This window comes from Vibrio sp. 1CM23M, assembly GCF_023161755.1.
GTDB classification, from domain to species: Bacteria; Pseudomonadota; Gammaproteobacteria; order Enterobacterales; family Vibrionaceae; genus Vibrio; species Vibrio coralliirubri.
This window is the reverse complement of record NZ_JALNTR010000016.1, coordinates 1-52,098: the sequence shown is the minus strand read 5'-3', so window position 1 is coordinate 52,098 and position 52,098 is coordinate 1. Positions and strand designations below refer to the sequence as shown.

The window sequence follows — 52,098 nt, the reverse complement described above, 5'->3', positions numbered from 1 at the left end:
TGCGATACTAGCTCAGTTGGTAGAGCGCAACCTTGCCAAGGTTGAGGTCATCGGTTCGAACCCGATGTATCGCTCCAGCTTTCTTCTAAAAAGCTATTAAGACTCTTTAAACCACCGTGTTTTTCTTTAGATCACAGAGTTTGAAGACGACCTTAAAGGTCACGCTCTTTCTTTAATGCTGCGAAGCATAATCTCCCCAAAAAGCAAATAATCCTCCATCATGGTGGATATTTTTTTGTCTTAAATTTTTCTTAGCAACTGGAATGCTAGTAAATATCAGGTCTCTGAAGCAGATACTTGAGGTTTTTCACATCTATAAACAGACTTATCCACAAAATGTTAGGTGTGGATAACTTGGTTGATAAAGTTGTTTCAGGCTTAATTCTTTACCTATCCCTAAAAGATCTTTCTTGTTTTCAATATATTAGATGAATTGCAGCGATCGTAACTTGTTGTTTTTTATCAAGTTGGATGCCTATCTTGGATTTAATAAAAGATCGTTAACTTGTTGTTTTTTGATCTTAATCATTTATCGGTACTGTGTTTAACTTTGCGCGGGTGTCGGAAGTTTACGAGAGTTCTGAATTTTTTCCACATTGTTAGAATTGAGAACAAGGTCAAACATTGTTCTAAAATTATGTGCAACGAGTTGTCTTAAATGTTGGACTGTTAGTGGGGGCTCGCTTGCCATACATTGGTATATAAAGCGTTAAGCGTCTCTTGGTAGTCCTTTCTCTACTATACGTATCAGTCTGTGCTTTTTGGTGAGGATTTTGCTGTTATTTTTTTGTACACCGTTATCTTCTTGCAGATTGCTAGCGTTGGGTAACTGCTGTAGTTGTTTATTCAAAGCCCACTCAATATGCACATCCAACATATCGTTTTTTCCTTGATGAGATTCCAGCGTTTCAACAATGCGTTGTTGGAATGGTGCATTGCCCATCGCAACAAAGATATTGCGTAACCACTGGGTGTGGCCGATACGTCTTATTGCTGAGCCTTCCATTTTCTTTAGGAAGGTTGCTTCGTCCCAACTTGAAAGTGAAACCAGATCGGCTTCTTGGAAATCTTCTCTGCGGTGAAAGTCTGTTTGCTCTGTGAGTTCGGCATGACGATTCCACGGGCAAACTAACTGACAATCATCGCAACCGTAGATACGGTTACCAATGGCATCTCTATATTCTTCAGGGATCACACCATCATATTCAATGGTTAAGTACGAAATACATTTGCGCGCATCAACCACGCCATCAGCAATAATGGCACCCGTTGGGCAAGAAGTGATACATGCGGTGCATTTGCCACACTCATCGACACTGGGTTCATCCGTTGGAAGAGGGATGTTAACCAACAGCTCCCCTAGAAAGAACCAAGAGCCAGCGTCTTTATCAAGAATTAATGAGTGTTTACCTGTCCAACCCAACCCTGCTTTCTGAGCGAGCGGTCTTTCCAAAATAGGCGCTGAATCGACGAAAGGGCGTGAGTCTAAACCCTCGACCTCTTTTTCAATTCTTTGTCCCAGCTTTTTCAACTGGTTACGGAACAATTTGTGATAGTCGCGGCCTAAAGAATAACGGCTGATGTAGCCTTGAGTGGTATCGCTTAGGTTAGAGGCAAACTGAGCTTCTGGTGGTAGGTAATTCATTCGAGCGCTGATCACTCGAATTGTGCCTGGGTGAAGTTCATCAGGACGTGCACGCATCATCCCATGTCGAGCCATCCAATCCATTTCACCGTGATTGCCAGCATCTAGCCATGCTTGAAGAGGGGCTTCGTGTTCACTTAAGTCAACATCGCAGATGCCAACTTTTTGAAAGCCTAGCTCTTTTCCCCAGATTTTAATTTTTTCAGCAAGATGGTCTAGATTCATGGCTTAATTCTTATTTTCTCTGTTTTACAATTAGAGATAAGGCTAATTAAAATTAGGTTCGGCAAAAATGGGGGCGGATCTTAACGGATCTTAGTGGTGTTGACCAGAACAGACGCGTTTTGAGCAGTATTTTTCATAGAACTTACACTTGAGTGCTTGTCTCCCAAAAGCATCACGGTTTACTATTCTTGTTCTTTTGATTTTTATATAGTCAACGATCGATTTTTAGAGAACGTATTCATGAGCACGAAACAATTTACTTTGAAAGATGAACAAGCAACGATTCAATTAGGAACGGAGCTTTCTAATCTTTGCTCACAGCAGACGACTATTTATCTGCATGGTGATCTTGGCGCAGGTAAAACGACCTTCAGTCGTGGCTTTGTAAAAGCACTTGGTCATCAAGGGAATGTAAAGAGCCCAACGTATACTCTAGTTGAACCTTATCAACTTGCCGATTGGCAGGTGTACCACTTTGACCTTTATCGCTTAGCCGATCCTGAAGAGTTAGAGTTCATGGGAATTCGTGACTACTTTACTCCGGATGCTATCTGTTTGGTTGAATGGCCTGAGAAAGGTTATGGGATGCTACCAGAAGCCGATTTGGATATTGATATTCGTTACCAAGACGATCACCGTATTGTTTCTTTAACCGCTAATAGTGAATACGGACAGCGCTTACTTAGTCAGTTGGAGTTATGTTGATTTCTAGACGCCTTATTTCAACAGTGGCCATGATGGCTGCTGTTTTTTCTATACTGTTTTCTTCACTTGTTTCTGCAAACTCACTGAAAAGTTTAAGGGTTTGGCCTTCTCCAGAAGAAACTCGTGTGGTTATCGACTTAAAATCAGAAGCGGACTTTAGCTATTTCACCCTGAGTAGCCCGAGTCGTTTAGTGGTTGATTTAAAAAATACCAGTCTTGCGACTAAGCTACCGGTCGTGGTGAAAGATAGCCCTGTTCTATCTAAAATTCGTAAGAGCTCACCGCCAGACAAAAATACCTATCGCTTGGTTTTTGAGTTAAAGAAGTCGTCTAAAGCCGAGTTGTTCAAACTGAGCCCGACTCCGGGTGGTCAGTATGGACACCGTTTGGTGATCGACTTACCTCATGATGCGGCAAGTAAAGCGACATCGACGCCGAGTAAGCCAACGGTAAGTAAGAATATTAATCAGGTTAAACGTCAGAAAGACATTTTGATCGTGATTGACCCTGGCCACGGCGGTGAAGATCCTGGCTCAATCGGTCCATCTCGTAAATATGAGAAGAATGCGACTCTGAGTATTTCTAAGAAGTTAGCAGCTCAATTGAATGCGATTCCGGGGATCAAAACTCGTATGACTCGTAATGCTGACTATTTTGTGAACCTAAATCGACGTGTCGCGATTGCGCGTGAAAACGAAGCTCATCTGTTTATTTCTATTCACGCCGATGCTTTTACGACCCCTCAACCAAGAGGTGGTTCGGTGTTTGTGTTGAACACTCGACGCGCAAATACCGAGATCTCTCGATGGATCGAGAACAAAGAGAAACAGTCTGAATTACTCGGTGGCAGCGGTGCGGCTTTTACAGGCAATATTGATGATAAGAACGTAAACCAAACCTTGCTTGATCTGCAGTTCAGCCACTCTCAAAAAGAGGGCTATAAACTTGCAACAACCATTCTGTCTGAGATGGGTAAGGTTGCGAAACTGCATAACAGTAAACCAATCAATACCAGTTTGGCGGTATTACGTTCACCACAGATCCCATCGGTACTGGTAGAAACGGGCTTTATTTCAAACCCAACCGAAGAGAAGTTGCTTTTCCAACGTTCGCACCAAGACAAGCTGGCTCGTGCTGTGACTAAAGCGGTGGTTAAGTATTTGAAGGCTAACCCGCCTGAAGGGATTATCTTGTCTAATGCAACGTCATCAACGGGTAGCGTGAGCCAACATAAAGTGTCTCGTGGTGAGTCTTTGTCTGTGATTGCGAGCAAGTATGGTACGTCGACGCAGACCTTGATGAAACTCAATAATCTGAAATCGAGCAGCCTAGCAATTGGCCAAGTACTTAAGATTCCAGGCAGCACTTCAAGTTCATCATCAAGCAGTGCGGTTAAAACGAAAACCATAACTCACACGGTTAAGTCTGGAGAGTACCTAGGTAAGATCGCCAGCCGCTATAAAGTGTCGGTGGCTGATATTAAACGTGAGAACCGTTTGAAATCAGAGACGGTGAGAGTGGGTCAAAAGTTACGTATTACGGTTGAAGTGAAAGATATCCCTCTGCGCAAACATAAAGTTGCAAGAGGCGATTACCTTGGCAAGATTGCGTCGAAATATGGCGTGAGCGTCAACAGCATTCGCCAAGCGAATAAGCTAAGATCTGACAGTCTAGCTATCGGCCAAGTGTTGATTATTCCTCACAAGTAGTTATGGGAATACTAAGCGGCTTCAGGTATATCAATGTTAAAAAAGAAGAACTAGTGCAAACGTAACAGCGTTTCCATCAATGGCAGTAAGGTAGCTATAAATATGACGATAAAAATACTGCCAGCTCGGTTAGCTAACCAAATCGCAGCGGGTGAGGTGGTAGAAAGACCCGCTTCTGTTGTAAAAGAGTTGGTTGAGAACAGTTTGGATTCGGGTGCCACTCGTATCGATATTGATATCGAGAAAGGTGGCGCTAAGATGATCCGCGTTCGTGACAATGGTAAGGGCATCGTCAAAGATGAGCTTGCCTTAGCACTGAGCCGCCATGCGACCTCTAAGATCCATACCCTTGATGACCTAGAGGCGATCGTCAGCCTCGGTTTCCGTGGTGAAGCGCTGGCGAGTATTAGCTCTGTTGCGCGCTTAACCATGACTTCACGTCCTGCCACTCAAGATCAAGCTTGGGCAGCACACAGTGAAGGTCGTGATATGCAGGTCAAATTGCAGCCTGCGGCGCACCCTATTGGTACTTCGGTTGAGGTGTTGGATCTGTTCTTCAATACGCCAGCACGCCGCAAGTTCTTACGCACCGAGAAAACCGAATTCACGCATATCGATGAACTGCTTAAACGCATCGCATTGAGCCGTTTCGATGTGACGATCAATCTGCGCCATAACGGTAAAATGATTCGTCAGTACCGCGCTGCCAAGACAGAAGTTCAAGCAGAAAAGCGCATCGCTGCGGTATGTGGCAATCCTTTTGTTCGTCATATGCTTAAGATCGAGCTTGAGCACCAAGGTCTAAAACTCCATGGCTGGATCACCACGCCAGAAGGAGCAAGACAACAAAGCGACCTGCAATACTGCTATGTGAATGGTCGTATGATGCGTGACAAGCTGATCAATCATGCGATTCGTCAAAGCTACGAAACCAGCCTGCGTCCAGACCAATTCGCGACGTATGTGTTGTTCATTGAACTTGACCCGCATCAGGTGGACGTGAATGTTCACCCTGCAAAACACGAAGTACGTTTTCATCAAGCGCGCCTTGTGCATGATTTTATTTACCAAGCATTGAGCGATGGTTTAGCACAGAGCAAGCAGATCGATGCTGCGCCAATCAATCAGTCAGCTTTTCATCAATCAGAAGTGATTCATCATCAGCAAGATAGTACGAGCTCTGCAGTTGATGGTGTTGCGAGTTTCGCTGAGCCAGAAAGCGTAATGCCTAGCAGTTCGGATCAAACCCAAGTTTCGGATAGGGTGCGACACGCTATTGAGCAAACGCCTGCCTACCCGAGAAAAGCAGAATCAGAGCACGCTTTTGATAAGCCTCAACACAGCGTTAATGATGGTGGGCGACATTATGCTCCATCAACCAGCTCAAGTTCATCTGCTGGCCGAAGCTCGTCTGCTAGTGAAAGCAGTTTTACCGGTTCTCCTCGCCAAGAGTGGATAGAGTCTCGACCTGAACCTAAAAAAGAGAAAGAGCAACACCAGCATCATGGTGAACCCGCGCCATCTAAGCGAGAAGTGAAAGCTTATAAAGAGCTTCTGAAAACGCCTGATTTTGATGATCAAGTTGTACAGCCATCATCTCCTCAAGAGCACGTGGCACCAGTAGAAACCAGAGATAACATAGACAAAGAAGCTAAGCCTTCTCAACAGAATCCCGTTAACTTGAAACCAAGAGCACCTGTAACGGACTTGGGTAAAGCGGTCTCGATTGTGGAACGTCAATATCTGGTGATGGGCAATAAGAACGGCAGTGTGTTGGTTTCTTTGGCTAAGGCTGAGTTATTGCGTGTTGTTGGTCAGCTTGATACTCGAGGGGGCGCGTTAAAAAGCCAGCCACTATTGGTGCCCTTATCGATTAAGCTGGGCAGTGAACTTGTCGAAGTTGCTAAGGCGCTGAGTCAAACTTTGGCGTTACTGGGGATTGAGCTTAAGGCGCGAAACAGCGAGGCGGTAATGGTGATGGGCGTGCCTTCTCCTTTAAGGCAGCAAAACTTACAAATTTTGATCCCAGATCTGTTATCTTACGCGGCTTCATTAAACGCTCAGATTGTTGATAATCACTCGGCTAATGTTTCCAGCGATCTGTTGCCATCATTGGTTAACTGGATCGGGATTCAAACGGCACAAGTAAAAAGCGACTACACTTTATCTGAAGCGGTTCAACTAGTTGGGGAACTTGAACAACTTTGGCATGGTCTACTTCCATTAGATGATCCAGAGTTTGTTAATCCTATCGACTTTTCAGCGACTATAGCCGCGTTTACGGTTTAATTTTTTCGCGACGACATTTGTCTTTTTAGCTGGATACGTCGCGACACAAAGCCCTTTGCTAAAAAGCGCTAAAACAGAGAAGCAAATACAAAATATCATGACTGAAAAATTACCTTTAGCGTTGTTTTTAATGGGCCCAACGGCGTCAGGAAAAACAGATTTAGCTATCCGCTTACGTCAGAAATACCCTGTAGAGATCATCAGTGTCGATTCGGCATTGATCTACAAAGACATGGATATTGGTACAGCTAAACCGGATGCGGAAGAGCTTGCGCTCGCGCCTCATCGCTTGATTGATATTTTGGATCCAAGCGAAGCGTATTCTGCGGCAGATTTTCGTCGTGATGCGATCAATGAAATGAATAAGATTGTAGCGGAAGGCAAAATCCCGCTACTTGTTGGTGGCACAATGCTGTACTACAAAGCATTGTTGGAAGGTTTATCGCCATTACCAGCAGCGGATCAAGAGATTCGTAAGAAGATTGAAGCGGAATCTATCGAACAAGGTTGGCAGGCATTGCACGATCAATTAAGAGAGATAGATCCCGTATCCGCTGAAAGAATACACCCAAATGATCCACAAAGGCTTTCAAGGGCATTGGAAGTTTACCGAATTTCGGGTAAAACATTAACAGAGCTAACTCAAACGAAAGGCGATAGCCTGCCATTTCGTGTAAAACAATTTGCAATAGCTCCCAAGGAAAGGACTGAACTCCATCGCCGCATTGAGCTGCGTTTCGAGAAGATGATAGAAGCGGGATTTGAAGATGAAATGAAGGCGTTGTACGCCAGAGAAGATCTTCACCCTGAACTGCCATCGATCCGATGCGTTGGTTATAGGCAGATGTGGGATTATTTAGACGGTAATTGTGATTTAGACGAAGCGGTTTTCCGTGGTGTCTGTGCAACCCGTCAGTTGGCCAAGCGACAAATCACCTGGTTGCGCAGTTGGGATGATTTAACTTGGTTAGATAGCGAAAACATTGATCAAGCGTTAGAAACTCTTTCAGATGCAATAGCATCTGATTAGTATTGCTGTGTATAATGTGATCGCTTTTGCGTGAATATACTCTGGAAAGGATCCGTTATTGAGGCTTTTAAAAAATCACAGCCTTTCAATAACAACGGAGTTTTTTTATTCATTTAGCTCAGATGCAAAGGCCGCACCTTTTTGTGCACCACTAGCTAAATAATTACAACAAAATATAAATAAGGAAAATAAAATGGCTAAGGGGCAATCGCTACAAGACCCATTCCTAAATGCACTCCGTCGTGAGCGCATTCCAGTCTCTATCTATCTTGTTAACGGCATTAAGCTGCAAGGTCAGATCGAGTCTTTCGATCAATTCGTGATCTTATTGAAGAACACAGTAAACCAAATGGTCTACAAGCATGCGATTTCTACTGTGGTACCTGCTCGCGCAGTGAGTCACCACAGCGGCGAGCAACGCACGCCATCTGATCGTCCAGAGAAGACTGAAGATTAATCGTTCAATTGATACAGCTTGCGCTGTAATAAGGAGTTGGTTGCTTGTTTGACCGTTATGAATCCGGCGAGCGAGCCGTACTTGTTCATATCAACTTCACGCAAGAGGGAGAATGGGAAGATCTAAGCGAATGTGAAATGCTGGTCTCCTCAGCGGGGGTAGAAACGCTACAAGTGATTACTGGTAGCCGACAATCCCCACTCCCTAAATACTACGTTGGAGAAGGTAAAGCCCTAGAAATCGCACAAGCTGTTCAGCTAACCGGTGCTGAAATTGTGATTTTTAACCACTCCCTCTCTCCTGCCCAAGAGCGAAATCTCGAGCAATTGTGTAAATGTCGTGTGATTGATCGCACGGGTTTGATCTTAGATATCTTTGCACAACGTGCGCGAACTCATGAAGGTAAGCTACAAGTTGAGCTCGCTCAGCTTCGTCATATCTCTACTCGATTGATTCGTGGTTGGACTCACCTTGAAAGGCAGAAAGGTGGTATTGGTCTTCGTGGTCCAGGTGAAACTCAACTGGAAACCGATCGCCGTTTGTTGCGTGACCGTATAAAGGCAATACTACGTCGTTTAGAGAAAGTTGCTAAACAGCGTGAACAAGGACGACGTGCTCGTAATCGAGCTGAAATCCCAACAATTTCTTTGGTTGGTTATACCAACGCAGGGAAATCAACACTTTTCAATCGCATCACAAGTGCTGGTGTTTATGCGGCAGACCAACTGTTTGCAACTCTAGACCCAACACTACGTAAGATTGATTTGGCAGATGTCGGGCCTGCAATTCTCGCAGATACCGTAGGTTTTATCCGTCATCTACCACACGACTTGGTCGCTGCGTTCAAGGCAACATTACAAGAGACGCAGGAAGCTGACATTTTGTTACATGTTGTTGATGCCAGTGATGACCGTTTTCGTGAGAACATTCAGGCTGTTCATGAAGTATTAGAAGAAATCGATGCTCATGAAGTGCCAACCCTTGTAGTCATGAACAAAATTGACTGCATGGAAGACCAAAAACCTCGAATTGAAAGAGACGAAGAGGGCGCACCTCGCGCTGTTTGGGTTTCTGCAATGGAAGGAGAAGGTATTGAACTGCTGTTTGAAGCTTTAACTGAGCGTTTAGCTAGCCAGATGGTTCAATTCCGGTTGTGTATTCCACATCAACATCAGGGCCGTATTCGCAGCTTATTCTTCGAGATGAAATGTATTCAACAGGAAGAGTATGATGAAAATGGTAACTTGTTGATAGATATCCGAATGCAACAAATAGATTGGTCTAAACTTGAAAAAAGAGAAGGGGCGCTCTTAGGTGACTTTATCGTTACCATAGAGACTGCTACAGTATAACGTCATATCAAATGATGGAGCTTTCTAATGGCGTGGAATGAGCCTGGAAATAACAACAACGGCGATAATAACGGCCGCGATAATGACCCTTGGGGTAATAAAAATAATCGCGGCGGCCGAGATCAAGGACCGCCAGATCTAGACGAAGTGTTTAGTAAACTAAGTCAAAAGTTAGGTGGCAAGTTTGGTAAAAAGGGTGGCAACGGTAACGGGCCATCTATTGGCGGTGGCGGTGCAATTGGCTTTGGTGTCATTGCTGTCATTGCGATTGCTATCTGGTTCTTCGCTGGTTTCTACACCGTTGGCGAAGCAGAAAGAGCAGTAGTACTTCGACTGGGTCAATTCGACCGTATCGAAGAACCTGGTCTTAACTGGCACCCACGCTTCATCGATGAAATCAAAGATGAGCAACTAGTAAACGTTCAAGCGATTCGTTCTCTACGTGCTGCTGGCACCATGCTGACGAAAGATGAAAACGTTGTGACCGTTGAAATGGGTGTTCAATACCGCGTTTCTGACCCATACAAGTACTTGTATCGTGTAACGAATGCAGACGACAGTTTACGCCAAGCAACCGATTCTGCCCTTCGTGCGGTAATTGGTGATTCACTAATGGATAGTATCCTGACAAGTGGTCGTCAGCAGATTCGTCAAAGCACTCAAGAAACGTTGAACCGTATTATTGATAGCTACGACATGGGTATTCTGATTGTTGACGTGAACTTCCAGTCAGCACGTCCACCTGAGCAAGTAAAAGATGCATTTGATGATGCTATCGCGGCTCGTGAGGATGAAGAGCGTTTTGAACGTGAAGCTGAAGCTTACCGAAATGACATTCTTCCAAAAGCAACAGGTCGAGCTGAGCGTTTGAAGAAAGAAGCGGTAGGTTACTCAGAGCGCACAGTTAATGGTGCTCTAGGTCAAGTAGCTCAGTTCGAAAAACTGCTACCTGAATACCAAGCTGCTCCTGAAGTAACACGTAACCGTATGTATCTAGATACAATGGAAAAAGTGTACTCAAGCACATCGAAAGTCCTGATTGATTCTGAATCAAGCGGTAACTTGCTATACCTACCAATTGATAAGCTAGGCGCTCAAGGTGGTTCTCAGTCGGGCACTCGCCCTGCAAAAGCATCATCAACTTACGATCAAATTGAGTTAGAAACTCAAGCAGATCCTAAGACTAGCACTCAAACTCGTTCAGACAGTTCACGCCAAGGGAGATACTAATAATGCGTAAATTAATGATCCCTGTATTAGTTGTGACGATTGCCCTTCTATTGATGTCACTATTTGTGATTCAAGAAGGCGAGCGTGGCATGGTAATTCGTTTTGGTCGAGTTCTCGATGACAACGGCGTATCACGAATCTATGAACCAGGTCTGCACTTTAAACTACCGATGTTTGATCGCGTAAAAGTACTTGATGCTCGTATTCAAACGATGGATGGCCGTTCTGACCGTTTCGTAACATCAGAGAAAAAAGACGTTCTAATTGATACTTACGCAAAATGGCGTATTGCTGATTTTGGACGTTTCTATCTGAGTACCGGTGGCGGTAATATCATGACGGCAGAAGCACTTCTTGAGCGTAAAGTGACAGATGTTCTTCGTTCTGAAATTGGTTCTCGTGAAATTAAGCAGATTGTGTCAGGCCCTCGTAATAAGGACATCCTGCCAGACTCTGCTGATAGCGAAGTCGTCACAACGGTAGCGGCTGCAGAAGCACTAGAAGTTGATGGCGAACGCGATAAGATCATGGAAAACGTTTTGTCTGGAACGGCAGAAAGTGCGATGGCTGATTTAGGTGTTGAAGTTGTTGATTTCCGTATGAAGAAGATTAACCTTCCTGACGAAATCAGTGAATCTATCTACCGCCGTATGCGTGCAGAACGTGAATCGGTTGCTCGTAGACACCGTTCTCAAGGTCGTGAGAAAGCGGAAGTTATCCGTGCTCAAGCTGAGCTAGAAGTGGCAACAGTTCTTGCTGAAGCTGACCGTACAGCTCGAATCACTCGTGGTGATGCGGATGCAGAAGCAGCGAAGATCTACTCTGATGCGTTCAGCAAAGATCCTGAGTTCTACGGCTTCATGCGTTCATTGCAAGCTTATGAGACATCATTTAGCGATAAGAGCGACATTCTAGTACTGGATCCGAAGACTGACTTCTTCCAATACATGAATCAAGCAAGCGGTGCTCCAGCAAAATAAGCTGATGCGTTAGCGAATGCTTAGCTCAATAAGCAAAATACGTTAAAACTTAAAAGGCTCCCATTGTGGGAGCCTTTTTGCTTTCTATGCGTTGAATACTGACCATTGAATCTTCGAGGGAGATTGAGTAACAGCTCCGTGCTTTGGAAAACCTAACGGTAGGTCATGAAAGCGATAACCGCTCCAGCCACTACAAGACAGCCTCCAATGCGGCGCAGTTGCGTGTCTGGTTGCTCGCTCAGTTGTGCGACCATGTTTCTCCAGCCATTGGGTGCAATCAAGGGGCCGAGCCCTTCAACAATAAGTACGAGCCCAATAGCGAGCCAAATTGATTGAGACATGGTTCTGCCTTTTGTCTGTAAAAAAGCAATGATATCAGTATCTTTACACATCTGCCCCCAGTTATAGCTGGTTTATTTTTGTACAGCGTTAACGTTTATGAACAAAAAGTGACTGCAAGAAGTGTGATTCAGTGCTAGAATCCATTTTTAATTAGCAACAGAAATTGGAAAGATGGGAAATAACGTAGTCGTTCTAGGCACCCAATGGGGTGATGAAGGTAAAGGTAAAATCGTTGACCTTTTAACTGAAGATGCAAAATACGTGGTTCGCTACCAAGGCGGTCACAATGCAGGTCACACACTTGTAATTGACGGTGAAAAAACCGTTCTTCACTTAATTCCATCAGGCATCCTACGTAATAACGTTAAATGTGTTATTGGTAACGGTGTAGTATTATCGCCTGACGCACTTCTAAAAGAAATGAAGCCTCTTGAAGATCGCGGTATTCCAGTACGTGAACGTCTTTTCATCTCTGAAGCTTGTCCTCTAATTCTTCCGTACCACATTGCAATCGACAACGCGCGTGAAATCGCTCGTGGCGCTAAAGCTATCGGTACAACGGGTCGTGGTATCGGTCCTGCTTACGAAGATAAAGTTGCTCGTCGCGGTCTACGCGTTGGCGACCTTTTCGATAAAGAAGCATTTGCTGAGAAGCTAAAAGAAGTTATGGAATTCCACAACTTCCAACTAGAGCACTTCTACAAAGCTGAAACAGTAAGCTACGAAGAAGTTCTTGAGCAAGCGATGAGCTACGCAGACATGTTAACTGCGATGGTTATCGACGTAACTGACGAACTAGACGCAGCACGTAAGCGCGGCGACAAGATCATGTTCGAAGGTGCTCAAGGTACGCTACTAGATATCGACCACGGTACTTACCCATACGTAACGTCTTCTAACACGACTGCTGGTGGTGTTGCTGCAGGTTCTGGTTTCGGTCCTCGTCACATCGGTTATATCCTTGGTATTACTAAGGCTTACTGTACTCGTGTTGGTTCTGGTCCATTCCCAACTGAGCTATACGATGGCCTTGAGAAGCAAGACCCAGTTGGTAAACACCTAGGCGATGTTGGTCACGAGTTTGGCGCAACAACGGGTCGTCTACGTCGTACTGGCTGGTTCGATGCTGTTGCTATGCGTCGTGCAATCCAAATCAACTCTCTATCTGGTATGTGTCTAACTAAACTAGACGTTCTAGATGGCCTAGAAGAACTAAAAATCTGTACTGGTTACAAGATGAAAGATGGTTCTATCCTAGAAGTTTCTCCAATGGCTGCTGAGTCATTCGAAGAAGCGACGCCAATCTACGAAACAATGCCTGGTTGGTCTGAAAACACATTTGGTGCTAAATCTATCGACGCGCTTCCACAAGCTGCTCTAGATTACATCAAGCGTATCGAAGACCTAACTGGCGTTCCAATTGATATCGTATCAACTGGCCCAGATCGTAACGAAACTATCATCAAGGTTCACCCATACGGCGCGTAATGCCCGCTGAGTGATTACCAGGCACGAACAGTGCTTTGATAATGAAATAGTTTTCTAAAAGCCGACTTTATTAAGTCGGTTTTTTAATACCTGCAATTTAGAGTCTAAGCGTGGGTGATGATCTTTTGAACGCCATCTGGCAAAATATTGCCCATTAGCGGCAAGTTTTGTCTAAAGCCATCGGGGTTATTGCCGATACAGATATCATGGAAAGTGAAGTTCACCCTGTTTTGTGCGTGTAGAAATCCTCTGCACCCCTTAATAGATAACTTTAGCGACAGATAATAGAGTGCAGGTATGAAGCTACGAATTGTGGCAGCTTCATTAATAATGGCGCTGAGCTCACCCTTGAGTCATGCAAATTTGGCTGATGTGGGAGAGCCCGTTCCAATATATACAGAAGCTGAACTGATTAATTTAATCGAAAATAATCAACATCTAGAGCGAGTGAAAGCTGATAAGTGCCAGTTAGTTGAAGATATCGTTGCTCGTGCGACGCGTATTAGCTTGCCTTCTTATGAGTTTTTATATGGTGATATGTTGGCTTGGGGTGTGTGTGTTCCACAAGATGTAGAGCTTGGCCTTTACTATATGGAAAACGCGGCACATCAAGGTTTACCCGCTGCATTAGAGCAGTTAGGTCGTTATTACTCTCGTGGTACTTTGGTACAACAAGACAAAGAGCGTGCGATTCCCTATCTACGTGAAGCGGCCTCTATGGGTAACTTAAGTGCGAGTATTCACTTAGCGGAACTCTTGTTACGTGACTACGGTAGCCCATTGGATTATGAAGATGCTTACCGTTGGTTGTATAACTCGGTAACCGCAGACCAAAGACAACACAGACGTATTACTGTGCTTCGTAGCGGTCTGGAACAGAGAATGCCAGACAATATTATTGCTCGAGCAAAACGTCGAGACGTGTTCTGGTAAGACAGATTATTGAATGAGCAATGATGATTAATGACTGCACTCGTTAATCATCTAAAAAACTCGTATTAAAAAGGCCTCGCTGAGATTCATCAGCGAGGCCTTTTTTGATCTGAACGGAAAACCGTTTATCTAATTCGGTAGCGTTATTGAACCACCTCACCAGACTCAATCACCGTTTCACGAACAACCTTGGTGAAATCGAGTGCTTCTTGACGAATCTTGTCTTCGTCTACCGTTAGCATGTCGCGATCTTGCATGATGATCTTACCGTCAACGATGGTGTGGCGAACGTTACCAGAATTAGCTGAGTAAACTAATGCAGAGTATGGGTTGTAGACTGGAACCATGTTTGGCGCTTTAGTATCGATCACTATGATGTCGGCCAGTTTACCGGCTTCAAGAGAGCCGATCTTATCTTCCATGTGTAGCGCTTTTGCTGCGCCCATTGTCGCCATGTCGATCACTTTGATCGGCGGCATCGCAGCACGATCTTTGTTAACTAGCTTATGAACCTTAGCCACTTGGTTGAATTCATCAATGGTGCTCAGCGTGTTACCAGACATTGGGCCATCGGTACCTAAACCGATACGTACGTTCTCGTCATACATCTTAAGCGCAGGTGATACGCCTTTTGCTGACTTGATGTTGGCACTCATGTTATGAGCTACACCCATATCCGATTTCTTCACCAGTTCGATATCATGATCGTCAACGAGGATCATGTGTGCACCCACCAAGTTCTTGTTGAGTGCACCAATGCTGTCCATGTATTGAACCGGGGATAACCCATCAGAACGCTCTGCGATTTTCTCTTCTTCACGGTGTGATTCTGCAAGGTGAATCATTACTGGAACATCTAACTCTAGGGATAGCTTAGATATTTTTTGAAGGATCTCTGTGGTGTTGGTGTAAGGCGCATGCGGTGCAAACGCTGGTGTGATTCGCGGGTGATCTTTGTATTCTTCAATGAAGTTCAACGCGTACTTAATGCCTTCTTCGGCGTTAGCCGCATCTGCGACTGGGAACTTAATCACCGTTTCACCAAGGATGGCACGCATACCGATTTTATCGACGGTTTTTGCGACTTCATCTTCGAAGTAGTACATGTCGGCGTAGGTCGTCACACCGCCTTTTACCATTTCAACGTTACCTAGGTTCGCACCAATGCGTACCATGTCTCGCGATACTAGCTTCTTCTCTAGCGGGAAGATGTAGCGGTGCAGGCGATCTGGCACATCATCGGCCAACGAACGGAAAACCGTCATTGATACGTGGGTATGAGTATTGATGAGACCCGGCATAACGATATCGCCATCAACGTCTAACACTTGCTTAGCTTGGTACTGCTTCTCTAATGAAGCATCACCAACCGCAATGATTTTGTTATCTTTGACCACAACAGTACCGCTTTCATAAACCGTTTTGTCTTGGTTCATGGTCAGAACCATCGCATCGGTAATCATCAGGTCAGCTTTTTCCATTGCCGAACTTGCGAATGGAAATAGCGCTAGGCTCGCCATAGCTGAAGCCAATAAAGTGCGTTTTAGTTTCATATCATACTCAGAACAGGAGTTGGTAAAGTGCGTGGATAATAGTGTATTTCATTCATGGCGCAAACGTTTGTTTTATCGTTTGCTTGAAATTTTGATGATAGTCCACGTCTATGAAGCGATGTTTCACAAAGTGAAGATATGTATCAATCTAAGGTTATTTGAGTGTTTTCTAAAGCATATCTGTAGCTTACCCCTAGCATCAGATATACTAGGGGTATATACCTTCCTTGCTTAAGCAGGCCCGCCTATGTCAAAAAACACACCAACGTCAGAAAACACGACAGCGACAACCACTGTTGATCCTTTTGCCGACCGAGAGTCGAAAAATTACGATAACCCAGTACCAAGCCGAGAGTTCATTATTTCGTTTCTAACAGACGCGAATATTCCGATGAACCGCAACGATCTATTCGAAGCTTTGGGTCTTGCTGGAGAGGAACAATATGAAGGGCTGCGTCGTCGTTTACGTGCAATGGAGCGTGATGGACAGCTTATCTTTACTCGTCGTCAGTGCTACGCATTGCCTGAGAAGATGGAACTGATCAAAGGCTATGTGATTGGTCATAAAGACGGTCATGGTTGGGTTCGCCCAGACGGCAGTGTGGGTAAAGACAATGATATCGTGCTGCCGCATCATCAGATGAAAACCATCATGCACGGTGATTACGTATTGGTTCAGCCTACTGACAACAGTAAGCGTGGCCGTCGTGAAGGTCGCTTGGTTCGTGTGCTTGAAGAGCGTAAAACGCCACTTGTTGGTCGCTTCTTCCTAGAGTACGGCCATTCTTACGTTGTTGCTGATGATTCGCGTATTAGTCACGACATCCAGATCCCTACTGAGCATAAAGGCGGTGCTCGAATGGGTAATGTGGTTGTGATTGAGATTACGGATCGCGGTGGTCGTTCTCGTAACATGATGGGTAAAGTAACCGAAGTTCTTGGTGAAAACATGGCTCCGGGTATGGAAACGCAGATTGCGATCCGTACTCACCAGATCCCACAAGAGTGGCCTGAAGCGGTAGATAAACAAATTGAAAACCTAGGTGAGCATGTTCCTGAAGAAGCAAAAGAAGGGCGTGTAGACCTGCGTAAACTGCCATTAGTTACCATTGATGGTGAAGATGCGCGTGACTTCGATGATGCGGTTTACTGTGAAGCGAAGAAAGGCGGAGGCTGGCGTCTATGGGTAGCGATTGCTGACGTAAGTTACTACGTTCGCCCAGATACGGCGCTAGACAAAGAAGCGATTAACCGTGGTAACTCGGTATACTTCCCGTCACAAGTTGTACCAATGCTGCCTGAAGTGCTTTCAAATGGTTTGTGTTCATTGAACCCTCAAGTAGACCGCTTATGTATGGTGTGTGAGATGACTATCTCAGACAAAGGCAAGCTGTCGGGATACAAGCACTACGAAGCGGTAATGAACTCTCATGCTCGTCTTACTTACAACAAAGTAGGCGCGATCTTAGATGGCAATGAAGAGCTTCGTGAGCGTTACGAACCAGAAGTACCTCATCTTGAAGAACTGCACAAAATGTACAAAGTTCTTAAGAAAACGCGTGATGAGCGTGGTGCGATTGAGTTTGAAACGGTAGAAACCAAATTTATCTTCAATGCGGATCGTAAGATCGACCGTATTGAACCGGTAATCCGTAACGATGCACACAAAATCATCGAAGAGTGTATGATTCTGGCGAACATCGCATCGGCATCTTACGTAGAGAAAGCGAAAGAGCCTGCTCTGTACCGTGTTCACGAAACTCCGGGCGAAGAGCGCTTAATGGGCTTCAAGAGCTTCTTAAGTGAATTAGGTTTAACGCTGGAAGGTGGTTTGTCACCATCACCAGTCGACTATGCACAACTGATGCAACAGATTAACGAGCGTGAAGACCGTGAGTTAATCCAAACCATGCTACTTCGTTCAATGAAGCAAGCGGTCTACAACGCGGATAACGCGGGTCACTTTGGCTTAGCCCTTAAACGCTATGCTCACTTTACCTCGCCGATTCGTCGTTACCCTGACTTGCTATTGCACCGTGCGATTAAGTACCTTATTGCGAAAGAAGGCGGTCGTAACAGCGAACGTTGGACGCCAACCGGTGGTTACCACTACACTTTCGATGATATGGACTTCTACGGCGAGCAGTGTTCAATGACTGAGCGTCGTGCTGATGACGCAACGCGTGAAGTAAACGACTGGTTGAAGTGTGAATACATGCAAGACCATGTTGGCGAAGTGATGGATGGCGTAATTGCTAACGTGACTGGTTTTGGCTTCTTTGTTCGTCTAACTGAACTGCACATTGATGGCTTGGTACACATCTCAGCGCTAGCGAATGATTACTACCAATTTGATGCTGTTGGTCAGCGTCTAGTGGGTGAAAGCTCAGGTAATATCTACCGCTTGGGTGATTCGGTTAAAGTGAAGGTTTCTGCGGTTAACTTAGAAACTCGCCAAATCGACTTTGACTTAGAAGACACTGATCGTCAGCCGCGTGGTAAAGGCAAAACAGCCAAGAAGCGTGCAGCAGAAGCGATGAAAAAGGCGAAAAGCAAGAAGCGCTCAGCAGTGAAGAGTAATAAGCCGGGCGTATCAGCGAAGCCTATGGTTGAGCCAACTAAGCGACCTGATGGAAGCAGCGAAGGCCCAGCTAAGAAGAAAAAATCATCGAACAAAACCGGTGCTGCGAAAGCTCGCGCAAAGAAAAAGCGTGCTGCAAGCCGTAAGCCAAAGGCTGATAAGTCTTAAGACTGATAAATCTTAAGGTTAATAAGGCGCTCTGCTAATCAGGTTTAGCGCCTAACTGATTTAATTTAATGCGAGAGTATCAGGCGGAAGATGCATGCTCTCGGAATAAACAACACAGAGGTGGGTGCGTCGGGTTTGATGCCTTCATCTCTGAGCAATAAGAGTAACCAGAGACAATGAGTAACGAATTTATTTACGGTATTCACGCGGTGAAAGCCGTACTAGAAAAAGATCCAGCACGCTTTATTGAAGCGTACGTGCTTAAAGGTCGTCAAGACGATCGCCTTCTTCCATTACTGAATCAACTGCAGCAATTTGGCGTGTCGATTCAACAAATGGGCCGTAAGCCGCTTGATGAAAAAGCGCAGGGTGCAAATCACCAAGGTCTTATTGCTAAGGTGAAGCCTGCTAAGCAGCTTAATGAAACTCACCTAGACGATATCCTTGCGCAGCACGAACAACCTCTGCTGTTGGTTCTAGACGGCGTAACAGACCCTCACAACCTAGGTGCTTGCTTACGTAATGCAGATGCTGCAGGTGTAGCCGCTGTTATCGTACCGAAAGACCGCTCTTCGCCGCTAACGGCAACAGTAAGTAAGGTTGCGTGTGGCGCAGCAGAAACGGTTCCGTTAGTACGTGTAACCAACCTAGCTCGCACAATGCGTGCACTGCAAGAGCAGGGCGTATGGTTTGTGGGTACGGCAGGTGAAGCGACACATGATATCTACCAAGCGAAGCTAACAGGCCCTCTTGCGGTCGTTATGGGGGCAGAAGGTGACGGTATGCGTCGTCTAACGCGCGAAACCTGTGATGACCTAATTAAGATCCCAATGGCAGGCAGTGTGTCGAGCCTAAACGTTTCGGTAGCATCAGGCATCTGTCTGTTCGAAGCGGTACGTCAGCGCCTAGCTCAATAGCGTTAAGCTGAGTTAAAAGGCAAACGACTTTAAGTCTATGAATTTATTAACGCTCACCACTTGCTGGTGGGCGTTTGTTTTTAGGGCATAGAGTGAAAAATTGACAGAATCACAGATGGTAAGGGGCTGTTGCTCTTTCGTGGTTGAATTTTGTTCGAGATAAAATCGTTTTAGGCGCGGCGAAGAATATGTAGCCTAGTCATTCTAAGCAAATATTCTTCAACAAAGCATAAACCGATTTTAGCCGAACCCTTCGGGCAGCCTTTGTGGTTCATTTCTACTGCGTTATCGGCTTTTTATGTAGGCTAGCTACACGTCAAAGCCTCTGCCTTGTATAAATTTCCCACAAAGAACTGCAAAAACCAGCTCGAAAGATTAACAGCCCCTAAATGGCGAAAGAAAAACTGTTTCATTATTCGCCAAATACCGCTTGCCAATACAGGGTTCTTTCTATAATATTTGCCGTCCTTAAAACTCGGTCATTTATCTTTAGTTCCTTGCTTCCTCTGGACGACCGGGCCACTCGTGGAAGCTAATAATCCGTAAGGAGCAACCAAATGCGTCATTACGAAATCGTATTCATGGTTCACCCTGATCAAAGCGAGCAAGTTGCTGGCATGATCGAGCGTTACACTGGTTCTATCACTGAAGCTGGCGGTACTATCCACCGTCTAGAAGACTGGGGTCGTCGTCAAATGGCTTACCCAATCAACAAGCTTCACAAAGCTCACTACGTTCTTATGAACGTTGAAGCTGGTCAAGAAGTGATTGACGAGCTAGAAACTGCTTTCCGTTTCAACGATGCAGTTCTACGTAACATGATCATGCGCACTAAAGGCGCTGTGACTGAGCAATCTATTATGCTTAAGCAAAAAGAAGAGCGTGCAGAGCGTGCTCCTCGTCGCGAAGAGCGTACAGAAGCTAAACCAGAAGCAGCTGCTGAGTAATTCTTTTTTGGCTTAACGCCTTAAAAAATTCTCAACTTGTTTTAGGTCATTGATAGTTATTTCGATAATTGTGAAAGACCGCTTTACTAAATTTAAGATCAGGAGATAGCCCATGGCTCGTTTCTTCCGTCGTCGTAAATTCTGCCGTTTCACTGCAGAAGGCGTACAAGAGATTGACTACAAAGACGTAGCAACTCTTAAAAACTACATCACTGAAGCTGGTAAAATCGTACCTAGCCGTATCACTGGTACAAGCGCTAAGTACCAGCGTCAACTAGCTCGCGCTATCAAGCGTTCTCGTTACCTAGCTCTACTACCGTACACTGACAAGCATCAGTAATCGGTAATAGTTAATAATAGTTTAAGAGGACTAAGATAATGCAAGTTATTCTACTTGATAAGATCGGTAACCTAGGTGGCCTTGGCGACCAAGTAAACGTTAAATCTGGTTACGCTCGTAACTTCCTTATCCCACAGGGTAAAGCAGTTATGGCAACTAAAGACAACGTTGCTATGTTCGAAACTCGTCGTGCTGAACTAGAAGCTAAAGTTGCTGAGCAACTAGCTGCTGCTGAAGCTCGTGCAGAGAACGTTAACACTCTAGAAGGCGTTTCAATCGCTTCTAAAGCTGGTGACGAAGGTAAACTATTCGGTTCTATCGGTACTCGTGACATCGCTGACGCTATTACAGCGGCAGGTGTTGCAGTAGCTAAGAGCGAAGTACGCCTACCTGAAGGCGCTCTACGTAACATCGGCGAATTCGAAGTAAGCATCCAACTTCACTCTGAAGTTTTTGCTACTGCGAAAATCGCTATCGTTGCAGCTGAGTAATTTCAGTACCAAGACGAATTCTTTCTTTTGAAAGTTTTAAACACCAGCTTCGGCTGGTGTTTTTTTATGTCTGGAATATAGGAAGTATAAGGAAGGGCTACAATCGGTAAAAAGCTTATAGTGATCCATAAGCTGTTATTGCTGAGCAAGCCGTTCTCAAGGTTAGAAGTGGCCTAAGATTAGAATTGGAATAGCAAGTTGATCGATAGAACAGAGTCTTCTTTGCTTAACCCTTCAGGCACTTTATCGTGGTACTGGCGAGAGTGTGCGATCTTCAGCGCGATATTGTCAGTGATATCATTGATGGCTTCGAGTTCAGTATCAAACTTTAGGTTACTGTGACCAGAGACAAGCGTCACGTCGGCCTTGAGCTGCAAATTCTTCAATACCTGCCAAGACGTATTCACGTTGCCACGGAAAATTGCCTCTTCAACAATCTCTGGGAAGATGATGTCATCGTCGTCTAATTCATCAAGGTTAGGTTCTTGGTAACGAAAACCTGGGCCCACTTCGACTTCTAACACAAACTTTTCGGTATTTGAAAACTGGTAACCCAGACCACTCGAAATTGTGTAGTCCTTAAAGTAAGCACTGTATCGCGAGTCGACTCCTTTAAAGCTGCCGTAAAGGTAGGTTTTAGGGCTTAACTTGTAGTCACTCTGAGCTGAGTAAGTCGATTGCCTTTTATCCTCTTCGCCATCTTTGTAGAGGTTGTAGTATTTCCATTCACCACTGGTTCTATGACGGCCAGCCGTGTACTCACCGTTAAGGCGTGCGTTAAGCGAACGTGAATCAGAATTACCAGTATGCGACTGATATCCAAATTCAACTTCCGTTTTTAGCGGGCTCGGCAGTTCTGTATCACTAGCATCACTCGGTGCGATATCCATATCTTTTTCTTCAGGTGTCGGTGCAACGACGATCGGCTCAGCAGTAGGTTCTGGAACCACTATAGAGTCGAGGATTGCATCAACAGAGGCTTTAGCATCATCAGCTAAGGCCATTGGAGCGCTCAGGAGGCCAGTGCTTAGAAGACCAGTGCTCAGAGCCAATAATTTGGACACGCATACCTCTAGTTATACAGTGAGTGAATGGAAGGATCGTAATGCTACCCTTGGTTAATTCCGTCAGCAATAGGTAAATTCTTCCTGAAGAATAAAACAAACTCATAGGATCGGATTACAAACGGATGTTCTTGGGTATAATGAACGATCATTATTAGTTATTGAGTGTAGTCATAGTGGATACCAAAAGTCAGAAATCAGCCAACGATCAGGTGGACGCCATCAAGGTCCCGCCACATTCATTAGAAGCTGAGCAATCTGTTATTGGCGGTTTGTTATTAGATAACGAACGCTGGGATACAGTTGCCGAAAAGGTTGTGGCCAAAGACTTTTATAGCCGTCCTCACCGTCTCATCTTTGAAGCGGTAAAGGATATCCTTGAAGAAAGTTCTCCTCTGGATCTTATTACACTCTCTGAACATTTAGAGCTGCGTGAGCAACTTGAAGAAGTGGGTGGCTTTGCTTACCTAGCTGACCTAGCGAAAAACACACCAAGTGCCGCAAACATCAATGCGTATGCGGATATCGTAGCGCAACGTGCACTTGTTCGTAGCCTGATTGGTGTCGCGAATGAGATCGCTGATTCTGGTTATGATCCTCAAGGTCGTACATCGGAAGAACTTGTTGATCTGGCTGAGAGTAAAGTCTTCGCGATTGCCGAAGGCCGTGCAAGTGAAAACGAAGGTCCACAAAACGTTGATAGCATTCTAGAGAAAACACTAGAGCGTATCGAGATCCTGTACAAAACGCCGCAAGATGGTGTGACAGGTGTCGATACTGGCTTCAACGACCTCAACAAGAAAACAGCAGGTCTACAAGGCTCTGACTTAATTATTGTTGCTGCTCGTCCATCGATGGGTAAAACCACGTTTGCGATGAACTTGTGTGAAAACGCAGCGATGAAGCAAGACAAACCGGTTTTAATCTTCTCGCTAGAGATGCCAGCCGAACAGTTGATGATGCGTATGCTTGCGTCACTTTCTCGCGTAGACCAAACCAAGATTCGTACTGGTCAGTTAGACGATGAAGATTGGGCTCGTATCTCGTCGAGTATGGGTATTCTGATGGATAAGAAGAATATGTATATCGATGATAGCTCGGGTCTAACGCCAACAGAAGTACGTTCTCGTGCTCGACGTATCGCTCGTGAACACGATGGTATCTCTATGATCATGATAGATTACCTTCAATTAATGCGTGTACCTTCGTTATCTGATAACCGTACTCTTGAAATCGCCGAGATTTCTCGCTCATTGAAAGCGCTAGCAAAAGAGCTCAACGTTCCGGTCGTAGCACTTTCTCAGCTTAACCGTTCCCTAGAGCAACGTGCTGATAAGCGCCCAGTAAACTCGGACTTACGTGAATCAGGTTCGATTGAGCAAGATGCCGATTTGATCATGTTCATCTATCGTGATGAGGTTTATAACCCAGATAGTTCATTGAAAGGCATCGCTGAGATAATCCTTGGTAAGCAACGTAACGGTCCGATCGGTTCGGTTCGTCTTACGTTCCAAGGCCAACACTCCCGATTTGATAACTATGCAGGCCCTGCATTTGATGATGAGTAATCGCTAATGACTTACATGAAAGCGGCGACGGCGAGCATTGACTTAAACGCGCTCGAACATAACCTGAACCAGATAAAGTCGAAGGCTCCTCAGTGCAAGGTCATGTCTGTTGTGAAAGCCAATGGCTACGGACACGGCTTACTGCATATCGCCAAGCACTCAAAAAGCTCTGATGCTTTTGGTGTGGCGCGTATTGAAGAAGCGCTACAACTTCGTGCTGGTGGCATTGTTAAACCTATTTTGTTGCTGGAAGGGTTTTACTCTTCGGGTGATTTACCAATCTTGGTGACCAATAACATTCAAACGGTGGTGCATTGTGAAGAGCAATTAAGCGCGCTAGAGAATGCAGATTTGGAAACACCCGTTGTGGTATGGCTCAAAGTCGACAGTGGCATGCACCGATTAGGTGTTCGCCCTGAGCAATATCAAAACTTTGTTGAGCGTTTGCATCAATGTGCGAATGTTGCCAAACCTCTCCGTTACATGAGCCACTTCGGTTGTGCTGATGAACTGGATAGAGCAACCACAGTTGAACAGACAGAGCTTTTCTTGTCTCTTACCGAAGGTTGTGAAGGGGAGCGTTCACTTGCTGCCTCGGCGGGTTTGCTCGCTTGGCCAGACAGCCATCTTGATTGGGTTCGTCCGGGAATCATCTCTTACGGTGTCTCTCCGTTTGTGGATAAATCAGCGCAAGAGCTTGGTTTTTTGCCTGTGATGACCCTGACCTCACACCTGATTGCAGTTCGCGATGTGAAAGCCGGTGAAAGTGTGGGTTATGGCGGAAACTGGACCAGTGAACGTGATACCAAGGTTGGTGTTATCGCGATTGGTTACGGTGATGGTTATCCTCGTACTGCACCTAATGGCACTCCAGTGTTCGTTAACGGTCGAAAAGCCCCGATCGCAGGACGAGTATCAATGGACATGCTAACGGTTGATCTAGGCCCAGATGCGGCAGATAAAGTCGGCGATGAAGCGACTCTGTGGGGTAAAGATTTACCTTCAGAAGAAGTGGCTGAACATATAGGCACTATCGCTTACGAGTTAGTTACTAAGCTGACTTCGCGTGTTGCGATGGAGTATGTGAAGTAATCATGGATCTTGATAAGTAAATTATGTTCAAGCGAACGACTCGAAACTGGCTAATGTCTGCAATTACATTACTCGGTGTCAGCTTTTCTTCTTCCGCTGTGAGTGAAGAAAAAGATTCAGCCTTTGTCCCTTTCTATTTTAGTACTGAAACTTTGGGCAATACCTTTGGGGTTGCGGGTGTCGCAAAGGGTGTTTGGCAACCTCAAGCCGCTCTGTTTGGTATGGCGCTTTATTCAGACAAAGACAGTTACGTCGGTTTTCTATCTGCCTTTAACTACGCTTTGTCTGAGAATGTTTTATTCAGTACTCAGATGTACCAAGCGCGCTTCAACGACAATCCTTATTACATAGGCTCTCAAGGCGATAACGATTCATCTATTGATGATAAAACCATTGCCGATGGCCTAGAGCAAAACTATCAGTTTGAATTCAAGTATTTGCTACCTTGGGGCAATGTTGCAGAACATGGCTTGCTAGGGGCTTTTCAGCCAATCAAAGATGTGAGCTTTGCTTCGCCCGTCGAATCGGGTGTCAGCTCGATTATCTTCACGCCTTTTTATACGGCACGTGAGCTAGAAGGTTTAAACAACACGGAAGAGGCGACAGGCTTTAGTCTGGCATTGGATTGGGATAACCGTGATAGCACACGTAACCCAACCACGGGCTCTCATACTAACCTGGAATTCACCACCGGAGCAGAAAGCTGGTCTAACGATGACTTGTGGCTCAAGTGGATTTTCCAAAACAGTCAGTACTTCGCATTAGGCCCTTTAGGTGACCTGTTCGACCAACAAGTCGTGGCACTCGATTTCTATACGGCTGACACGCCTACATGGGATAACTGTTCTGGGCAAGATTGTGCTCGTCCACCGGAAACGGAACAAGCTCGACTTGGTGGTTTATATCGCTTACGAGGTTATACCGGAGGTCGCTACCACGGACGTTCTGCGGTTCATTACTCTGCTGAGTACCGAGTGATTCCTGACTGGCAACCTTTGGGTGATATCCCATTGATTAATTACTATGATTTGCCTTGGTGGCAATGGGTAGCGTTTGCCGAAGTCGGGCGCGTTGCGGATGAGTACGACATCAAAACACTGCACTCAGACATGAAATGGAGCTTAGGTGGCGCGGTGCGTTTCCAAGTGGAAGGCATTGTTGTACGTGCTGAGTTGGCGCGAGGTGGTGACGAAGGGACCTTTAGGGTCATGATAAACCAGCCTTTCTAAGCCTATCTAAACTAAGCAAAGCTTTAGCCGTTAGATTTTTCTTATTGTTAAAGGGTGATACATAATCGTGTCACCCTTTTTTGTTACTTATCATTCTGTTTATTAAGAGCTTATTGCTCTTGGGTAATTATGATTACTCACCTTGAATAGTCGCAATTACAGTACGGCTGCCACCACAATCTCGATGCTCACCTAAGTAAATGCCTTGCCATGTTCCTAAAGCTAAACGACCGTTGCTAATCGGTATTGTCACACTGGTGCCAAGTGTCGATGCTTTAATGTGGGCAGGCATGTCATCATCGCCTTCATAGGTGTGTCTGTAGTAGGGCGCTCGCTCGGGAACAAACTTATTAAAGTGCGACTCCATATCAGTACGGACGGTAGGATCTGCGTTCTCGTTTAATGTGAGGCTGGCTGAGGTATGTTGGATAAAAAGATGTAATAAACCAACAGATAAAGAATTGATATCGTATATCTGTTGTTCAATTTCATCAGTAATGAGATGAAATCCACGCTTTCGTGAATTTAGGTGTATAGTCTTCTGAATCCACATACGCCATCCTTTATAATGTATTTGGAAAAAAAGTGGTTTAACGCTATCTTTTGAACTTGAATTTATCAGGTATCGCTCACATTTAATTATGTTAGAGCTAGAGTCAGTACCGATTCTTGTATCAGGAAATCTAATCCTGATTTATCTCAAGGTACAGCTCTTCATATGCGGCATAATACGTCGTGAAAAAAAATTACAAAGAATCTTTCAGTGGTGACGCGGTTTGGTCATCACAGAAAAATATAAACTTTCGCCTAATCGGGGGTTCTATTCATCACCCAGGTGACGTTTAGAATAAAACCTACAGTAACATCGGGATAGATACCATGTTGAAAAATATCAACCCAACGCATACACAAGCGTGGAAAGCTCTAACTGCACATTTTGAGTCTGCTCAAGATATGGATATGAAAGAACTGTTTGCTCAAGATGCAAAGCGTTTCGAGAGCTTTTCTACTCGTTTCGGTTCTGACATCTTAGTGGATTACTCTAAGAACCTTATCGATGCTGAAACTATGCAGCACCTATTTGCTCTTGCGAACGAGACTGAAGTTAAGTCTGCAATTGAAGCAATGTTCGGTGGTGATGCAATCAACAAGACTGAAGGTCGTTCAGTACTTCACACAGCTCTACGTAACCGTAGCGACAACCCAGTAATGGTTGATGGCAAAGACGTAATGCCAGCAGTGAACGCAGTACTAGCGAAAATGGAACTGTTCACGCACCGCATCGTTTCTGGTGAGTGGAAAGGTTACACAGGTAAAGAGATCACTGATGTAGTTAACATCGGTATCGGCGGTTCGGACCTTGGTCCATACATGGTGACTGAAGCACTTACGCCATACAAAACTCGCCTGAACATGCACTTCGTTTCTAACGTAGATGGCACTCACATTGTTGAGACACTTAAGCCTCTTAACCCAGAGACAACGTTGTTCCTAGTAGCATCTAAGACATTTACGACTCAAGAAACAATGACGAATGCACACTCTGCTCGTGATTGGTTCCTAGCTGAAGCGGGTGATAACGCACACGTTGCTAAACACTTCGCAGCACTATCAACGAACGCAACTGCGGTCGCTGAGTTTGGTATTGATACTGACAACATGTTCGAATTCTGGGACTGGGTTGGTGGTCGTTACTCACTATGGTCTGCAATCGGTCTTTCTATCTCACTATCTGTTGGCTTCGATAACTTCGTTGAGCTACTAGAAGGTGCTCACGAGATGGATAACCACTTTGCTTCAACTGAGTTTGAAAGCAACATTCCAGTCATCCTTGCGCTTATCGGTATTTGGTACAACAACTTCCACGGCGCTGAGTCAGAAGCAATTCTACCTTACGATCAATACATGCACCGTTTTGCTGCTTACTTCCAGCAAGGCAACATGGAATCGAACGGTAAGTTTGTTGACCGTGAAGGCAACCCTGTAGAGTACCAAACAGGTCCTATCATCTGGGGTGAACCTGGTACAAACGGCCAGCACGCGTTCTACCAACTGATTCACCAAGGCACTAAGCTGATCCCATCAGACTTCATCGCGCCTGCTATCAGCCACAACCCAGCATCTGATCACCACCAGAAGCTAATGTCTAACTTCTTTGCTCAAACTGAAGCGCTAGCTTTCGGTAAGACCAAAGAAACAGTAGAAGCTGAATTCCTAGCTGCGGGTAAAACAGCTGAAGAAGTGGCTGAGCTAGTACCTTTCAAAGTATTTGGAGGTAACCGCCCAACGAACTCAATTCTTGTTAAGCAAATCAACCCTCGCTCTTTAGGTAACCTAATCGCGATGTACGAGCACAAGATCTTCGTTCAAGGCGTTATCTGGAACATCTTCAGCTTCGACCAATGGGGTGTAGAATTAGGTAAGCAACTAGCAAACCAAATTCTTCCAGAGCTTGCTGACGATGCTCAAGTAACGTCTCACGACAGCTCAACGAACGGTCTAATCAACGCATTTAAAGCGCTTAAAGCTTAATTGAGTTGATAGCACCAAAAAAACGCCAACCTTCGGGTTGGCGTTTTTGTATCTGTAGAGCAAGTAATGGTTAAATCGCAGGCAATAAAAAAGGCTGGCATTATGCCAACCTTCTTTGATTTGATACTCAGTACTGCTAGAAATAAACAGCTGTTATTCGAAACAGATCTCGATGAAAGCATTACCCCATTGAGATGAGAAAGGCATGATGATGATTGCCCCATCACACTTGTGACGAATCGTATGACCTTTACCGGAAACCACGATTGGCGTTGCCATATCGAAGTCAAAACCGCTTTCCGCAAGAATACGTTTTGCACCGCCAGTCACCATGTTAGTGATTTCACCCACCATATCGGTCACTTCTTCGTTGAGGCCGTTTGGTCGTTCACCGAGCATGTTTTCCATGATTTCCAGAGCGAGACCTTCATCAAAGGTGATCGACATAGAGCCACGAGATTGTGTACCCACCATACCAATTAGGCCGGATACATCACCACGAGCGATTTCATCTTTCTTAACTCTCGGTTTTTGTGGCTTCAATTCTAGAGAAGCCATCGTTTTTAATACGTTCATCAAAGAAGCTAAAAACGGGTTTACAAATTCAGCGCGCATAATGTTCTTCTATAATCTTATTCTTTCATCTCGGAGGAGCAAGATTGGCAAATGCCATGCGATTCAATGACATGATTCGTCAATTGAAAGCCATGCTTCTCAGCGTTACTGGCGAGTAGGGTGACAAGCGCATCGTCCTGCAGTTCTATCACAGTGCCACATTTATCGCAGATCAGTAGTTGGGAGAAATGTTTGTTGGCATTGCAAGAGCAGCAGCATATGAAGCTATTGGTTGACTCAACTCGGTGAATGAAACCTTGTTCCAACAAGAAATCCAAAGCGCGATAAACTGTAGGAGGCTTGGCCTGTGGTTCACTGACTTTCAACTGCTCTAATAATTCATAAGCACTGGAGGCTTTTTTATTAGAGAGGATGAGCTCAAACACTCGCTTTCTTTGAGGTGTTAATCTAACGCCTCGCGATGCGCATATCCCTTCAACTTGCTCTATTAATGTGTGGTCCAAATTTTTCACCATTCAATCGGACATCCCTAATCATACCTTATTTCTAGGTTACTACGTTTTGGGAGCCAATGATTTCTATTAAAGTCAGGTACAGAGCGTATTGTGACCCACGACTTTGAATAAGACAAGGTAACTCAAAATGACAGTGTGACTCAAGGCATAACTGATTAATGAGGTTGAATTAGAGATTTGGTGAATAGGTTTGTAAAAAATTATGAGGTAAAGTTCATATAGCACAAACAGAGCATAGCATTTACAATAGCCGACCTTGCTTTTGCTGGGTATTCCAGCATATTTTTTTGACTCGCTACTAGGGTACTTTGCCATGACACATTCATGTAGGTTGTCCGTCGCTCCAATGCTCGATTGGACTCACTTTTAAGCAATACCAATACCTTAAAGCAAGCTAGACGTACTATATGCGTACTTATTAAACCTTTATTGACTGTACTTCTTAAGTATAAGATAACAATCTATTTCAAAGTAACCTTGTGTTTAAGCTAGAAAGGAGGTTAAAATTTAACCTCTAAGGGTAGGTGACAGGACAATAGTCATAAGTTCTTATTTAGCCTTATACTTAATACTTAATTCACCTTATAGATATCAATTACATACGTATTGAGTTGCAGAGAAATGATCGGTATGATGGTCATAGTCTATACTATTTAAGGTTAATTGATGCCAGTTCTAACTCAAGGGGAATCTAATATGCCGATACTCCCAACGGATTACAGTGCTAGCGCTATTGAGCGACGTTTTGCTGCTATTTCATCTATTGAAGTTGCGGGCGTACAGTCACACCTGTACTGGGACGAATCGACATTAGTTGCATCAGTTATATCAAATGAATCAAATGCTAATGGTCGTTTCCCTGTGATCGCATCTCTTGAGCTTGAGAGCACGAAGTGGCAGGAGAAAGAGTCTTTTGCTGTTGAACGCTTTTGGCAACAAGAACCATCACAAGTTCGCGGTGTTGTTGTTGAACCTAGATTACGTGATTTTGGTTTGGCTACTTTTATTTATGAAACACTAGCGATTGATATGGGTATGGTACTTGTTTCTGACAATGAGCAGTACGAAGGTGGTAAGGCGCTTTGGAAAAAAATTGCAAAGGATTCAGATAAACTCAAAGTTTATGTGCTTGATTCTAGCTCTTTTGATTTTCACCCTTATGGTGAAGATGGCCGTACTGTTTATACAGGTAGTAATATTGATGATGAAGAGTTGTGGTCAATTGATCCAGACGACTCGAAATTCGATGTTGTTTTTGTTGCAGAGCCTATTACCGCGGCATCTTAGAAATAAAAAAAAACCACCAATTAGGTGGTTTTTTTGTTTCTAAAATTGGATGTTATTTCTTAGCATTGGTGGAGTAGACTTTAGAAGCTACATTCTTTGCCCTGACCAAACCACCTCACCGATGATCTCGAAGTCGTTACCTTTAATCTCTTCCTTTCCAAGCTCCCATGCTTCATAAGCACTATTGTCACTGACTACCTTGATTCCGTTTGGTAGAAATTGAAGTCTCTTCACCATCAGTCGATTGTCATATCTGAATACGTAAATCCCATCAGTAGAAAAACCATCAACGCGGTTCACCATTACGATGCTCTGGTTTTTAAGAGTAGGGATCATGCTGTCACCACGGACAGGCATTAAGAAAACGTTGTTTGGGTTAAAGCCAAGCTCTTGCCTAATGAATCGCTCACTAAAAACCATTGCGCTAGATTCTTCTTCTTTTTCAACAAGCGCACCATGCCCAGCACTTACCTCAATATCGAAGAACTTTAACTCCAAATAGCCTTTTGGAGTCAATGAGCCACTTTTTGCGATCTCGTTCGCTTTTAGAAAAATATCTTCAGGAATTTTCCCGCGCATTCTCCACGTTTGAATGGTTGATGCTGAAACTCCCAAAGCCTTTGATAAGTCAGTATTTTTTGAAGTTTTGGTTAGTTTCTTAAGTTCAGATATTTGTTCGTCCACGATGCTCATTGAATGCTCCGGCGTGCTCAAAGGTGTTGCAATGTATAAATTATGATCCAATAATGTCTCATGACGACATTGAGACATTCTTGAGTTAATTATAGTTGCTCTTAGTTAACTCACCATAATTGCATAGGTGATTTATGAACACAAACTTCGCATTACTCGCTAGATTTGAAAGCCCTACTGTAGAACTTAAACAAGTCAGCCAAGAGTTTTTTGGTATCACCCCTAAGACGGCAGAGCAAAGAGCGAAAGCTTGTGACTTTCCCGTTCCTACCTTCAAGTTGCGTGATTCAGAGCGCAGCCCGTCGTTAATCAAGATTGAAGACCTAGCTGCTTACATTGATGAGCGTCATTCAGTGGCCAAGTGTGATTGGCTATCGGTAAACGGGTAGGAGGATTGAGCATGAATAATGTAGCGACTCCAATTCACAGCGTTAGCGTAGACCTTTCTCATTCGAGTGAAGCCAGAGAGCTTTTCATGATTATTAAAGGTCGCTTGTCTTGTTTAAGCGAGTCTTCACCTGAGTTTGAATTTTTATACCCGATCTATAACCAGTTCCTAGAAGCCACCATTTTATTGGAAAGCTTGGAGGAATAGACATGCAGGTATCTGACCCGATCCACCTACCTTGTCCAGATATGCTTGGCATGGTTGACCCAAAACCAGAACTACGCGAACGCTCTATTCATTTGATAGAGCAGTTACGTGAAAAACATGGTTTATCGAAGCGTTCAAAGCGTAAAGCTAGACCGATGAATTACGTTTGCACAAATAATTCGTGTACGGGGCTGTAATGAACGAACAAGCGATGATAGCCGCACTTGCTAACATGGAAGCTAAAAGTGACGCAGGGGAACTCACTCGTTACTCTGCGTTCACTAAACGCTTCTTTCCTCGCTTGCCTAAAATCGTGCGTAACGATGTGAAGCGCAAAATAGCCAAGCGTAAACAACGCCAAAACCCGACCAAAGAAAATCTGATATTAGCGGCAGAAGATGCCGTTAAATTTGGGCTGAAAAGAGCGCACTTCATTGAAGACAAATTCCCGTTTGTTGATAGTCGCGCTAAGAGCCGAACTCAACCTTTAAGCCACGATATTTTGATGCGTGATGATGCCGTTAGTGAACTAGCAAAAACGTTCGCTGATAAGTGCGCGTTACTGCTTACCGAAGAAAGCCAACCCGAAGTATTCAAAAGCTTTTTAGATGCGATAGAGCATGTTTACCAATTGCAGGAAGCTGAACTAAAAACGATTCATGTTAACGCGCCACAAGTGAACCTTAAAAAGCGCGACAAGAAACCGGAAGAGTTAGAACAAGACCTACAGGTAGCCGTATTAAAGATGCAATCCGAGTCTTGGATTGAGGGACGCTTGTTACACCTCCGAGCACAATACATTGAGTATTCACAAATCACGCTTGAGCGAGTTGGTGAGGGAAAACATCAGTCACCGGTGATCAGTGCTTTGTCATTTGCCAACTGGAAACAGAAACAGCGAGACGCTAAAGCGTTCCTTGAAACTATGGCAGTGATGAATAACGAGACGGGCGATTCTTTCAATCTTGAAGATGTGGTCAAGCGAACGACCGCGAACCCAGAAAACCGCCGTATTGAAATGATGGTGCGTTCTCGCGGGTTTGAAGAACTAGCTCAAGACTTAGGTTATACCGCGCTCTTTATTACTTGGACGTTGCCGAGTAAATACCACCGAGTTTCTAAAAAGTGGAATGGTGCGAGTATCAAAGACGGTCACCAAGTTCTCATGCAGCAATGGGCATTAGGCCGAGCACTAATAGCCAAAGAAGAGATTCATTACTTTGGTTTTCGAGTGGCTGAACCACACAAAGATGCGACCAGTCATGCTCACTACTTTCTGTTTTGTTCGCCTGACGATAAAGACTTCATTATCGAAACCTTAAAGTCGTGCGCTATCTCTGAGGATGAGCACGAACTAGGTTCTGATATTTCACCTCGTTTTGATGTGAAAGAGGCTGATCCAAAAAAGGGCGGGGCGACTGCCTATATTGCCAAATACGTCTCGAAGAACATCAACGGTAAGCACATGCCAGAAAACGAGGGTGAAGAATCTGCTTATCGTGCTCGTGCTTGGGCTTCCACTCACCGAATCCGTCAGTTTCAGCAATTTGGTGGTAAGCCTGTTTCCCTTTGGCGAAATCTACGCAGGGCAAAACCGGAACAGACCATGATAGACCCAAAGCTCGAAGAGCTGCGCCAAGCGGCAGATTCTTCGAAGTGGTCGCTGTTCTGCCAATTGGCTGATAGTGCAAAAGTGGCCTACCAATCAAAACAAAACCAATACGGTGAAACAACCAAAAAGGTGATCGGCTTTTCTTGGCTCGGTCGTCTTATCGAAACGTCTAGCGAGTGCTATTCGCTCGTTAAGAAAAAAGACGTGAAGCGTCTTCAAGAGGCGCGGAGTGTCTCACCTTGGAGCACTGAAAATAACTGTAACTCTCCCTTAGTTGAACATCTTCAACGCGTGACCGGATGGAGCGTAGAGGGAGTCCAATGCTTAATCTCACCGCTGATGCGGGGAGCCAAAGTTCAAATTGATAAATACACGAGTATCAGTTTTAGAAACAACCGTCTGATTGTGTATTAAACCATTGCCAACGATGTGAATCAGGGGCTAAACACTAAACAACGTCGTGAGACAGAGGATTGAAATGAAAATACTATCGCTTGATGAGTGTCAGCGAGATTTAGCTGCGTTGGACGCGGCTGACAGACTCACCGCCAACATGAAAGTAGAAATTGACCGCTTCAAAGAAATGGATACCAGCAAGCTCATGAAAAAAGCCATGGGAATGCTGATGAGTGGCAACTTATCACTCGAAGCTTTAGGGCTTCCCGTCAATCTATTTGAGCAATTAGAGCAACTCGAAAAACTCAATGGAGTGGCGCGCAATAAGTACCGCGCTGTCGTTGTAGCCAACCAAGAGCAACTTGGTGATGTGGAAAGCGTCGAGGTGAAACATGGCTAAATATGAAAACCCTGTTCGTGGGTATATTGCTTGTCCTGTTTGCCAGTCTGCCGCCACTACTCACCAAGTGGGTGAGGGGCAATTGATCGCGTCTGGTGAGCCACCAAAAAACAGCCGTAACATTGGATTGATGTATTACCGTTGCCCTGAGTGCGGTAACAGTTCGAATAGCAAAAAGGTTACGGAGTTCATCAAAGCTAATTCCGTTGCTGAGTTAACCGAACTTAAACCGAACCCAACCGAAAAAGGTTCGGTTATTGAGTCGGATTTGATAACCGAGCCTAACCCTATCGATGCAAGTGAGTTAACCGAATTGGTGCAAATGGGTGTAGTCAGTAAAGACGCGGTTTCCAACCGAGAGATAACCGAAACGGTCGATGATGAAAGAACAGAAAAGACCCCAAGTAAATTCCCCTTTAAACGAGTAATCACGGGGTTAGCGTCGGTTATCTTTATCATTTGGGCGGTGTCTCAACTGCTACCGAAAGCCTCAGCTGAACAACCGCAAGGGGGTGAGCATGGAGCAAGTTAACGAAACCTTACCAGGTGAACAAGGTGAACAAGGTGAACAAGTTGAACTTGATGATTGGGGGGATTTTGGCTCCGTTATTCATCAGCTTGAAGAACAAGAGAAAACCGAGAGCGATTTAGTTGGCTTAACCGAGCCAACCGAAACGGTAACCGAAGATAAAACGGAAGCTATGGCAGGCTTACTGAATATTTTGTTTGCCTTAACCGAGCAAGCGACCTCCATCATTTCGGGAGTTGAATTTGAGTTTGACGATAAAGGTAAGCAAGCGGTGATGGATGCGGCTGAGCCTGTCTTTGCAAAACACGGTAGTACGCTTATGGGCGTGTTTGGGGGTTACATCGAAGAGGCGACCTTATTACTTGCGGTTCTTGGTTTGATTTATGCCTCTAAAAAGCAATTGGCCATGCTGCAACAATCAAAGGAGGTGGACGGTGAAAAAGCCGAAGCCCCTAGCGCTACCGAACCCCGTTAATTCGAACCCGTCACATGATGCTGAGCACACTATTTATGTGGCGGGAACAGGAGGGGGTAAAACCTCAGCCGTTAAGCATTTGGGATTAATCCCTAAAACGGCTCAAGCGGTCTTTTTTGACCCCTACACCAACTACGCAGGGAGTAAGTTCCAAGGTCAAATGTGTCACGGTACTTCATCACGTTTAACCTTTGTCAAAACACTCATTATGGCGCGTCGTCGCGGTGGCTCGTTCAAGCTTGCCTACATTCCAGCAAACGGGGCAACGGGCGACGAATTAGAATTCTTTGCGTCAGTGGTGTGGTCGGTGGGTAACGGTCGGGCTAGTCAGCTTTATACCGTTATCGAAGAATTGGCGTCATGTGTTGAAACCTCGGGCAAGCTTCGAGGGCGTGCGGGTGAGCTTTTGCGTGGTGGTCGTCAATATGGTCTGGTGGTGCATACGGTTTTTCAACGTGGGCAAGAAGTACCCAAAACCGTGACTGAACAATCAAGCGTTTGGTGGGTGGGCGCGGTTAATTCAATGAGTGATGCTCACTGGATAGCGGATAAACGCGGGTTGGATGTGAATATCGTGGCGGGGCTGAAATCTGCCAAGATCAATAAAGAACGCATTGGTAAACCGATAGCCGAATACTTATTGATTGGCGATGGTATCGGCAACATCGAGCACAAAGCGTTTAACTGTCAGTCCGGCTCTAAGCTCAATTTAAACTACCGTTAATCGACCTTTTTAACCTATAGGTTACCCGTTCAACCTATAGGTTACTTTCCCTTCCTTTTTTAACCTCACTCCTATTTGATAAACGCTCAATTTGATTATTCACAATCCAACGTCGAGAGACAGGGGAACTCATGAAAGCTCAACATAAAAACATGTTGATTGCTGTAGTACTGACCTTACTGGTGATTGCCATCATCAATAACGTATCAACGCTAGAAGCAGTCAAAGAACTCATTAACGGCAAGCGTGGCTGGTTTTAAGGAGAGTTAAACATGTCAGTAAAACCAATCAAACTCAATTCTATGGTCGGTGCTGTTTGGGGGCAAAAAGGTACGTTACCTATCCCTGTTGGCCCTACTTATCAGGAGCTGGTACTAGAGACCAATGCCGAAGCAGCCGATATTGAGCGTTTGTCTATCACGCTTAATGCAGAAGAAATCTATGTCTTAACGGGCAGTGAGATTTTGATGCTTGAGCGTTACAAACAACGTGCTCATACAACAGGCCACTACGTGATCCCATTTAGTGATATTTCCGCACGTACTAAAAATGGTGTTCGCTACACGGGGCTGGTGACGGAAGCGGGTGACAACATTCACTTAGATGTCCAGTTCAAAGCGAAAGCCAGTGGCGACCCGCTATCGATTCAAGTCCATGCGTGGGTGACGAATGCGCAACCTGCACGAATCATCGTGCCAATGGTCAAGCGTGAAACCATGCCAGCGAACGCGGCAGGGGTGAACGAATTCACAAGCCTAGTATCAAGCCCGTTGATTAGTTTACGTCGTGCGCACTTCATGCACACGGGTATCACTAAACTCGAAGTTGAGCGCGACTTTGTTAAAGAGTACGAAGCCAACAAGTTTATCAATGAAGCGAACGCCAAGCGTAACGAACGTACACCTCAAGCGGGTTACTTTCATTTCGACCCTATTGTGCGTGGCTTCTCTATCGATGAGCTATTTCCAACACAGCACAGCTCTAACTTGAAGTTCTCAGTAACAACGAGTGACGTAGCAGGCTCAATCCCTATTTTGGTTGAATCGGTGAAAGTGGTTCGCCCTGAAATGCTCGCGGGTCGAAGCTAAGGAGCCGATATGAGCTTTTTTGATGACCTCTTAGAGTTTGGGGGCGGTGCGCTCGATAGCGTGGGTGAAAATGCCGATTGGCTGTTTGGTGATGATGACAATTCATCTAACCCAAACACGACCCAGCAACCTAACGCACCCGTTGTTGATAATAACGGCAACGCTGTTACAACCCCTCAAGGCTCACTTGTAGCGAAAGATAACACCCTGCTTTATATCGGTGGTGGTATTGCTGCGCTGTTAGTGCTGGTTCTGCTTGTTGTCATGCTGAAAGGTAAATAGTTATGCCATTACTTTTCATTGGTTTAGGTGGTCTTGGTCTTGGGTCTGCGCTTGGGTTTGGTGTGAGTCAGGGCATCAATAAGGCTCTGAGTGCTACCGCGGTGATTGCCCTGTTATACCTTGCCTACAAATCGGGAGTGTTTCGCTAATGCTAGGTTCATTAACATCTTTAACGGGTGGCGGTGGCTTGACGGGTGGATCTTCGGGTCCAGCAAAATCAGGTAACACATCTAACACCACAAATAACAGTGGCTTTACTGCTGGCGCAATGAATTTTGGCAGCAACAACGGCATACCGTGGTGGGGAATTGCGCTTGTTGCTCTGATTGCGCTGTATGTTCTCACTCGAAAGTAACTTAATTCCTGAAACTTGGGGCAATGCCAAGCCGAGGCTATGTAAAGCCCTTGGTGATTACCTCAAACAAGCAGAAATTGAAGTTCATGAGGGGCGAGAGTCCCTTTATCGAGTGGAAGATACCTACATGTTACTCCGCGGTGAGCAATCACAATCTGGCTCTAAGGAGTTGGTGGTGGTTGCGTTAGCGGGTGATATGGCCGCGGGCACGCTCAGTGCCATTAATCACGGTAAAGCGAATGGGTTTGACTCCATTCGCGCCCACTTTAGCAAACGCGGAGCCCATCGCTATATTCAGCGTAAATTACGATTGCCTGTTCGAGAGATTGAAACTCACAAGAATGAGCATGTCTTACAGATAAGGTTTGATGATATGGGCGGGAAAAGTAGCTCAAAGAGTGATGCGAAAACCGTCACTACAACCACGAACAAAAGCAATAGCCAAGGTATCGGTGGTGATAACAATGGCTTTGCGCTGTCAGGGATTGAAAACTCTGACATTAATTTAAGCATGACTGACCATGGCGCAATGGCGGTTGCAGGTCGAACGGCAGAAGAAGCGTTTAAATTTGGAACTGACGCATTAGATTTTTCAGCGGACACCGTTGACGCGTCTTTGGGCTTTGGTGAGAGCGCATTGGATGCAAATGCAAATCTTAGCGAGCACGCGATAGATTCCATTAAATCCATGGCAGGCCAACAAACGGAAACGACCAAAGCAGCACTTGCCATAGCAGGAGCAGCAAAAGCGCGAGAGCAAACGGGTGAGAACGAAAGCAATAACGAGTTACTGAAAAATGTGTCTCTTATGGTCGGGATTCTCGTCTCGGTATTAACGATGGCTTATATGTTCGCGGGGCGTAAACAATGAAGCAACTGCATACCTTAAATACTGGCGAAGCCATTAAATTTAACGCAGGTCAGGCTGGTAAGTACCTCATCATGCGTGAGGCCAGTAATACCGTCATGTTGCGCGGTGATGCTTTGAGACCTGTAGAGATTGAACGCGGTGACACGGTTGATATCACTCGTTTTGACGAGCTTGAACTTTTTAATCACAAAGCGGATGCCGTGACGATTGAATATCAAATCGCAGATGTTCCAATCATCACCAAAGCGCAAAAAATTGATATCAGTAATTCGGTAGCGATTAGCGAGATTTTAACGCCCATTACCGTTGATAAAGTTCTATCCCCGATAAAGGTGGGCGAAGTCCAAACCGAGGTAAAAACACGCATTCAAAATGACGTCCTCAAGGTGGAAAAGCTTGCTGATTTGTACACCTTGCAAAAGGTCGGCAGTGGGTTATTGGACTTAACAAGCGATGAGCAAATTATTGATGGGAAAGCTGGGCGTAAAGGGCTCTTTATTCAGGCTTCTACCGACAATGCCAGTCCCGTGTTGGTGCAAGGCTTAATTGATCTTACAGCTGGCGGTCATACATTAATTCAAACGGATGCCATCGTGACACTGCAAGGTGCCATAGGCGATAGCGTCAAAGTAGGGGAGTTTATCTAATGTTCCAACTTTCAAACCCACCGCAAGCCTCTTCGAGTTCGGGCTCAGTTGGGGAAGTCGGGGCTAATGTCTTGGCTTGTATTCCTCTAAGTGCTCAAGATGGCGGGAGTGCGTCCGGTTTCGTGACCATCTTAAATAACCTTTATGACGATCCTGAGCGTAGTCATAACGCGGCTCTGTATCATCGAAATGAAAGCATTAATGGTGAGTGGGGGCGAAGAATGCAATTAAAGTCAGCAGTCGATTTGATAACGAAAGCGGAGCCTTATGATTCTGTATCGTTAATGATGTCGGTCACGCTCAAAGGGAAGATAAATCTTGATGCGTCAACGGCTGCGAAGGTGAGCGCGTTAGATACTCCTATTTCTTGCGTAATCGGAATTAAGACTCAAGCCGCCCCATCATATAGAGGCGCGTATTGCGGTGTGACAGCTGCGTACTCTTCGAGTGATTCGTCATTGGTCTTTGGTGGCTCGTCTGATGTTGTTCTTAATGTTCAAGCGGGCGATGTAGCCAGTATTGCTGAATCAGAACTTCAAATTTCTTTCGATGTGGAAGATATAACTAATGATGTGATGGTTTACTTGGAAGAGGCACCTGCAACGTTAGAAAACTTGTTTGGGCTTATTCATGTCAAAAAGGCGTGGATTGCTGAGGAAGCTGTTTATCCGGTGCCTGATTAACAAGGGTTTGGTGGTAATGAATATTAAGTATTTGCTAGTACTGCTTTTCCTGATCCTGTTTGGGGGGTACCTAATGAAAAAAGACAAGATAATCAAAATAGTGAGTGGCTTTGCTTTATCAGCTAGAAGTGAGATGCGCATGGTGGGCGTACGCGGTGATTTAAAGCGAGTCGTTCGCCGCGCTATTGAGCTAACCCCGTTTGATTTTGGCATTACGTCAGGTAAGCGCACCGCAGAGGAACAGAACGCTCTATTTAAACAAGGAGCAAGCCAGTTAGACGGATACAGCAAAAAAAGCCGTCATCAATCAGGCTGCGCGGTTGATTTTGTGGTGTACGACGAAAACGGCAAAGTGACGTGGGGCTTTAGTTATTACGAACAAGTGAGTTGGGCATTCAAACAGGCAGCGGATGAGTTAGGTATTCCGATTGTATGGGGCGGTGATTGGGTCAGCTTTAAAGATGGTCCTCATATCGAACTCGATAGAGCCCATTACTCATAGTTACACCATCAAGTATTTAAGGAAGAGCAAATTACTATGAAAAGCTTATTAGAAAAAATCGGAATCGACCTTGACCAACCATCCACCAAAAAGGGTTTAGCGTTACTTGGCGCGGGAGCTGCTTTGGTAGCTGGTCACCCTGAACTTATCACCGCGAGCATATCGGCAGACGGTGTTCAATTCGGTGGCATTATTGGCGTAAGTGCTCCAATAGTATTTGGCCTATGGGAAACCCTACGCAATGAGTTCAAGGGTGGTGAATGATTGACTTACCAATTTTACCTGTATTGGCAGAGCTTGGATTGAAGCCGACGGAGATTTTGATATTAGGTATGCTCTGGCAGAATATTAAGAATACAAATACGTTAATGGAAAAGCTCATTCGAAAGGTGAATGAGCTTGAAATGAAGCTTAATAATCTTTAATAAATTCAATTGATTTATAAGCCTATAGTTTCCCTTACAGCTTTAACCATATCTTGGTTACTTAGTAAAAAATTAAACTTATTAGTTTTTAATCTGCGCTCGTTTTGGAGTTCATCAGAACATCGGTCATCGATTTTCCATTGGCTTTTCAGTAACCAAATGAGCGCTAATCTTTCTGTAATTATTAATTTAGAGTCTTTGAGTCCAAAATCTGCTGCCAGAGTCTCTTTGTCCTTATCTTCAAGATAAGGATGAGGTATCAGTAATAGAGGAACTTGCGTTGTCCACTCTTTGTCTTCTGTTAACTCTTCATGAGGTGCTTTAGGGCTATTTGAATTTTCTTTTACATTCAAAGCTCTTGAAAAATTAAAGTTTCTGAACTTGTTTTCGTTTCTATAATAGGCGCGAAAAATCCAGTTAATACCATCAAATAAAAGAGTGAGTGGGACTAGTTCTCGAGATGAATGGTTCTCACTACTTGCTGACATATAATCACAGGTTATTGAATAACCCCCTGCCATTGCTCTTGTTATACGTTCTACATTTTCGGTTTGTAATTGATTCGGGATTTGACCAATTCGGGTGTAAGGAAGCTCTGGGGTTTCGTAAATTTTATTTTTATTGAACCCATTAGCTAACATCCCCAATGCTGTTTCCGAGTTTATATTTAGTAGAGGCTCAAACGTATTCAACATGACGTTTGCTCTTATCTTATGGTCATAGGCCATGTTCTTTTTCTCAGTTTTTTCTGCATAAAGAGACATTAGCTTTGATGAGGCAGCTTCTTTTAATCCAAACATATTAGTAAGATCAGAGCGGTTGATGAATCCTGAGAATCTAAGCTTAAAATCAATGTAAGCTAATCTTACCGCTGAGTTCTTATCCCCGGCTTCTAATTCCAACAGACTTTGAATGGACATGATTCGTTTCCTAAAGTACTTCATATTTCAAATAGACAATAGCATACATTTTTTGTAGGTGCATCATACAAAAAAAGATCGATCTTTTTGTGTAGGTGCTATTGACTGCAATTCAGAGCTGCTCTATTATCGTTCAAGTCGAGTTAAGGTTATTTAATCGACAAAGATAGATGTTATATACATTAGTTAATTAGTAAAGGTGAACAAATGGCTAAAAATGGAACTGTCGGTGATGGACACCGAAATGGGATGGTAAAAGGGCGCTCACAAACTCAAACACCATCAGGGCATTGGGTTAAGCGAGATACTGCAACAGGGCGCTTTATGGATGTAAAAAGTGATGGAGAGAAATTTAAAGGAGTTAGAAGAGAGAAATAAAAAAAACACTTCAAGTAGCTAAACTAGAAGTGTTTTCTTAAAGTGAGATGAAACATAAACTCTACTCCAATAGATTTTATGAGGCTCTACACTAAGAGGTCTCAAGCCCGAAGAAACGAACTAGTCACTCTGATTTGTTAAAGTGATACTAGTACTTTTCTGGATTTATCTCAAGAGTCGAGATCCCTCTTTCTGCATTTTGAAGAGGATACTCATCATGAGCATCGACAAAAAAAGTGTACACGTATGTGCTTATACACGTATGAAGCGTGGTCGTTTAGAGTACGTAACTAGCCACTTTCGCTCTGTTCCTAGTGCGAACTAAAGAGCTTTAATAAAAAGAGAACCAATTGGTTCTCTTTTTTGTTAGCTTTGTCTAAGTAGCGTTACTTGATATCTACTTTCTGGTGCAGTTTATGTGGGAACAGCTGAGTATAGACTTGCCATAGGATATTCAAGTTCCTATGCCCTGTTACTTGAGCAACTTCTTCAATCGAGTAACCTTTCTCAAACAACCGACTTGCCCCCTCTCTTCGCAAGTCGTGATATCTCAAATCCTCAATACCTAATTCGTTTCTCACCCTTTGGAAGCCTGCGCTAACACTACGTGAGTTGTACGGGAAAATGAGTTCACCTTTGTTCGGTTGTTTAAGTGCGATCTCAAATGACTCACCAAGCAACGGCACTATCATATGGTTACCTGCTTTCTTCCTTGGGTCTTTTCTATCTCTAACGAGTATCGTCTTATGTTTTTGGTTGAGGTCTTCCCAACGTAGCTTGCAGACTTCGCCAATTCGCATGCAAGTGAGAATGCTGAACTCAAGAATGTCGGTGAATGGTATTCGAGTTTTGCCGTTTGGCCGGAAAGACTCACGTTGTTCTAATCCAAGCTTTAAGCGTTTTAGTTCTTCGGAGGTAGGGCGGCGTGTTCGTTTCTGGCTTTTACCTATTAGTGCCATATCAATGAGAACCGGAATTGCTTCATCAAATATCTGAAAGTTGGCCGCGATATTGAACACAGGCTTTGCTTTTTTCATTACTGAACGGAGATAAGCAACATCGTGATAGACAGTTGCACCTCCAGCTCCTCCACCTTTCCGGTTTTTACAGTGTTGGATTAAGTCGCTAGTTCTTAGCTTGTCGCTTTCAACCTTGGATATGTCACAGTCACGAAGAAGCTTGATTACGTATTGCTTCGTTCGTCCTGTTTTATCCCATAAATCAGGCTCTTCCATAAACTTGTCCAGAAGTACGTACAACGGTACGGATTTCTGTCCGGATTCGTCAGGGTTTTCTAGCTCAAGAACCCGCTTGTTTGCATAGGTTCTAGCGAGTTCTTTTTTCCTGAATGTTTTCGATTCCCTGTGTATAATCGCCGAATTCTTTTTGACTACAATGTCCACTGTGAAGCGTGATTCACCGCTTTTTAGTGTTCTTTTTTTAATGCTAAATGATGCCATTCGTCCTACTCCATCGATACGTACTATATGCGTACTGAAAGGGTGAGTTTGGGGCAACTCTAGCAAATTGCTGTATATATATACAGTATATAGATTTCGAGTAACACCTTATGAAACCTGACAATACTAGTAAATACGCGGCTAACCGCTTATCCGTTGCACCCATGCTCGATTGGACTGACCGCCACTGTCGTTACTTTCACCGTTTGCTTTCTCAGCAGACTCTTCTGTACACGGAAATGGTAACAACGGGCGCGATCTTACATGGTAAGGGCGACTTCCTAGAATATAACGAGCAAGAACATCCTCTTGCACTTCAACTCGGTGGTTCAAACCCGGTTGATCTTGCTGCTTGTGCCAAGCTTGCTGGTGAACGCGGTTATGATGAAGTGAACCTTAACGTAGGTTGCCCTTCAGACCGAGTTCAGAATGGTCGATTTGGTGCATGCTTGATGGCTGAGCCCGAGTTGGTGGCAGATTGTGTTTCAGCGATGAAAGAAGTCACTGATATTCCAATTACCGTGAAAACGCGTATCGGTATCGATGACCAAGACTCTTATGAGTTTCTAACTAAGTTTGTTTCGACGGTTTCTGAAAAAGGTGGCTGTGAGCAATTTACTATTCACGCGCGTAAAGCGTGGTTGAGTGGCCTTAGCCCGAAAGAGAACCGTGAGATCCCACCGCTAGATTACGATCGTGCATACCAAATCAAGAAAGATTTCTCTGATCTGGTGATTGCCGTGAATGGTGGCATTACGACTCTTGAGCAAACTAAGGAGCACTTGCAACACCTTGATGGTGTGATGATTGGTCGTGAGGCTTACCATAGCCCATTTATTTTGGCTGAAGTTGATCAACAGATCTTTGGTTTAGACACACCAATTAAGAAGCGCTCACAGGTTGTCGAAGAGATGTACCCGTACATCGAGCGTGAACTTTCAAATGGCGCAAGTTTAGGTCACATCTCTCGTCACATGCTTGGTTTGTTTCAAAGCATGCCTGGTGCAAGACAATGGCGTCGCTACATCAGTGAAAACGCACATAAGAAAGGTGCAGGTATTGAAGTGATGCAAACAGCATTGGCTAAGATCCCTAAAGAGCTAAATGTTTAAGCTCCCTCTAAGTTAAAAACTTAAGGTTAAATTCGCCACTAGAGGCTAAATTTACCACTGTAAGTTTCTGAAAAGCCACGCATGAAGATGTGTGGCTTTTTATTTGCCTGATAAATAAGGGTTTTATTGGTTTGGCACACTTGGTATGGAAGCTGCAATGTTAGAAAGTAGGAAAGATAGGTCATTAACTCATTAGGGAGACCATTATGTTTGAATTAATCTTTGTTCTTATTTTCGTCGCAACTCTACTTGTCACAGGTATCACGTTTATGACGGTATTGGCTGCAACCGGAGTAGCGTTATTAGTCATGTTGGTCTTAGGTATGATGGGGGTCGTGTTTAAGTTACTGCCTTGGTTGATCGTGATTGCAATCGGTGTGTGGTTTTTCAAAAACTTTGTACACAGTTCTAACCAAAGACGTTATTAAGGTCATCGTGCCGTCAAATCTTTACTCGTCAGCGGTTTATCGTTTTAGAATTTAAGATGTGTGGTAGAATTTTCCCCAATAATCTATGAATGTGCATACAATTAGCACTACGATATGGAATTGGAGCTATCTCAAATGAATAAAATGCCATTAATTGCTTTAGTGGGAATGCTATCTTTAAGTTCAGCAGTGTCTGCTGCCGAAGAGTTTTCTTACACGGCTAAAGTCGGTGCCGATATGTGGTGGGGAAGTACAAAGCTAAACGAAGTTAGACAAGATGACGATTCTAACTCACCTTCGTTGTATTTCGCATTTGAGCATAATGCCCCAATGCTCCCAAATGCTAGCTTCCGTTATACCTCTATTGATGCGGACTCGTTGGCTTTTGATAAGTACGACTACACGTTTTACTACACACTGTTAGAGCACAAGTTGATGAACTTCGATGCTGGTGTGACGTTTACTCAATACTCAAACTCTAATTACATTGAGCCTCAAAAGGGAACTCAAACAAGTTTCGATGAGTTTGCGTGGAGCTTCTACGGTAACGCAGAGATCAATGTGCCGGACACCAACTTCGATATCATTGGTACGATGGAGTTCGGGGATAGCAGTGGTATTAAGAGCACTGACTTGATGGCGGGTGTTCAGTACCGAATTCCTGTATCAGAATCTGAAATTGCCCTGCGTGGTGGTTACCGTGTTATCGATTTAGATTCGGATGAGTTCTTTAGCTCAGAACTAGGCAAGAGCTTTGTCATGGTCGATGGTTGGTTTGCTGGTGCTGAAGTGCGCTTCTAGGCCATATAAAGCAAATTTAGAACGAATTTTAAGAACGCCACTTTATTAAGTGGCGTTTTTTTATATCTATTGATTATATCTTTCTGGAATTAGTTAGCACATTCATCACTTTCGACCATCCTCGTTACAGAGAGCCAATTTGCGTCTATTCTTATAAGGTCTATGTAGTGAGGTCAAAGCAAGGGATGGAATATGACACTCAATGAATTACGAAATTTATATAGAGAAAACCTGTTAGTTGAAGCCATCATAGAGCCCTCAATTCAAGAAGGGTCTTGGGTTGTGGAGTTTCGTCATATGGGTGGTGGCTTTGTTCTGCTTACGGATGTTCATGGTGAAGAGTGTCATTACGCGGATTTAGACTTAGCATCTAAGTCGGCAATGGCGGTTGGCTTTCAGCAAGTACGCATTGAAAACCAGTAAGACAATTTACGTTTCAATCGGTTTTTACTTCCAAAAAGTTATAAAACATACTTTTCTATTCTTTCTTGTTATTAAAAGGAGTGGTTAATCTATCGTCACGCAATGATTAGGGATGTCGTGACCATGTCTTTAAATAAGAAAGAGTCTTCACAAAACAATAATGCACAGTCTGGGGCTAATGAGTTACCTGGGCTAGCAGCACCACTTAATGACCAACAATTGGGTCATCTTCAGCAAACTGTTTCTGAACTGTCTTCACAGCAACTGGCATGGGTCAGTGGTTACCTTTGGGGAGTGAGCCAAGCTCAGCCTGTCGGTGCTGCCGCGCCAATCGCTCAAGCGGCCGCTGCAGTAGCGGCTAAGCCTGCGGGTAAGCTCAGCATTATCTTCGCTTCTCAAACTGGTAATGCCAAAGGTGTCGCCGAATCGTTAGAGGCAGAAGCGAAAGCCTTAGGAATAGCGGTCGAGCTTTTCGATGCGAGTGATTATAAAGGCAAGAACCTAGCCAAAGAGACACACGTCATTTTCGTCGCTTCAACCAATGGTGAGGGCGAAGCCCCTGATAACGCTATTGAGTTGCATGAATTCCTTCAATCGAAGAAAGCGCCAAAATTATCAAACCTACAATACGGTGTGATTGGTTTAGGTGACTCAAGCTATGAGTTCTTCTGCCAAACCGCTAAAGACTTCGATAACTTCCTCGCTAAGCTTGGTGCTAAATCGTTTGTCGATCGCCTTGATTGTGATGTTGATTACGAAGAGTCAGCAACGGAATGGCGCGCTAAAGCGTTATCACAAGTTCAAGAAACGCTATCGACAGGTGCCGAGGCTGATATCGTTCAGTTACCAGTAGGCCAAGCGGCTGCCGGTCATTCGCAATACACCAAACAAAATCCATATACAGCGACATTATTAGCCAGTCAAAAGATCACCGGTCGTGACTCGGGTAAAGATGTTCGTCATATCGAGATCGATCTTGATGAATCTGGCATTACCTACCAACCTGGTGATGCGCTAGGTGTATGGTATGAAAACAGTTCAGAACTCGCGAATCAGATCCTTTCTAAGGTTGGGTTGTCGGGTATCGAAAGTGTCGATGTCGATGGTGAGAATCTATCTATCCATAGTGCGTTAGTGAGTAAATTTGAGATTACCACTTCAAACCCTCAACTTGTGACTAAGTTTGCTGAGTTATCGGGCAGTAAGAAGTTAATCAAGCTGGTGGAAGATAAAGACAAGCTTCGTGAATATGCGGGTAATACACAAATCGTCGATGTACTCGCAGAAAAGAAAACCAAGCTATCGGCTGATGAGTTAATTGGCCTGTTACGTAAGCTGACTCCACGCCTCTATTCTATTGCATCAAGCCAAGCCGAAGTAGATGAAGAAGTTCACTTAACGGTTGGTCTGGTTGAATACCAAAAAGGTGAAGAGTCTCGCTTAGGTGGAGCTTCTAGCTTCTTAGCTCAACGCCTTGAAGAAGGTGGCGAAGTGAAGGTGTTTGTAGAGAACAACAATAACTTCAAGCTACCACAAGACGACAATACACCAATCATCATGGTCGGCCCGGGTACAGGTATCGCACCTTTCCGCAGTTTCGTTCAAGAGCGTGAAAACAATGATGCTCAAGGTAAGAGCTGGCTGTTCTTCGGCGACCGTACCTTTACTCAAGATTTCTTATACCAAGTTGAATGGCAAAAGTACCTCAAGTCTGGCGCGCTAACTAAGCTAGATGTTGCCTTTAGCCGTGACCAAAAAGAAAAGGTTTATGTTCAGGATCGTTTAATCGAACAAGGAGAGCAGGTTTGGCAATGGCTGCAAGAGGGCGCGTACCTTTATGTTTGTGGTGATGCAACTCGAATGGCGAAAGATGTTCATGAAGCGTTAGTTACGATAGCGGAAAAACATGGCAACCAAAGCCGTGAGCAAGCTGAACAATATATTAATGATTTACGTAAAGCGAAACGTTACCAAAGGGATGTGTACTAATGAGCAAGCAAGTAATAGAGCAAGAAGTGCTAGGTCAAGTACTTGGACCTTTGGCTGACAATGAGCGTCTTAAGCGAGAAAGTAATAACCTACGCGGTACGATTGAACAAGATCTCCAAGACCGCATAACAGGTGGCTTTACTGCTGATAACTTTCAGTTGATTCGTTTCCACGGTATGTATCAACAAGACGACCGTGATATTCGTAACGAACGTACCAAGCAAAAGCTCGAACCGTTACATAACGTAATGCTTCGTGCTCGTATGCCTGGTGGCATCATTACCCCTAAGCAGTGGTTGGCGATTGATAAGTTCGCAGACGAAAGTACCTCTTACGGTTCAATTCGTCTAACAACTCGTCAAACGTTTCAGTTCCACGGTGTCTTGAAGCCGAACATTAAGTTGATGCACCAAACGCTAAATAGCATTGGCATTGATTCAATTGCGACAGCGGGTGATGTAAACCGAAATGTTTTGTGTACCACAAACCCGGTTGAGTCTGAACTTCATCAAGAAGCTTACGAGTGGGCGAAAAAGATCAGTGAACATCTATTACCGAAGACTCGCGCTTATGCAGAAATATGGTTAGATGGTGAAAAACTAGAAACAACGGATGAAGAACCTATCCTAGGTAGCAACTACCTACCACGTAAATTCAAGACGACGGTTGTCATTCCTCCGCAAAATGATGTGGACGTTCATGCTAACGATCTTAACTTTGTTGCTATTGCTGAAGACGGAAAGCTGGTGGGCTTTAATGTGTTAGTTGGTGGCGGTTTAGCGATGACACACGGTGATACCTCTACTTATGCACGTAAAGCTGACGACTTTGGTTTTGTACCATTAGATAAAACGTTAGATGTAGCAGCTGCGGTGGTAACGACTCAGCGTGACTGGGGTAACCGTTCAAACCGTAAGAATGCAAAAACCAAATACACACTAGACCGTGTTGGTATTGATGTATTCAAAGCAGAAGTAGAAAAGCGTGCCGGCGTTGAGTTCTCTGAAAGCCGTCCTTATGAGTTTACTGGCCGTGGTGATCGCATTGGTTGGGCGGAAGGCATTGATGGTAAGCACCACTTAGCGTTATTCATCGAGAATGGTCGTTTACTTGATTTTCCGGGTAAAGCTCTGAAAACAGGTGTTGCTGAAATAGCGAAGATCCACAAAGGTGACTTCCGCATGACTGCAAACCAAAACCTAATTGTTGCGGGTGTGTCGACGAGTCAAAAGGCCAAGATTGAAAAACTGGCGCGTCAATATGGCTTGATGGACGATGCTGTTTCAGAGCAACGTAAAAACTCAATGGCGTGTGTGGCTTTCCCAACATGTCCTTTAGCAATGGCAGAAGCTGAGCGCTTTCTTCCTGAGTTTGTAACGGATGTTGAAGACATTCTGAAAAAACATGGATTACCAGAAGAAGATAACATCATCCTTCGAATCACAGGTTGTCCCAACGGTTGTGGTCGTGCAATGTTGGCTGAACTTGGTTTAGTGGGTAAGGCTCCGGGGCGTTACAACATGCACCTAGGTGGCAACAAGGCCGGAACTCGTATCCCTAAGATGTATAAAGAGAACATCACATCAGCTCAGATCTTAGAAGAGATTGATGCGCTGGTGGGACGTTGGGCTACAGAACGCAACGACAATGAAGGGTTCGGTGATTTTACAATCCGAGCTGGCATCATCGAAGAGGTGATCATTTCCAAGAGGGATCTGCATGCATAATTCTGTCGCTTCAAAATTGAAGTTAGCAGAGCTACTCGCATTGACTAAGACGGAGCAAATACTTCGTCTTGGGCAAATTAATGCTGAGTTAGAACAGCTAACAGCATTAGAAAGAGTTAAATGGGCATTAGAAAACTTGGAAGGATCACATGTTGTGTCTTCAAGTTTCGGCATTCAAGCCGCGTTAATGCTGCACTTAGTGACTCAAGCAAAACCAGATATTCCTGTTATTCTGACGGACACAGGGTATCTATTTCCGGAGACCTATCGCTTTATCGATGAGTTAAGTAAGAAGTTGACTCTAAACCTTCAAGTCTTTCGTGCCCAACAGAGCCCTAATTGGCAAGAAGCGCAATATGGAAAACTTTGGGATCAAGGTATAGAAGGGATAGAAAAGTACAACAAGCTTAATAAAGTTGAACCGATGAGAAGAGCGCTAGATGAGCTCGAGGCTGGGACATGGTTTTCCGGTTTAAGAAGAGAGCAATCTCAATCGCGTGCAAATTTGCCAATCTTATCTATCCAAAATGGTGTGTTTAAATTTTTGCCGGTAATCGATTGGACGAATAAAGATGTTCACTATTACCTAGAAGAGCATGGTCTCGGTTATCACCCGCTTCGAGAGCAGGGTTACCTTTCTGTTGGAGATACACATACAACTAAGAAGTGGGAACCGGGTATGACTGAAGAGGAAACTCGTTTTAATGGGCTGAAACGAGAATGTGGTCTCCATGAAGATGATGGAGAGCAATATGGTTCTGGGATTTAGACTCATTGCTATTTAAAAAGCTGCCATTAGGCAGCTTTTTTAGTTTCTAGGGGATAAAACTAGAGCGATTGTGGATAAGTCTGTGGTTATTGTGTAGTTACTTTGTAGTTAAAGTTGCATAAATAAGGCTTTGAGTATTTATTCGTCATGTAATCGTTATTTTTGCATTTTTCTTCAATAAACACTTGCCAATGTGATGAACATCTCTATAATGCCGCCTCACTGACACGGCAGACGCCACAAGGCTTCAGCGCAGAATGTTAGTTAGGCAACTAGCTTTAAGCGATAATTCGCTCCTACTTTTAGAAAGTAGAAATTAATTTTCAAAAGTGTTTGACACTGAGAATTAAATCGCTAGAATGGCCGCCTCTTCCGAAGTGATGTAAGTCACAACGAAGAGAAGCTCTTTAACAATTTAAACCTATCAATCTGTGTGGGCACTCGTTGATGAATATCAAAACGTTATTGGTTCTTTTTCGAAAGAGCGTAATAACAGTTACTTCGGTAACAAAATTGATTTCAATGAACTGAGTGACCAATACGTTTAACTACTTGTAGTTATTCGGCAC

General features: G+C 44.4%; 57 protein-coding genes and 1 tRNA gene. 48 read left to right on the top strand and 10 right to left on the bottom strand.

Annotation, left to right across the window (positions count from 1 at the left end):
* Position 1: 1 nt before the first annotated feature.
* Positions 2 to 77: transfer RNA gene (locus MSG35_RS23610), tRNA-Gly, on the top strand.
* A gap of 632 nt (positions 78 to 709) precedes the next feature.
* Here the strand turns inward: MSG35_RS23610 and queG are convergent.
* On the bottom strand, positions 710 to 1,870 hold the full coding sequence (gene queG / locus MSG35_RS23605; protein WP_061040038.1) for a tRNA epoxyqueuosine(34) reductase QueG: 1,161 nt from the start codon (positions 1,868 to 1,870) through the stop codon (positions 710 to 712).
* A 240-nt stretch (positions 1,871 to 2,110) separates the two neighbouring features.
* On the opposite strand from queG, the gene tsaE reads away from it, so the two are divergent.
* From tsaE to hflC, 8 genes are all read left to right on the top strand, one after another.
* On the top strand, positions 2,111 to 2,575 hold the full coding sequence (tsaE, locus tag MSG35_RS23600; protein ID WP_004735870.1) for a tRNA (adenosine(37)-N6)-threonylcarbamoyltransferase complex ATPase subunit type 1 TsaE: 465 nt from the start codon (positions 2,111 to 2,113) through the stop codon (positions 2,573 to 2,575).
* Positions 2,569 to 4,284: an N-acetylmuramoyl-L-alanine amidase gene (locus tag MSG35_RS23595; RefSeq protein WP_248385132.1), complete on the top strand. Its 1,716-nt coding sequence runs from the start codon at positions 2,569 to 2,571 to the stop codon at positions 4,282 to 4,284. Before tsaE ends, MSG35_RS23595 begins: the two co-directional genes overlap by 7 nt.
* Positions 4,285 to 4,386: 102 nt before the next feature.
* A complete protein-coding gene (mutL, locus tag MSG35_RS23590; RefSeq protein ID WP_248385130.1) occupies positions 4,387 to 6,573 on the top strand; it encodes a DNA mismatch repair endonuclease MutL in 2,187 nt (728 codons plus the stop codon).
* 97 nt (positions 6,574 to 6,670) lie between these two features.
* Positions 6,671 to 7,603: a tRNA (adenosine(37)-N6)-dimethylallyltransferase MiaA gene (miaA, locus tag MSG35_RS23585; protein ID WP_248385128.1), complete on the top strand. Its 933-nt coding sequence runs from the start codon at positions 6,671 to 6,673 to the stop codon at positions 7,601 to 7,603.
* 193 nt (positions 7,604 to 7,796) lie between these two features.
* Entirely contained in the window at positions 7,797 to 8,060 is a 264-nt protein-coding gene (hfq, locus tag MSG35_RS23580) for an RNA chaperone Hfq (protein WP_017059927.1), read from the top strand.
* Between the two features lie 44 nt (positions 8,061 to 8,104).
* Positions 8,105 to 9,412, top strand: a complete 1,308-nt coding sequence (hflX, locus tag MSG35_RS23575) for a ribosome rescue GTPase HflX (protein ID WP_248385126.1) — start codon at positions 8,105 to 8,107, stop codon at positions 9,410 to 9,412.
* 27 nt (positions 9,413 to 9,439) lie between these two features.
* Positions 9,440 to 10,642, top strand: a complete 1,203-nt coding sequence (gene hflK / locus MSG35_RS23570) for an FtsH protease activity modulator HflK (protein WP_050053141.1) — start codon at positions 9,440 to 9,442, stop codon at positions 10,640 to 10,642.
* A gap of 2 nt (positions 10,643 to 10,644) precedes the next feature.
* Positions 10,645 to 11,622, top strand: a complete 978-nt coding sequence (gene hflC / locus MSG35_RS23565) for a protease modulator HflC (RefSeq protein ID WP_010434102.1) — start codon at positions 10,645 to 10,647, stop codon at positions 11,620 to 11,622.
* A gap of 152 nt (positions 11,623 to 11,774) precedes the next feature.
* Here hflC and MSG35_RS23560 read toward each other — a convergent pair whose 3' ends face one another.
* A complete protein-coding gene (locus tag MSG35_RS23560) occupies positions 11,775 to 11,963 on the bottom strand; it encodes a DUF2065 domain-containing protein (RefSeq protein WP_010434105.1) in 189 nt (62 codons plus the stop codon).
* Between the two features lie 172 nt (positions 11,964 to 12,135).
* Here MSG35_RS23560 and MSG35_RS23555 point away from each other — a divergent pair, with 172 nt between their 5' ends.
* A complete protein-coding gene (locus tag MSG35_RS23555; RefSeq protein ID WP_010434108.1) occupies positions 12,136 to 13,452 on the top strand; it encodes an adenylosuccinate synthase in 1,317 nt (438 codons plus the stop codon).
* Positions 13,453 to 13,749: 297 nt separating this feature from the next.
* Positions 13,750 to 14,385: a tetratricopeptide repeat protein gene (locus MSG35_RS23550; protein WP_050712643.1), complete on the top strand. Its 636-nt coding sequence runs from the start codon at positions 13,750 to 13,752 to the stop codon at positions 14,383 to 14,385.
* 143 nt (positions 14,386 to 14,528) lie between these two features.
* Here MSG35_RS23550 and MSG35_RS23545 read toward each other — a convergent pair whose 3' ends face one another.
* Complete coding sequence (locus tag MSG35_RS23545; protein WP_061040035.1) at positions 14,529 to 15,938, bottom strand: amidohydrolase; 1,410 nt, start codon at positions 15,936 to 15,938, stop codon at positions 14,529 to 14,531.
* A 247-nt stretch (positions 15,939 to 16,185) separates the two neighbouring features.
* Between MSG35_RS23545 and rnr the strand changes: the two genes are divergently transcribed.
* From rnr to rplI, 5 genes are all read left to right on the top strand, one after another.
* The gene (gene rnr / locus MSG35_RS23540) at positions 16,186 to 18,687 is read left to right on the top strand and encodes a ribonuclease R (protein WP_050634935.1); all 2,502 of its coding nucleotides are present in this window, start codon (positions 16,186 to 16,188) and stop codon (positions 18,685 to 18,687) included.
* A 176-nt stretch (positions 18,688 to 18,863) separates the two neighbouring features.
* The gene (gene rlmB, locus MSG35_RS23535) at positions 18,864 to 19,604 is read left to right on the top strand and encodes a 23S rRNA (guanosine(2251)-2'-O)-methyltransferase RlmB (protein ID WP_009847889.1); all 741 of its coding nucleotides are present in this window, start codon (positions 18,864 to 18,866) and stop codon (positions 19,602 to 19,604) included.
* A 557-nt stretch (positions 19,605 to 20,161) separates the two neighbouring features.
* Positions 20,162 to 20,551 carry a 30S ribosomal protein S6 gene (gene rpsF / locus MSG35_RS23530; RefSeq protein ID WP_004741278.1) on the top strand — a complete coding sequence of 130 codons (390 nt, stop codon included), beginning with the start codon at positions 20,162 to 20,164 and terminating at the stop codon, positions 20,549 to 20,551.
* A gap of 112 nt (positions 20,552 to 20,663) precedes the next feature.
* A complete protein-coding gene (rpsR, locus tag MSG35_RS23525) occupies positions 20,664 to 20,891 on the top strand; it encodes a 30S ribosomal protein S18 (protein WP_000090472.1) in 228 nt (75 codons plus the stop codon).
* 38 nt (positions 20,892 to 20,929) lie between these two features.
* On the top strand, positions 20,930 to 21,382 hold the full coding sequence (gene rplI, locus MSG35_RS23520; RefSeq protein ID WP_048610692.1) for a 50S ribosomal protein L9: 453 nt from the start codon (positions 20,930 to 20,932) through the stop codon (positions 21,380 to 21,382).
* Between the two features lie 179 nt (positions 21,383 to 21,561).
* On the opposite strand, the gene MSG35_RS23515 is transcribed toward rplI, so the two are convergent.
* Positions 21,562 to 22,446 carry a DUF481 domain-containing protein gene (locus MSG35_RS23515; RefSeq protein ID WP_050652213.1) on the bottom strand — a complete coding sequence of 295 codons (885 nt, stop codon included), beginning with the start codon at positions 22,444 to 22,446 and terminating at the stop codon, positions 21,562 to 21,564.
* A 176-nt stretch (positions 22,447 to 22,622) separates the two neighbouring features.
* Here MSG35_RS23515 and MSG35_RS23510 point away from each other — a divergent pair, with 176 nt between their 5' ends.
* From MSG35_RS23510 to MSG35_RS23500, 3 genes are read left to right on the top strand one after another with little or no spacing between them, the layout of a single operon-like run.
* Entirely contained in the window at positions 22,623 to 24,014 is a 1,392-nt protein-coding gene (locus MSG35_RS23510; RefSeq protein WP_016767560.1) for a replicative DNA helicase, read from the top strand.
* A gap of 6 nt (positions 24,015 to 24,020) precedes the next feature.
* Complete coding sequence (gene alr, locus MSG35_RS23505; protein ID WP_065677853.1) at positions 24,021 to 25,106, top strand: alanine racemase; 1,086 nt, start codon at positions 24,021 to 24,023, stop codon at positions 25,104 to 25,106.
* Positions 25,107 to 25,129: 23 nt separating this feature from the next.
* Positions 25,130 to 26,335 carry a BamA/TamA family outer membrane protein gene (locus tag MSG35_RS23500; protein WP_248385124.1) on the top strand — a complete coding sequence of 402 codons (1,206 nt, stop codon included), beginning with the start codon at positions 25,130 to 25,132 and terminating at the stop codon, positions 26,333 to 26,335.
* A 133-nt stretch (positions 26,336 to 26,468) separates the two neighbouring features.
* Here MSG35_RS23500 and MSG35_RS23495 read toward each other — a convergent pair whose 3' ends face one another.
* The gene (locus MSG35_RS23495; protein WP_248385122.1) at positions 26,469 to 26,888 is read right to left on the bottom strand and encodes a secondary thiamine-phosphate synthase enzyme YjbQ; all 420 of its coding nucleotides are present in this window, start codon (positions 26,886 to 26,888) and stop codon (positions 26,469 to 26,471) included.
* Between the two features lie 326 nt (positions 26,889 to 27,214).
* On the opposite strand from MSG35_RS23495, the gene pgi reads away from it, so the two are divergent.
* Positions 27,215 to 28,867, top strand: coding sequence for a glucose-6-phosphate isomerase (pgi, locus tag MSG35_RS23490; protein WP_248385120.1), 1,653 nt, complete (start codon positions 27,215 to 27,217; stop codon positions 28,865 to 28,867).
* A gap of 153 nt (positions 28,868 to 29,020) precedes the next feature.
* On the opposite strand, the gene MSG35_RS23485 is transcribed toward pgi, so the two are convergent.
* A complete protein-coding gene (locus MSG35_RS23485; protein ID WP_017059940.1) occupies positions 29,021 to 29,482 on the bottom strand; it encodes a chemotaxis protein CheX in 462 nt (153 codons plus the stop codon).
* A gap of 17 nt (positions 29,483 to 29,499) precedes the next feature.
* Positions 29,500 to 29,958, bottom strand: a complete 459-nt coding sequence (zur, locus tag MSG35_RS23480; protein ID WP_017059941.1) for a zinc uptake transcriptional repressor Zur — start codon at positions 29,956 to 29,958, stop codon at positions 29,500 to 29,502.
* 696 nt (positions 29,959 to 30,654) lie between these two features.
* On the opposite strand from zur, the gene MSG35_RS23475 reads away from it, so the two are divergent.
* Complete coding sequence (locus MSG35_RS23475; RefSeq protein WP_248385118.1) at positions 30,655 to 31,245, top strand: hypothetical protein; 591 nt, start codon at positions 30,655 to 30,657, stop codon at positions 31,243 to 31,245.
* 87 nt (positions 31,246 to 31,332) lie between these two features.
* Here the strand turns inward: MSG35_RS23475 and MSG35_RS23470 are convergent, their stop codons facing one another.
* Positions 31,333 to 31,938 carry a S24 family peptidase gene (locus MSG35_RS23470; protein WP_102277782.1) on the bottom strand — a complete coding sequence of 202 codons (606 nt, stop codon included), beginning with the start codon at positions 31,936 to 31,938 and terminating at the stop codon, positions 31,333 to 31,335.
* Between the two features lie 134 nt (positions 31,939 to 32,072).
* On the opposite strand from MSG35_RS23470, the gene MSG35_RS23465 reads away from it, so the two are divergent.
* From MSG35_RS23465 to MSG35_RS23380, 19 genes are all read left to right on the top strand, one after another.
* On the top strand, positions 32,073 to 32,327 hold the full coding sequence (locus MSG35_RS23465; RefSeq protein WP_017108645.1) for a pyocin activator PrtN family protein: 255 nt from the start codon (positions 32,073 to 32,075) through the stop codon (positions 32,325 to 32,327).
* Between the two features lie 11 nt (positions 32,328 to 32,338).
* Positions 32,339 to 32,533 (top strand): hypothetical protein, encoded by a 195-nt coding sequence (locus MSG35_RS23460; protein ID WP_248385116.1) that lies wholly within the window; start codon positions 32,339 to 32,341, stop codon positions 32,531 to 32,533.
* 2 nt (positions 32,534 to 32,535) lie between these two features.
* Positions 32,536 to 32,730: a hypothetical protein gene (locus tag MSG35_RS23455; RefSeq protein ID WP_248385114.1), complete on the top strand. Its 195-nt coding sequence runs from the start codon at positions 32,536 to 32,538 to the stop codon at positions 32,728 to 32,730.
* Positions 32,730 to 34,559, top strand: coding sequence for a replication endonuclease (locus MSG35_RS23450; protein ID WP_102312364.1), 1,830 nt, complete (start codon positions 32,730 to 32,732; stop codon positions 34,557 to 34,559). Before MSG35_RS23455 ends, MSG35_RS23450 begins: the two co-directional genes overlap by 1 nt.
* Before the next feature lie 64 nt (positions 34,560 to 34,623).
* The gene (locus tag MSG35_RS23445) at positions 34,624 to 34,941 is read left to right on the top strand and encodes a hypothetical protein (RefSeq protein WP_054542928.1); all 318 of its coding nucleotides are present in this window, start codon (positions 34,624 to 34,626) and stop codon (positions 34,939 to 34,941) included.
* The gene (locus tag MSG35_RS23440; protein ID WP_248385112.1) at positions 34,934 to 35,473 is read left to right on the top strand and encodes a hypothetical protein; all 540 of its coding nucleotides are present in this window, start codon (positions 34,934 to 34,936) and stop codon (positions 35,471 to 35,473) included. The genes MSG35_RS23445 and MSG35_RS23440 overlap by 8 nt, the downstream gene beginning before the upstream one ends.
* Positions 35,460 to 35,945, top strand: coding sequence for a hypothetical protein (locus MSG35_RS23435; protein WP_248385110.1), 486 nt, complete (start codon positions 35,460 to 35,462; stop codon positions 35,943 to 35,945). Before MSG35_RS23440 ends, MSG35_RS23435 begins: the two co-directional genes overlap by 14 nt.
* Positions 35,905 to 36,669, top strand: coding sequence for a hypothetical protein (locus tag MSG35_RS23430; RefSeq protein ID WP_248385108.1), 765 nt, complete (start codon positions 35,905 to 35,907; stop codon positions 36,667 to 36,669). The genes MSG35_RS23435 and MSG35_RS23430 overlap by 41 nt, the downstream gene beginning before the upstream one ends.
* A 131-nt stretch (positions 36,670 to 36,800) precedes the next feature.
* Positions 36,801 to 36,929 (top strand): hypothetical protein, encoded by a 129-nt coding sequence (locus tag MSG35_RS24075; protein WP_004735828.1) that lies wholly within the window; start codon positions 36,801 to 36,803, stop codon positions 36,927 to 36,929.
* 12 nt (positions 36,930 to 36,941) lie between these two features.
* Positions 36,942 to 37,757 (top strand): major capsid protein P2, encoded by an 816-nt coding sequence (locus MSG35_RS23425; RefSeq protein ID WP_248385105.1) that lies wholly within the window; start codon positions 36,942 to 36,944, stop codon positions 37,755 to 37,757.
* A gap of 9 nt (positions 37,758 to 37,766) precedes the next feature.
* The gene (locus MSG35_RS23420; protein WP_004735826.1) at positions 37,767 to 38,039 is read left to right on the top strand and encodes a hypothetical protein; all 273 of its coding nucleotides are present in this window, start codon (positions 37,767 to 37,769) and stop codon (positions 38,037 to 38,039) included.
* Between the two features lie 2 nt (positions 38,040 to 38,041).
* The gene (locus MSG35_RS23415; RefSeq protein ID WP_198594798.1) at positions 38,042 to 38,188 is read left to right on the top strand and encodes a hypothetical protein; all 147 of its coding nucleotides are present in this window, start codon (positions 38,042 to 38,044) and stop codon (positions 38,186 to 38,188) included.
* Positions 38,188 to 38,394: a hypothetical protein gene (locus MSG35_RS23410; RefSeq protein WP_004735824.1), complete on the top strand. Its 207-nt coding sequence runs from the start codon at positions 38,188 to 38,190 to the stop codon at positions 38,392 to 38,394. Before MSG35_RS23415 ends, MSG35_RS23410 begins: the two co-directional genes overlap by 1 nt.
* Positions 38,375 to 39,265 (top strand): hypothetical protein, encoded by an 891-nt coding sequence (locus MSG35_RS23405; protein ID WP_248385103.1) that lies wholly within the window; start codon positions 38,375 to 38,377, stop codon positions 39,263 to 39,265. The genes MSG35_RS23410 and MSG35_RS23405 overlap by 20 nt, the downstream gene beginning before the upstream one ends.
* Positions 39,262 to 39,912: a hypothetical protein gene (locus MSG35_RS23400; protein ID WP_102279186.1), complete on the top strand. Its 651-nt coding sequence runs from the start codon at positions 39,262 to 39,264 to the stop codon at positions 39,910 to 39,912. The genes MSG35_RS23405 and MSG35_RS23400 overlap by 4 nt, the downstream gene beginning before the upstream one ends.
* On the top strand, positions 39,912 to 40,595 hold the full coding sequence (locus MSG35_RS23395) for a hypothetical protein (RefSeq protein ID WP_248385101.1): 684 nt from the start codon (positions 39,912 to 39,914) through the stop codon (positions 40,593 to 40,595). The genes MSG35_RS23400 and MSG35_RS23395 overlap by 1 nt, the downstream gene beginning before the upstream one ends.
* Before the next feature lie 73 nt (positions 40,596 to 40,668).
* Positions 40,669 to 41,097: a M15 family metallopeptidase gene (locus MSG35_RS23390; protein ID WP_050621050.1), complete on the top strand. Its 429-nt coding sequence runs from the start codon at positions 40,669 to 40,671 to the stop codon at positions 41,095 to 41,097.
* A gap of 36 nt (positions 41,098 to 41,133) precedes the next feature.
* A complete protein-coding gene (locus MSG35_RS23385) occupies positions 41,134 to 41,361 on the top strand; it encodes a hypothetical protein (protein ID WP_248385099.1) in 228 nt (75 codons plus the stop codon).
* A complete protein-coding gene (locus MSG35_RS23380; RefSeq protein ID WP_179947298.1) occupies positions 41,358 to 41,522 on the top strand; it encodes a hypothetical protein in 165 nt (54 codons plus the stop codon). The genes MSG35_RS23385 and MSG35_RS23380 overlap by 4 nt, the downstream gene beginning before the upstream one ends.
* 14 nt (positions 41,523 to 41,536) lie before the next feature.
* Here the strand turns inward: MSG35_RS23380 and MSG35_RS23375 are convergent, their stop codons facing one another.
* Entirely contained in the window at positions 41,537 to 42,442 is a 906-nt protein-coding gene (locus MSG35_RS23375; RefSeq protein WP_157937933.1) for a WYL domain-containing protein, read from the bottom strand.
* A gap of 207 nt (positions 42,443 to 42,649) precedes the next feature.
* Between MSG35_RS23375 and MSG35_RS23370 the strand changes: the two genes are divergently transcribed.
* Positions 42,650 to 42,820 carry a hypothetical protein gene (locus MSG35_RS23370; RefSeq protein WP_179947299.1) on the top strand — a complete coding sequence of 57 codons (171 nt, stop codon included), beginning with the start codon at positions 42,650 to 42,652 and terminating at the stop codon, positions 42,818 to 42,820.
* A gap of 386 nt (positions 42,821 to 43,206) precedes the next feature.
* Here the strand turns inward: MSG35_RS23370 and MSG35_RS23365 are convergent, their stop codons facing one another.
* Positions 43,207 to 44,280 carry a site-specific integrase gene (locus tag MSG35_RS23365; protein WP_248385097.1) on the bottom strand — a complete coding sequence of 358 codons (1,074 nt, stop codon included), beginning with the start codon at positions 44,278 to 44,280 and terminating at the stop codon, positions 43,207 to 43,209.
* Between the two features lie 110 nt (positions 44,281 to 44,390).
* On the opposite strand from MSG35_RS23365, the gene dusA reads away from it, so the two are divergent.
* The 7 genes from dusA (at position 44,391) to MSG35_RS23330 (ending at position 51,529) form a co-directional block, all read left to right on the top strand.
* Positions 44,391 to 45,392 carry a tRNA dihydrouridine(20/20a) synthase DusA gene (gene dusA / locus MSG35_RS23360; protein ID WP_017069030.1) on the top strand — a complete coding sequence of 334 codons (1,002 nt, stop codon included), beginning with the start codon at positions 44,391 to 44,393 and terminating at the stop codon, positions 45,390 to 45,392.
* Positions 45,393 to 45,598: 206 nt separating this feature from the next.
* Positions 45,599 to 45,820, top strand: a complete 222-nt coding sequence (pspG, locus tag MSG35_RS23355) for an envelope stress response protein PspG (RefSeq protein ID WP_017059950.1) — start codon at positions 45,599 to 45,601, stop codon at positions 45,818 to 45,820.
* A gap of 135 nt (positions 45,821 to 45,955) precedes the next feature.
* Positions 45,956 to 46,621 carry a TIGR04219 family outer membrane beta-barrel protein gene (locus MSG35_RS23350; protein ID WP_248385095.1) on the top strand — a complete coding sequence of 222 codons (666 nt, stop codon included), beginning with the start codon at positions 45,956 to 45,958 and terminating at the stop codon, positions 46,619 to 46,621.
* A 192-nt stretch (positions 46,622 to 46,813) separates the two neighbouring features.
* Positions 46,814 to 47,044, top strand: coding sequence for a hypothetical protein (locus MSG35_RS23345; RefSeq protein WP_004735813.1), 231 nt, complete (start codon positions 46,814 to 46,816; stop codon positions 47,042 to 47,044).
* Between the two features lie 123 nt (positions 47,045 to 47,167).
* Positions 47,168 to 49,033 (top strand): assimilatory sulfite reductase (NADPH) flavoprotein subunit, encoded by a 1,866-nt coding sequence (locus MSG35_RS23340; protein WP_248385093.1) that lies wholly within the window; start codon positions 47,168 to 47,170, stop codon positions 49,031 to 49,033.
* Positions 49,033 to 50,760, top strand: a complete 1,728-nt coding sequence (gene cysI / locus MSG35_RS23335) for an assimilatory sulfite reductase (NADPH) hemoprotein subunit (protein WP_048612693.1) — start codon at positions 49,033 to 49,035, stop codon at positions 50,758 to 50,760. The genes MSG35_RS23340 and cysI overlap by 1 nt, the downstream gene beginning before the upstream one ends.
* Positions 50,753 to 51,529: a phosphoadenylyl-sulfate reductase gene (locus tag MSG35_RS23330; protein ID WP_050634941.1), complete on the top strand. Its 777-nt coding sequence runs from the start codon at positions 50,753 to 50,755 to the stop codon at positions 51,527 to 51,529. The genes cysI and MSG35_RS23330 overlap by 8 nt, the downstream gene beginning before the upstream one ends.
* Positions 51,530 to 52,098 lie beyond the last annotated feature (569 nt).

Excerpts from the sequence above, each read along its gene's own strand:
- queG (WP_061040038.1), bottom strand. The coding sequence starts at position 1,870 with ATGAATCTAGACCATCTTGCTGAAAAAATTAAAATCTGGGGAAAAGAG.
- tsaE (WP_004735870.1), top strand. The coding sequence starts at position 2,111 with ATGAGCACGAAACAATTTACTTTGAAAGATGAACAAGCAACGATTCAA.
- MSG35_RS23595 (WP_248385132.1), top strand. The coding sequence starts at position 2,569 with ATGTTGATTTCTAGACGCCTTATTTCAACAGTGGCCATGATGGCTGCT.
- mutL (WP_248385130.1), top strand. The coding sequence starts at position 4,387 with ATGACGATAAAAATACTGCCAGCTCGGTTAGCTAACCAAATCGCAGCG.
- miaA (WP_248385128.1), top strand. The coding sequence starts at position 6,671 with ATGACTGAAAAATTACCTTTAGCGTTGTTTTTAATGGGCCCAACGGCG.
- hfq (WP_017059927.1), top strand. The coding sequence starts at position 7,797 with ATGGCTAAGGGGCAATCGCTACAAGACCCATTCCTAAATGCACTCCGT.
- hflK (WP_050053141.1), top strand. The coding sequence starts at position 9,440 with ATGGCGTGGAATGAGCCTGGAAATAACAACAACGGCGATAATAACGGC.
- hflC (WP_010434102.1), top strand. The coding sequence starts at position 10,645 with ATGCGTAAATTAATGATCCCTGTATTAGTTGTGACGATTGCCCTTCTA.
- MSG35_RS23560 (WP_010434105.1), bottom strand. The coding sequence starts at position 11,963 with ATGTCTCAATCAATTTGGCTCGCTATTGGGCTCGTACTTATTGTTGAA.
- MSG35_RS23555 (WP_010434108.1), top strand. The coding sequence starts at position 12,136 with ATGGGAAATAACGTAGTCGTTCTAGGCACCCAATGGGGTGATGAAGGT.
- MSG35_RS23550 (WP_050712643.1), top strand. The coding sequence starts at position 13,750 with ATGAAGCTACGAATTGTGGCAGCTTCATTAATAATGGCGCTGAGCTCA.
- MSG35_RS23545 (WP_061040035.1), bottom strand. The coding sequence starts at position 15,938 with ATGAAACTAAAACGCACTTTATTGGCTTCAGCTATGGCGAGCCTAGCG.
- rnr (WP_050634935.1), top strand. The coding sequence starts at position 16,186 with ATGTCAAAAAACACACCAACGTCAGAAAACACGACAGCGACAACCACT.
- rlmB (WP_009847889.1), top strand. The coding sequence starts at position 18,864 with ATGAGTAACGAATTTATTTACGGTATTCACGCGGTGAAAGCCGTACTA.
- rpsF (WP_004741278.1), top strand. The coding sequence starts at position 20,162 with ATGCGTCATTACGAAATCGTATTCATGGTTCACCCTGATCAAAGCGAG.
- rpsR (WP_000090472.1), top strand. The coding sequence starts at position 20,664 with ATGGCTCGTTTCTTCCGTCGTCGTAAATTCTGCCGTTTCACTGCAGAA.
- rplI (WP_048610692.1), top strand. The coding sequence starts at position 20,930 with ATGCAAGTTATTCTACTTGATAAGATCGGTAACCTAGGTGGCCTTGGC.
- alr (WP_065677853.1), top strand. The coding sequence starts at position 24,021 with ATGACTTACATGAAAGCGGCGACGGCGAGCATTGACTTAAACGCGCTC.
- MSG35_RS23500 (WP_248385124.1), top strand. The coding sequence starts at position 25,130 with ATGTTCAAGCGAACGACTCGAAACTGGCTAATGTCTGCAATTACATTA.
- MSG35_RS23495 (WP_248385122.1), bottom strand. The coding sequence starts at position 26,888 with ATGTGGATTCAGAAGACTATACACCTAAATTCACGAAAGCGTGGATTT.
- pgi (WP_248385120.1), top strand. The coding sequence starts at position 27,215 with ATGTTGAAAAATATCAACCCAACGCATACACAAGCGTGGAAAGCTCTA.
- MSG35_RS23485 (WP_017059940.1), bottom strand. The coding sequence starts at position 29,482 with ATGCGCGCTGAATTTGTAAACCCGTTTTTAGCTTCTTTGATGAACGTA.
- zur (WP_017059941.1), bottom strand. The coding sequence starts at position 29,958 with ATGGTGAAAAATTTGGACCACACATTAATAGAGCAAGTTGAAGGGATA.
- MSG35_RS23475 (WP_248385118.1), top strand. The coding sequence starts at position 30,655 with ATGCCGATACTCCCAACGGATTACAGTGCTAGCGCTATTGAGCGACGT.
- MSG35_RS23470 (WP_102277782.1), bottom strand. The coding sequence starts at position 31,938 with ATGAGCATCGTGGACGAACAAATATCTGAACTTAAGAAACTAACCAAA.
- MSG35_RS23465 (WP_017108645.1), top strand. The coding sequence starts at position 32,073 with ATGAACACAAACTTCGCATTACTCGCTAGATTTGAAAGCCCTACTGTA.
- MSG35_RS23460 (WP_248385116.1), top strand. The coding sequence starts at position 32,339 with ATGAATAATGTAGCGACTCCAATTCACAGCGTTAGCGTAGACCTTTCT.
- MSG35_RS23455 (WP_248385114.1), top strand. The coding sequence starts at position 32,536 with ATGCAGGTATCTGACCCGATCCACCTACCTTGTCCAGATATGCTTGGC.
- MSG35_RS23450 (WP_102312364.1), top strand. The coding sequence starts at position 32,730 with ATGAACGAACAAGCGATGATAGCCGCACTTGCTAACATGGAAGCTAAA.
- MSG35_RS23445 (WP_054542928.1), top strand. The coding sequence starts at position 34,624 with ATGAAAATACTATCGCTTGATGAGTGTCAGCGAGATTTAGCTGCGTTG.
- MSG35_RS23440 (WP_248385112.1), top strand. The coding sequence starts at position 34,934 with ATGGCTAAATATGAAAACCCTGTTCGTGGGTATATTGCTTGTCCTGTT.
- MSG35_RS23435 (WP_248385110.1), top strand. The coding sequence starts at position 35,460 with ATGGAGCAAGTTAACGAAACCTTACCAGGTGAACAAGGTGAACAAGGT.
- MSG35_RS24075 (WP_004735828.1), top strand. The coding sequence starts at position 36,801 with ATGAAAGCTCAACATAAAAACATGTTGATTGCTGTAGTACTGACCTTA.
- MSG35_RS23425 (WP_248385105.1), top strand. The coding sequence starts at position 36,942 with ATGTCAGTAAAACCAATCAAACTCAATTCTATGGTCGGTGCTGTTTGG.
- MSG35_RS23420 (WP_004735826.1), top strand. The coding sequence starts at position 37,767 with ATGAGCTTTTTTGATGACCTCTTAGAGTTTGGGGGCGGTGCGCTCGAT.
- MSG35_RS23415 (WP_198594798.1), top strand. The coding sequence starts at position 38,042 with ATGCCATTACTTTTCATTGGTTTAGGTGGTCTTGGTCTTGGGTCTGCG.
- MSG35_RS23410 (WP_004735824.1), top strand. The coding sequence starts at position 38,188 with ATGCTAGGTTCATTAACATCTTTAACGGGTGGCGGTGGCTTGACGGGT.
- MSG35_RS23405 (WP_248385103.1), top strand. The coding sequence starts at position 38,375 with ATGTTCTCACTCGAAAGTAACTTAATTCCTGAAACTTGGGGCAATGCC.
- MSG35_RS23400 (WP_102279186.1), top strand. The coding sequence starts at position 39,262 with ATGAAGCAACTGCATACCTTAAATACTGGCGAAGCCATTAAATTTAAC.
- MSG35_RS23395 (WP_248385101.1), top strand. The coding sequence starts at position 39,912 with ATGTTCCAACTTTCAAACCCACCGCAAGCCTCTTCGAGTTCGGGCTCA.
- MSG35_RS23390 (WP_050621050.1), top strand. The coding sequence starts at position 40,669 with ATGAAAAAAGACAAGATAATCAAAATAGTGAGTGGCTTTGCTTTATCA.
- MSG35_RS23385 (WP_248385099.1), top strand. The coding sequence starts at position 41,134 with ATGAAAAGCTTATTAGAAAAAATCGGAATCGACCTTGACCAACCATCC.
- MSG35_RS23380 (WP_179947298.1), top strand. The coding sequence starts at position 41,358 with ATGATTGACTTACCAATTTTACCTGTATTGGCAGAGCTTGGATTGAAG.
- MSG35_RS23375 (WP_157937933.1), bottom strand. The coding sequence starts at position 42,442 with ATGTCCATTCAAAGTCTGTTGGAATTAGAAGCCGGGGATAAGAACTCA.
- MSG35_RS23370 (WP_179947299.1), top strand. The coding sequence starts at position 42,650 with ATGGCTAAAAATGGAACTGTCGGTGATGGACACCGAAATGGGATGGTA.
- MSG35_RS23365 (WP_248385097.1), bottom strand. The coding sequence starts at position 44,280 with ATGGCATCATTTAGCATTAAAAAAAGAACACTAAAAAGCGGTGAATCA.
- dusA (WP_017069030.1), top strand. The coding sequence starts at position 44,391 with ATGAAACCTGACAATACTAGTAAATACGCGGCTAACCGCTTATCCGTT.
- pspG (WP_017059950.1), top strand. The coding sequence starts at position 45,599 with ATGTTTGAATTAATCTTTGTTCTTATTTTCGTCGCAACTCTACTTGTC.
- MSG35_RS23350 (WP_248385095.1), top strand. The coding sequence starts at position 45,956 with ATGAATAAAATGCCATTAATTGCTTTAGTGGGAATGCTATCTTTAAGT.
- MSG35_RS23345 (WP_004735813.1), top strand. The coding sequence starts at position 46,814 with ATGACACTCAATGAATTACGAAATTTATATAGAGAAAACCTGTTAGTT.
- MSG35_RS23340 (WP_248385093.1), top strand. The coding sequence starts at position 47,168 with ATGTCTTTAAATAAGAAAGAGTCTTCACAAAACAATAATGCACAGTCT.
- cysI (WP_048612693.1), top strand. The coding sequence starts at position 49,033 with ATGAGCAAGCAAGTAATAGAGCAAGAAGTGCTAGGTCAAGTACTTGGA.
- MSG35_RS23330 (WP_050634941.1), top strand. The coding sequence starts at position 50,753 with ATGCATAATTCTGTCGCTTCAAAATTGAAGTTAGCAGAGCTACTCGCA.